This is a genomic window from Streptomyces sp. NBC_01298, assembly GCF_035978755.1.
Taxonomy (GTDB): Bacteria; Actinomycetota; Actinomycetes; order Streptomycetales; family Streptomycetaceae; genus Streptomyces.
Map to the genome: position 1 here is coordinate 6,373,925 of NZ_CP108414.1, position 55,902 is coordinate 6,429,826.

The window sequence follows — 55,902 nt, forward strand, 5'->3', positions numbered from 1 at the left end:
TCCGTGGAACCCACCGAGCTGAGCGCCATCGGCTTCTGGATCCGCAACCGCTGACCACTGACCGCAGCCCGGGAACCAGGCGAGGCGTCCCCAGCGATGCCCCGCCCCGGACGCGGCGGCCGCCTAGCCTAGGCCGGAGCGAAGAGCACCTTCGCCCGTCCCGGGTCCGCCTCCGTCAGCCGGACCCGGATCCGTTCGCCCAGCGGGAGCTCCGCCGACGTGGACTCCACGCGGCCGATCACCGCGGGCTCCTCCAGGTGGACCGTGCCGACCAGCGGCTCCCGGTCCTTGACATCGATGACCATCGCCTCGAAGGTCTCGCCGACGCGGTCCTTGAGCAGCGCCGCCTCCACCAGGTCCACGGACTCCCGCTCCGCCGAGTTCGCCAGCCGGGTCCCGTCCGCCATCTCCTTCGGCAGGGCATCGAGCGCTTCCAGCGCCCACCCGGGGGGTTCGGTTCCCGCCACGGCGGCCACGCACAGCTCGCCCGTGTACCGGTCGACGAGCCGGCGCAGCGGCGCGGTGCAGTGGGCGTACGGGGCCGCGACCGCGGCGTGCAGGACGGGGTCCGGGGTCTCGCCGCCGGTGAAGACCGTGTACCCGGCGCCGCGCAGCAGGGACGTGCACTCCTGGAGGAAGGCGGCGTGGGCGGGCCGGTGCGGATCGAGCCCGCGCACGAGCTGCGCGTACGGGACGTGGTGCGGCCAGTCGATCCGCAGGGCCTTCGCCGCCCGGCGCAGCCGCCCGACGGCTCCGTCGGGAGCGGTCGGCAGCGTCCGTAGGATGCCCGCCCCGGCGGCGAGCATCAGGTCGGCGGCGGCCATGCCGGTCATCAGGGAGATCTGCGCGTTCCAGCCGTCGGCCGGGAGCGGGGCCCGGTAGGCCAGGCTGTACGAGCCCTCGTGCTCGACGATCTCCTGCTCGGGCACGTTCAGCGAGATCCCCCCGCGCTCCGCCTCCAGGGCCTCGCGCAGCCGCCCGATGTCCTTCAGCAGGGCGAGCGGTTCCTCGGCGGTGCCCGCGTCGATGGCCTTCTGGACGCCGTCGTAGTCGAGTTTGGCCCGGCTGCGCACGAGCGCGCGGCGCACGTCGGTGCTCTCCACCCGTCCCTCGGCGTCCAGGTCGAGGCGCCACAGCAGGGCCGGGCAGGTCTGGTCCGGGAGCAGGCTGGCGGCGCCCTCCGAGAGCACGGCCGGGTGCAGGGGGACCTTCTCGTCGGGGAAGTAGAGGGTGGTGACCCGGCGGTGGGCCTCGGCGTCGAGGGCGCCGCCGGGGGTGACGTAGGCGGCGACGTCGGCGATGGCGTAGTGGACGCGGTAGCCGCCGGAGGCCCGCTTCGCCAGGTGCATGGCCTGGTCCAGATCGCGCGAGGCCGGCGGATCGATCGTGAAGAAGGGGATGTCTGTGGCGTCGGAGTCCGGCAGGCGGGGGCCGCGCACCGCCCGCTCTGCCTCGGCGAGTACGGGCGCCGGGAACTCCTCCGGCACCTCCAGCTTCGTCCTCAGTTCACGCAGCGCGGCCCGCAGAGCAGCCCCGTCTGCGCCGGTCATGATCATGTGACGGCGTGGCATGAGCCGAGCCTATGGCCGGTGGGCCCGGGCGGCACGGCGAGCCGTCTACCCTGGTCGGGGGCCGCACCCCCGTCGCTGTGCCGTGCCCGTCGAAGGAGAACCACCGTGCTCGTGCTGCTGCCGCCGTCCGAAGGAAAGGCCGCCGGCGGCTCCGGCGCACCGCTGAAGCCGGAGACGCTCTCCCTGCCGGGGCTGGCCGCGGCCCGGGCGGCGGTGCTGGAGGAGCTGGTCGAGCTGTGCGTGGGCGACGAGCCGAAGGCCCGCGAGGTGCTCGGCCTGAGCGAGGGCCTGCGCGGTGAGGTCGCCAAGAACGCGGAGCTGCGGACGGCGGTCGCCCGCCCGGCCGGGGAGATCTACACGGGAGTCCTGTACGACGCGCTGGGCCTTTCGACCCTCACGCCGGCGGCGGCGTCCCTGGCCGCGGAATCCCTGCTGGTCTTCTCGGGCCTGTGGGGAGCGGTCGGCGTCGCGGACCGCATCCCCTCCTACCGCTGCTCGATGGGGGTGAAGCTGCCGGGGCTGGGGGCGCTGGGCGCGTTCTGGCGCGAACCGATGGCCTCGGTGATGCCGGAGGCGGCGGGCGACGGCCTGGTCCTGGACCTGCGGTCCTCGGCGTACGCGTCGGCTTGGAAGCCGAAGGGGGAGGTGGCGGGGCGCACGGCCACGGTCCGGGTGCTGCACTCCCAGATGGTGGACGGGGTCGAGAAGCGGTCGGTGGTGAGCCACTTCAACAAGGCCACCAAGGGCCGCCTGGTCCGCGACCTCCTGTCGGCGGGCGCGGTCCCCGCGACCCCGGCGGAGCTGGTGACGTGCCTGCGCGACCTGGGCTTCACGGTGGAAGCGCAAGCGCCGGCCAAGGCGGGCAAGGCCTGGGGGCTCGACGTGGTGGTCACCCAGATCCACTGACCAGGGCTGCGGGTGGGCCGGTGCCGGTGCCGGCGCCGGTGCTGGCGCCGGGGGGCGGGGTCAGTCCGCGCACGCGGTTCGGTCTCGCCCTGCGCCGGCCGGCGCGGGGCGGCCTCGAAGCGTCGGACCGGCGGGATCCCGCCCGGCGGGATCCCGCGGCGAGGCAGGCGGGACTTTGCGGAGACGCCCTAGCGGCCCAGGGGCCAGGCGACCGTGGCGGGGGTGTGGTCCGACGCGCCGGCGTAGGTGGCGCAGGCGTCCGTGAGGGTTTCCAGAAGGGTCAGCGGATCGACGAGCGGGTGCTCCATGCCGCGGAGCCAGGACACCGCGAGGTCACCGGGCAGTGCGGCCGGCGGTACCAGGACGTAGCTGCCCCGGCAGTGCCAGCGCAGCCCGGGGTGCTCGTCCATCGTCTCGGGGTGGCAGTCCAGTTCGCAGGGCCACCACTCGTCCTCGTCCTCGGGCGTGCCCCGGGTCGCGGTGAAGAAGAGCATGCGGGCCTGGTCGCCCGTACCGCCGGACTCGGCGACCGGTCCGACCTCGACGCCGGCGGCCAGCAGGCGTTCCAGCGCGCTGTGCCCGGCTTCGAGGGGGACGTCCAGGACGTCGTGGACCATGCCCGTCGCGGTGATGAAGTTGGCCGCGGGCTGGTTGCGGGCCCAGCGTTCGACCTGTGCGCGGTCCGTCGTGGACTGCGTCTGCCAGGCGAAGGAGATGGGGTGCCGCGCGGGCGTCGGACAGCCGATCCGGTCGCACGAACACCGGTAGCCGGCCGGATGCGCGGCGGGCGAGATCGGCAGACCCGCGGCGGCCACGGCCAGGAGCAGGGCTTCGCGTTCGCGCGCGGGGTCCTCGGCGTCGGGTTTGGGCTTGCGGCGCAGCCACTGGGAAATCCTGCTCTGCTCGCCGCGTTTGACACGGCCCGACTCAGACCCCATCTATCCCCTCACCTACACCGTTGCCCCGGTAGACCCTCACATGTTCCCACCATCCTGGGCGCCGGGTGACCGCACCCCCCGACCAGGGCCCCCACACAACCACATAAATCGGCCATATGTTCTCGGCCATCAAGAGGTCATGACTTATCCCACCCGGCCCTGCCCCCGCCCAGCACCGCGTCCACCAGCGCGTCCGCGTACGCGTGCGTGAGCGGCGCCGTGCGCAGCAGCCAGCGGTAGGTCAGAGGTCCGAGCAGCATTTCGACGGTCAGCCGCAGGTCGGTGTCCGGCGGGAGCTGCCCGGCCTCGCGGGCCGACCGCAACCGCTCCTCGTACAGCGCGAGCTGGGGTTCCAGCAGCTGCTCCGTGAAGCGCGCCCCCAGCTCGGGGTCGGTGGCACCGGCCGCCATCAGGGCGCGCGCGGGGGCCGCGTACCGCTCGTCGGCGAACTCGTCCACCGTCGCCCGCAGTACGTACTTCAGGTCGGCGCCCAGGTCCCCGGTGTCGGGGAAGCCGGTCCACGCCCCGCCGGAGCTCGCGTCACCGGCGAGCGCGACCGAGGCGTCCAGCAGCACCGCGGCCTTCGACGGCCACCAGCGGTAGATCGTCTGCTTGCCGACTCCGGCGCGGGCGGCGATGGCCTCGATGGTCAGCTTGTTGTAGCCGACCTCCCCCACCAGTTCGAGCGCCGCGTCCAGGATGGCCCGCCGCGAGCGGTCGCTGCGGCGCGTGGCGTCCGGAGACCGGGGGGCGGCGGGGCCGGGACCGGGGTCGGAACCGGCGGCGGGGAGGGGGCTGGAGCTCATTTCGGCAACTTATCAACTCCGACCCGCTCGACTTTCAGCCGTTCGGGAAACCACCCAATCAGTTCACTGCGCGGTTCCCGCCGAGGAGGGACGATTCTCTTCTCATCACCGTGAGGAGCCTTCGTTGCGCAGAGACGCCACACCCCGGCGTTACCTGATGTGCCCACCCGCGCACTTCAAGGTCACGTACTCGATCAACCCGTGGATGGACCCCACGAAACCGGTGGACCTGCCCCTGGCCATGGCCCAGTGGGAGGACCTCCGAGACCGCTACGTGGCCCTGGGCCACACCGTCGAGACCCTCGTCCCCGACCGGGGACTGCCCGACATGGTCTTCGCGGCGAACGGCGCCCTCGTCGTCGACGGCCGGGTGCTGGGCGCGCGGTTCGCCTACCCCGAGCGGGCCGCCGAGGCGGAGATCCACCTCGACTGGTTCCGCGCGAACGGCTTCCAGGACGTTCACGAGCCGTCCCACGTCAACGAGGGCGAGGGCGACTTCGCCGTCACCGCCACCTATCTCCTGGCCGGCCGGGGCTTCCGCTCCAGCCCGCTCTCGCACGACGAGGCCCAGGAGTTCTTCGGCCGTCCGGTCATCGGTCTCGACCTGGTCGACCCGCGCTACTACCACCTGGACACGGCCCTGTCCGTGCTCGACGGCGACGAGATCATGTACTACCCGGACGCCTTCTCCGCGGGCAGCCGGGCCGTACTGCGCCGGCTCTTCCCCGACGCGCTGATCGCGCGGGCCGAGGACGCGGCGGCCCTCGGGCTCAACGCGGTCTGCGACGGCCGGAACGTACTGCTCCCGCAGGAGGCGACCGGACTCCTCGCCCCCCTGCGGGAGCGGGGGTTCGAACCGGTCCCCATGGACCTGGGGGAGCTGCTCAAGGGCGGCGGCAGCGTGAAGTGCTGCACGCAGGAGCTGAGGCCCTAGCCGGCCGCGCCTCCGGACGAGGGGCCTGGGCCTTCCACGGGCTCAGGCCCCTACGGACTAAGCCTCCTACGGGCTCGGCCTCCTACGGACTAAGCCTCCTGCGGGCTCGGCCTCCGACGGGCTCAGGCCCCCTGCGGGGGCGGCCACTCCTGGCCCCAGTCGGCGTCCCGGGCGGCCTTGTACAGGTCCCCGTGGCGCTTGGTCACGTTGACCTTGGTCTGCCCCTCGGCCTCGGGTCCGCACAGCTCCAGCAGGACCAGCCCCTTGCGGAGCTGCGGCCGGCGCGTGATCCGGGCCGCGGCCGGCTCCACCGGGAAGCGGGTGGCGGCCACGTAGCTGAACTTCTCGTCCTCGTAGGACAGGGAGCCGCCCTTGACCTGACGGTGCAGGGAGGAGCGGCTGACCCGCGCCGAGAAGTGGCACCAGTCCTTGCCGACCTGGATCGGGCAGGTCCCGTCGTGCGGGCACGGGGCGGCGACCCGGAACCCGGCCTCGATCAGCCGGTCGCGGGCCTCGCGGATGCGCAGGTACCCCTCCGGCGTGCCCGGCTCGACCACCACCACGGCCTGACCGGCGCGCGCCGCCTCGGCGACGACCTCGCTGCGGGCCTCGGGGGTCAGTTCGCCCAGGACGTAGGAGACCGTCACCAGGTCCGCCGCGGGGAGGGCCATCCCCGCCCCGATGACGCTCTGGCGCCACTCGGCGGCCCGCAGGGTGGCGGAGGAGGAGGCCGCGGCCAGCTCCTTGCCGAGCACCAGGGCCGGGTCCGCCCAGTCCAGTACGGCCGTCTCGCGCGGCCCGCCCCAGACGGAGTCCGCCGCCCAGGCCGCGGCTCCCGTGCCGCCGCCCACGTCCACGTGCGAGGCCGGGGACCAGCCCGGGGCCGCCTCGGCGAGCCCGTCCAGGGCGGACCGTACGGCCTCGAAGGTGGCGGGCATCCGGTACGCCGCGTACGCGGCCACGTCGGAGCGGTTGCGCAGGACCGGGGTGTTGGTCGGGATCTGGCCGCGGTAATTGGCGATCAGCCGTTCCACGGCGGCCGTGGCCTGCTTCTGCGGGAGGCCTTCGAGCAGCCCGGCGAGGGCGCTGCGCAGGGTTTCGGCGGTGGTGGTGGCGGTGTCGTTCACCCGCCAAGTTTACGGGGCTGGGGACGGGTCCGGACCGGGGCCGAAGCCCCGGTCCGGACCCGGACGGTCAGCTCGCCGTCGAGCTCGCCGTCGTGGTCGCCTTCGCCGTCGGCGGGCTGGTCCGCCACGGGCGGCACAGGGCGACGAAGCAGAGGACCGCGAGGAAGGAGCAGGTCGCCTGGACCAGGGCCATGGGTACCGCCGTGTCCTCGCCCGCGATGCCGACCAGGGGGGAGGCCACGGCTCCGACCAGGAAGGAGGAGGTGCCGAGCAGGGCGGAGGCCGAGCCGGCCGCGTGCGGGGCGCGCATCAGGGCCTGCGCGTTGGTGTTGGGCAGGACCAGGCCTATCGCGGACATCAGGACGAACAGTCCGGCGCAGATCGCGAAGAGCCCGACCTCGCCGAAGACCCCGGCGGTCATGAGGAGCAGGGCGACCGAGGCGGCCGTGATGACCGCGAGCCCGCACCCCAGGACCTTGTCCATGCTGACCCGGCCGACCAGCAGCTTGCCGTTGATCTGGCCGACCGCGATCAGGCCGAGGGAGTTGACGCCGAACAGCAGGCTGAAGGTCTGGGCCGAAGCCCCGTAGATCTCCTGCACGACGAACGGCGAGGCGGAGATGTACGCGAACAGCGACGCGAAGGCGAAGCCGCCGGCCAGCGTGTAGCCGGCGAAGACGCGGTCGGCGAACAGTCCGCGCATGGTCCGCAGCGCGGCGCCGACGCCGCCGGTCTGGCGCCGCTCGGGCGGCAGGGTCTCGTCGAGCTTCCGCCAGACCAGGAGGGTCAGCAGGGCCCCCACGACGGTGAGGACGACGAACACCCCGCGCCAGTCGGCGAAGCGCAGCACCTGGCCGCCGATGAGCGGGGCGATGATCGGCGCCACGCCGGATATGAGCATCAGGGTGGAGAAGAACCGGGCCATCTCGACCCCGTCGTACAGATCGCGCACGACGGCCCGCGCGATCACGATCGCGGCCGCGCCGGCCAGGCCCTGGAGCAGCCGGAAGGCGATCAGCAGCTCGACGGTCGGGGCGAAGGCGCAGATGGCGGTGGCGAGGACGTAGACGACCATGCCGATGAGCAGGGGGCGGCGGCGGCCCCACTTGTCGCTCATCGGGCCGATCACCAGCTGGCCGAGCGCCATGCCGGCGAGGCAGGCGGTGAGGGTGAGCTGGACGGTCGCGGCCGGGCTGTTCAGGGCGGTGGTCACCGTCGGCAGGGCCGGCAGGTACATGTCCATGGACAGCGGGGGCAGGGCGGTGAGTCCGCCGAGGACGAAGGTGACGAGCAGTCCCGTCCGGCGGGCGGCCGTCAGGGGAGGTGCGGTGGTGAGGGGGGAGGGAATCGCGGGCGACGAGTCCTTCGAGGGCGCTGTCGCGTGGCCTCGCTCCGGCATACGGAACTCCAGTCTTCTTATCGTGTCTTCACACCCCCTGATCGCCCCATGTTCTCAGCAATCGGAACGTCCCGGGGCCGATGCGCCGTGTGACGTAGCCTGCGGCCCCATGAACGCACGCTTGAAGCAGATCGCCGTAGTGACCGGAGCCGGATCCGGGATCGGCCGTTCCGTGGCCCTCACCCTCGCCGCCGCCGGATGGGCGGTGGCCGTGGCCGGCCGCAGGACCGAGCCGCTGGAGGAGACCGCCGAGGCCGCCAGGGCCGCCCACCCGGACGCCGAGGTGCTCTGCGTCCGGGCCGACGTCAGCGACCCGGACGACGTGGCCGCGCTGTTCGAGACCGTCCGGGCGCGCTACGGACGGGTGGACCTGCTCTTCAACAACGCGGGCACCTTCGGCCCGGCCGGGGTCGCGCTGGAGGACCTCTCCTACGAGGCCTGGCGCTCGGTGGTCGACGTCAACCTCACCGGCTCCTTCCTCTGCGCGCAGGCGGCCTTCCGGGTGATGAAGGCCCAGGACCCACAGGGCGGCCGCATCATCAACAACGGCTCCATCTCCGCGCACGTGCCCCGGCCGAACTCGATCGTGTACACCGCGACCAAGCACGCCATGACCGGCCTGACGAAGTCCCTGTCGCTGGACGGGCGTCCGTACGGGATCGCCTGCGGGCAGATCGACATCGGCAACGCGGCCACCGAGATGACCGAGCGGATGCAGACCGGGATCATGCAGGCCAACGGACAGCTCGCGGTGGAGCCCGTCATGGACGCGGCCGACGTGGCGCGCACCGTGCTGCACATGGCCGAGCTCCCGCTCGGGGCGAACGTGCAGTTCGCCACGGTGATGGCGACCGCGATGCCCTACATCGGGCGCGGCTGACCCGTTTCGCCCCCGGCCCGGGGCCCGCTGCCGAGGCCGTACCCGGGCCCGCCCCCGTCCCGACCTGCGAATACGCTCCGGATTCGGGAATGCGGGCCCGTGGGTCACCGTTGTGGCGATCATGACTGACGTACTGCGCTACACCGCCTTCTCCGACGACCCGGCCGGCGGCAACCCCGCCGGTGTCGTCCTCGACGCCGCGGGCCTCGACGAGGCCGCCATGCTGAAGATCGCCGCCGAACTGGACTACAGCGAGACGGCCTTCCTCACCGCCCCGCCCGAGGGCCTCGACGGGGCGCCGGGCAGGGCCTTCACCGTGCGCTACTTCAGCCCCAAGGCGGAGGTCCCCTTCTGCGGGCACGCCACCGTGGCCACCGCCGTGGCACTGGGCGAGCGGATCGGCCCCGGCGAGCTGGTCCTCGCCACCCGCGCGGGCACGGTCCCGGTGTCGGTGACCCGGGAGGACGGGGCCGGCGGCCTGCGCGCCACCCTGACCAGCGTCGAACCCCACACCGAGGACCTGGACCCGGCCGACCTCGCCGAGGCCCTGGCCGCACTGGACTGGCCGGCCGCCGACCTGGACCCGGCGTTCCCGCCGCGGATCGCCTACGCCGGAGCCCGCCACCTGGTGCTCGGCGCCGCCACCCGGGCCCGGCTCGCCGACCTCGCGTACGACTTCGACCGGCTGGAGGCGCTGATGCAGCGCCTCGACCTCACCACCGTGCAGCTCGTGTTCCGGGCGGGCCCGGCGGAGTTCCACGTGCGCAACCCCTTCCCGGTCGGCGGCGTCGTCGAGGACCCGGCGACCGGCGCGGCCGCGGCCGCCTTCGGGGCGTACGCCCGCGAGATCGGCCTCGTCCCGGACGCAGCCGTCCTGACCCTCCACCAGGGCGCCGACATGGGCCGCCCCGGCGTGCTCACCGTCGAGCTGCGCTCCGGCGACAGCCGGGTCCGGGTGGGCGGCGCGGGCGCGCTGATCCCGTAGTGCGGATCGAGGGGACCATCCAGGAGTACGCGGTCCTGCCCTCCGGGCTCGCCGAGCAGGTGGCGGGTCTGGAGGCGCAGGCCTGGCCCGGGTCTTCCCCCGGGCACGACCCGGCGCTCGCCCCGCGCGCGGTCCTGCTCCTGGACGCCGACGGGCGGGTCGCCGCCTGCCTGGCGCTCCTCCACAAGCCGGTCCGGCTCGCGGACGGGCGTACGTACCGCGCGGCCGGGCTGAGCGGCGTGGTCACCCGGGCCGACGTACGGGGGCGCGGGTACGGGGGCCGGCTGGTGGCGGCGGCCCGCGCCGGGCTCGCCGCCGATCCGGCGGTGGACCTGGCGCTGTTCAGCTGCGACCCGGAGCTGGTCCCGTTCTACGAGGCGGCCGGCTTCGAGGTGCTGCCCGGCACGGTCCTGGTCGGCGGCACCCCCGCGGAGCCGCTCGCCACGGACGCCCCGGGCCTCGGCAAGACGGTGCTCGGGGCGTTCTTCGCCCGTGGTGCGGGCGGCGCCGGCGCGGCATCCGCCGCGGACGGTGAAGGCCGCGCGGACGACGAAGGCCGCGCGGACCAGGTCCGCGCGGCCTTCACCGGCATCCGCGTCCCCCTCTACCCGGGGACGATCGACAGGCTGTGGTGAGTCAGGAGCCGCTGGGCGCGGACTCCGGCTTCGACTCCGGCTCCGACTCCGACCCCGGCTTGGGCTTCGTGCGCTTGACCAGCGACGGCGCCAGGAACAGGGCCAGCACCGGCACCAGGTACAGGGCCCACACGATCAGCTGGAGCACGGTCGGGTCCGGCTGGAAGTTGAAGGTGCCCTTGAGCAGGGTCCCGTACCAGCTGTCCGGCGGGATCGTCGCGCTGATGTCGAAGGCCTTGTTGGTCAGCCCCGGCAGGAAGTCGGCCTCCTGGAGGTCGTGGACGCCGTACGCGAGCACGCCCGCGGCGACCACGACCAGCATGCCGCCGGTCCACGTGAAGAACTTCGCCAGGTTGATCTTCAGCGCGCCGCGGTAGAACAGCCAGCCCAGCAGGATCGACGACCCGATGCCGAGCAGCACGCCGATCAGCGGGGCCGCACCGTCACCGGCCGCGTGGACCGAGCGCCACACGAACAGCGAGGTCTCCAGGCCCTCCCGGCCGACGGCCAGGAACGCCGTCGCCACCAGGGCGCCGGTGCCCATCGCGAGCGCCGCGTCGAGCTTGCCCTGGAGCTCGGCCTTCAGGTGCCGCGCGGTGCGCTTCATCCAGAAGACCATCCAGGTGACCAGGCCGACCGCGACGATCGACAGGGTGCCGCCGATCGCCTCCTGCGCCTTGAAGGTCAGTTCCTGCGTGCCGAATTCGAGGCCCGCGCCGAAGGCCAGGGACAGGGCGGCGGCCAGGCCGACGCCCAGCCACAGCGGGCCCAGCTTGGCCTTGTTCCCGGTCTTGACCAGGTAGGCGATGAGGATGCAGACGACGAGGCTGGCTTCCAGCCCCTCGCGCAGCCCGATCAGATAGTTGCTGAACACTTCGGTTCTCCCGGTCCCTTACGCGAACAGCGTCCGGCCCCACCAGTCGTCCTTGTCGCGGACGCCCGGCGGGACGGCGAAGACGGCCGAACCCACGTGCTGGATGTATTCGTTGAGGACGTCGGACTTCGCCAGCTTGCGCTGGATCGGTACGAAGCCGGTGCGCACGTCGCGCTGGTAGGCGAGGAAGAACAGGCCCGCGTCGAGGCGGCCCAGTCCGTCGGTGCCGTCGGTGAAGGAGTAGCCGCGGCGCAGGATCGTCGCACCGTTGTTGGTGTCGGGGTGCGCGAGGCGGACGTGCGCCTCGGGCTTCATCGCCTTCAGGAACGGCTCGTCGCGCTCCTTGGACTTGCCGACGGGGGCACCCTCGCCCTTGTCGCGGCCGAAGATGTCCTCCTGCTCGCCCAGGGGCGTGCGGTCCCACGTCTCGATGTTCATCCGGATCCGGCGAGCCACGAGGTACGAGCCACCGGTCAGCCAGTCGCTGCCGTCGCCGGCGCCGACCCACACGTGCTTGTCCAGGGCGGCCTTGTCGGTGCCCGAGATGTTCCGGGTGCCGTCCTTGAAGCCCATCATGTTGCGCGGGGTCTGCTCGTCCGGCGTGGTCGAGGAGGTCTTGCCGAAGCCCAGCTGCGACCAGCGCACGGCCGTCTTGCCGAAGCCGATGCGGGCGAGCTGGCGGATGGCGTGCACCGCGACCTGCGGGTCGTCGGCGCAGGCCTGCACGCACAGGTCGCCGCCCGAGCGGGCCTGGTCGAGGTTGTCGCCGGGGAAGAGCTCCAGGTCGATCAGGGCGCCCGGGCGCTTGCCCTCCAGGCCGAAGCGGCCCTTGGCGAACAGGCCCGGCCCGAAACCGATGGTCAGGGTGAGGCGGGAGGCCTTCAGACCCAGCGCCTCGCCCGTGTCGTCCGGCGGGGCCTCCGGAAGGCCGCCGTAGCCGCCCTCGCCGACGGGCTGCCCGGTCGTCATCAGGCGGGCCGCCTCGGTCCAGTCCTTGAGGAGCTGGACCAGTTCGGCCCGGTCCTTCGTCTTCACGTCGAAGGCGGCGAAGTGCAGGCGGTCCTGGACGGCACTGGAGATGCCCGCCTGGTGCTCACCGTGGAACGGCACGGCCGCGCCGGCCGAAGCCGCCGAGACCATGTCGGGGCCCGAGTTCAGGGCGATGGCCGTACCGCCGGCCGCCGCCGCGCCGAGCGCGAGGCCCGCGCCGCCCCAGCCGAGGACGGCCCGGCGCGAGGGCGCGCCCGAGGCCGGGCCCGCCTGGCCCGCCTGCTCCGGCGTGCCCTGCGTGTGGTCCTGCGCGGGCTGCTGCCCGGGCACCGACTCGCTCATGTGAGGTTCTCCCGCCTGCTCTGCTGTTCCGGAGTTACTTCGCGGCCGCGGCGGCGAGCTTCGAGAGCGGCTCGGCCAGGGCGTTGACGCCGTCGGAGAGCTCCTTGCGCTCGGCCTCGCCGACCTTGTCGTACGAGACGAACTCGTAGGCGGCCTTGTTCGGGCGGTACTTCTCCAGCAGGTTGTTCAGCGCCGCGAACTGCTTGTCCAGCTCGGCGGTGAGCGCGGGGTCCGTCTTCGAGGTGATCGGCTTGAGCAGCTCGAAGGCCTTCTCGGCGCCCTCGACGTTGGCCTTGAAGTCGACCAGGTCGGTGTGGCTGTAGCGCTCTTCCTCACCCGTCACCTTGCCGGTGGCGACCTCGTCGAGGAGCTCCTTGGCGCCGTTCGCCATCGAGGTGGGGGTGATCTCGGCCTGGCCGACCTTCTTCTGCCACACGGCCAGGTCGGCCATCAGGGTCTCGGCGAGCTTCTTGTCCGCGTCGTCGATCTTGTTGTCCGCGAAGAGGGACTTCTCCAGCTTGTGCCAGCCGGTCCATTCCTGGCCGGCCTCCAGGCCGTCCTCACGGACGTCCACCTTCGGGTCGATGTCGCCGAAGGACTCGGCGACCGGCTCGGTGCGCTCCCAGCCGATGCGCGAGGGGGCGTACGCCTTCTTCGCGGCCTCGACGTCGCCGGCCTTGACCGCGTCCGCGAAGGCCTGCGCCTTGGGGATGGTCTCGTCGGCCTGCTCCTGCACGTACTTGCGGTACGCGGCGACCGCGGCGTCGGCCTCGGGGCTGCGCTTCTCCGTGCCGCCCGTGCCGGTGGCCTTGACCTGCTGGCGGATGCCGTCGCCCTTCATGCCGGGCTTGCAGGCGATCTCGTAGTCGCCCGCCTTGAGCTCGGCGGTGATGGTGGCCTTGGTGCCGGGGCCGATGTTCTCGCGCTCGGCGACGATGCGGTCGTCGGGGAAGAGCACGTAGAGCTCGGTGACCTTGGAGCCCTTGTTCTCGACCTCGAAGGCGACCTTGCCCGCGGGGAACTCCTTGGTGGAGACCTCGCAGGCGGAGTCGGAGGCCGCCACCTTGATGGTGCCGTCGCCGGACGCGTCGCTCTTCTCGGAGCAGCCGGTGACCGCGGTGAGGGCGGCCACGACGGCTGCCGCGGTGACGACGGAGAAGCGGACGGGACGCATAGGGGGCTCCTGGCAGTCTGGCGTTCGGCAGACGACCGCCCCGATCGGGTGGGAGCGGCCGGTGAGGCGGACCTAACTTAACCGAGGCTTACCTGACCCATACCCGCGCGTCCAGTGATTCAGCCCACACATTCGAGGGCCGGACACGGGGCCGTTACGGGCACCCCACGCCGGCCCCATGCGCAGGTCAAGCGGAGGTCAAGCCCGGGTGCCCGTTCCGTACGGCGGAATCACTCGCTCCGGGCCGCTCCGGCCCGCCGTCCCGTACGGGGACCACCAGCGGCGCCCCGGTGCGCGGGTGCGGGAAGACCTCCACCGGCTGGCGGTAGACCCGGCTCAGCAGCCCGTCCTCGAACACCTCCGACGGCGGGCCGTCCACCGCGATCCGGCCGTCGTGCAGCACGGCGACCCGGTCCGCGTACGCCGCCGCCAGGCCCAGGTCGTGCAGGACCACCACGACCCCGTCCCCGGCCGCCGCCCGCTCCCGGCAGATCCGCAGCACCAGCTCCTGGTGGCGCAGGTCCAGCGCCGCCGTCGGCTCGTCCAGCATCAGCAGCGGGGCGCCCTGCGCCAGTACGCGGGCCAGCGCGACCCGGGCCCGCTCGCCGCCCGAGAGCCCCGAGAACGGGCGGGCCGCGAAACCCGTCACCTCGGTGGCGGCCATGGCGGCGGCCACCGCCTCCTCGTCGGAGCCGGCCGCCTCGGTGCCCGCCCAGGGGGCGCGGCCCATCCGTACGACGTCCTCCACGGGAAAGGGGAAGGCCAGTTCGGCCGATTGGGGGAGCACCGCCCGGCGCAGGGCCAGCTCGGGGGCCGGCCAGTCGCCCATCGGGCGGCCGTCGATCCGGACCTCCCCGGAGGCGGCCGGCAGGTCCCCGGACAGGGCCGCCAGCAGCGTGGACTTGCCCGCGCCGTTCGGCCCGACCAGGGCCAGCACCTCCCCGGCGCGCACGGTCAGCCCGATCCCGGCGAGCACCTCGCGCCCGCCGAGCCGTACGCGCAGGTCCGTGACCTCGGCGAGCGGCGCACCGGGGGCGGGCCGGGCGGGAACGGTGCGCCCGTTCCTGCGGAACGCGGCGAACCGGACGCTCATGCCCAGCCTCCTTGCTTGCGGCGGGTGCGGCGCAGCAGCCAGAAGAAGAACGGGCTGCCGAGCAGGGCGGTCAGGACGCCGAGCGGCAGCTCGGCGGGCTGGGCGAGCGTCCGGGCGGCCAGGTCCCCGGCGACCAGCACCACCGCTCCGGCGAGCGCGCTGCCGGGCACCAGGAACCGGTGCCCCGGACCGTTGGCCATGCGCAGCAGGTGCGGCACGAGCAGCCCGACGAAGGTGATGATCCCGGCCACGGCCACGGCCGCCGCCGTCAGCAGCGCGACGACCAGGATCAGCGCCAGGCGCAGCCGCTCCACGTCGACGCCGAGGTGACGGGCGGGACGCTCGCCGAGGGACAGCAGGTCCAGCTTGCGCGCGTAGAAGGGGGCGATCAGCAGCCCGGCGAGGGCGCAGGGCAGGACGGCCAGCACCTTGGGCCAGGTGGCCTGGGCGAGGGAGCCGAGCTGCCAGAAGGTGATCTGGTTGACCTGGCCGCTGTCGGCGAAGAAGACGAACAGCCCGATCAGGGCGCCCGCGAAGGCGTTGACGGCGATGCCGGTCAGGATGAGGGTGACGACCTCGGTCCGGCCGCCGTTGCGGGACAGCAGGTACACGGCGCCGACGGTGATCAGCCCCGCGACGAACGCGCAGGCGGTGATGGTCCAGTTGCCGAAGAAGGTCAGGCCCAGCCCGATCGCGGCGACCGCGCCGACGGCCGCGCCCGCCGAGATCCCAATGACCCCGGGCTCGGCCAGCGGATTGCCGAACACCCCCTGCATCAGCGCCCCGGCGCAGCCGAGGCCGGCCCCGACGAGCAGGGCGAGCACCACGCGGGGCAGCCGTACGTTCCACAGCACGCTCTCCCCGACCCGGTCGAGGGCGGCGCCCCCGAGGCCGAGGCGGTGCTGCACCGACCCGACCACCTCCCCGAGCGGGATCTCGTACGCCCCCACGCCGGCGGAGACCAGCGCGAGCAGGACGAGTACGGCGGCCAGCGCGCCGGTGAGCCAGGCGGAACCCCACCGCCGCCGGGGCGGTGCGCCGGCGGCGGTGGGCAGGGCCCGGGACGCCGCCCCGGGAGCGGGAAGGGGGCCCGCTCCGGGCGGCGTCTCGGGGGCTTGGTCGTACGAGAGGGACACGTCAGGAGGCCTTGCCGTAGAGCTGGGTGATGAGGGAGGTCAGGACCTGGTCGGTGCGCGGACCGTAGTTGAGCAGGACCCCGTCGTCGACGCTGACCACCCGCCGGTCCATGCCCGCCGGGGTCTGCGCCACGCCCGGGATCTTGACCAGCCCGTCCACGCCGCCGACGGACTCCAGGCCCTTGGACATGACCAGGATGGCGTCGGGCGCGGCGGCCGCCAGGGCCTCGCTCGTGATCGGGGTGAAGTCCTTTCCGAGCCCCGACTCCGGGCCGGTGTCCACCGCGCCGGCCGCCTCCAGCAGGGAGCCGGCGCCGGAGTCGGAGCCGCCCATCAGGTAGACGGAGGCGGTGCCGCGCAGGTAGAGGAAGGCCACGCGCGGCTTCTTGCCCGAGGCGGGCAGGGCCTTGCGGGCGGCGGCGATGCGGTCGGCGGTGCGCTGGTTCAGCCGCGCACCGGCCTCCTTGACGCCCAGCGCGGCGGCGACGGTGTCGGTCCGCTTCGCCACGTCCTCCAGGGACTTGGCCGGGGCCACCACGAGCAGCGGGACGCCGGCGTCGCGGATCTGCTGGATCGCCTCGGCGGGGCCGGACGTGGTCTCGGCCAGCACCAGGGTCGGACGCAGCGACAGCACGCTCTCGGCGGAGACGTCGTGGCCCCGCGTCACCACCGGGAGGTCCGCCGCCTGTTCGAAGGTGGCGGTGACGTCCCTGGCGACGACCTTGGGGCCGAGTCCGAGGGTGTACACGATCTCGTTGAGGCCGCCCGTCAGCGGGATCACCCGCTCCGCCGAGGTGACGGTGACCCGCGCCCCGTCCGCCGAGGCCGCCGTCGCCGGGAGCGCGGGCGCGGGGGCCTGCGCGAGCGGCTCCACCCGGTCCGGGAGGGCCGGGGCTCCGGTGGCGGGGGAGGGGGCGGCCGTACCTCCGCAGGCGCTCACGCCGAGTGCCAGGACCACGGAGGTCAGGGCGACGGCGAAGCGGGACACGCGGGTTGACGGGGCGGGCGTAGGCACGAAGGCACCGTCCTGATCGTCCGACTGGGAGTTGGGCCCGGATCTCGTGGTTCCGAGGGTTCCGGAGGTTCCGGGGGTTCCGGGGGTTCCGGGGGCCAGGGGGTTTCACACCCGGCCGAACGTAGCTTAGGTTAGCCTAACCTCGCTCGCTAGACCCTGGAGGGGACATTCATGTCCGCAAGACCCGCCCGTGCTTCCGCCGTCGCCCTGCTGGCGAGCCTGGCGGCCCTGCTGGGAGCCCTGCTTCCGGCGACCGCCGCCCAGGCGGCGGGCCGCACCGTGGAGGGCGGCCGACTTGACTGGGGCATCAAATCCTCCTTCCAGAGCTATGTCACCGGGCCGGTGGCCAAAGGCGGGTTCAAGCTGAAGAACGGAGCCGCCACCGCGGGGGGCAGCCTGTTCCGCTTCCACTCCGCCAGCGGCTCCTACGACCCGGACAGCGGCTCCCTGCAGGCCTCCTTCAGCGGCGGCGTCACCTTCCAGGGCCACCAGAAGCCGGACGGCACGTACGAGCTCGACATGAGCGTCAGCCGCCCCACCGTCAAGATCAGCGGCGGCAGCGGCACCCTCTACGCGGACGTCTCCAGCAAGGCCAAGGAGGGCGGAGCGGTCACCACCTCCTCCCAAGTCCCCTTCGCCGAGCTGGGCCTGGGCGGGGTGAACATGAAGGGCGGCGGCAGCCCGATCGCCCTCGCCAACATCCCGGCCACCCTCACCGAGGAAGGCGCCAAGGCCTTCGCCGGCTACTACGCCGCCGGCGCGCGGCTCGACCCGGTCTCGCTCTCCGTGGACGTCAAGGCCGCGGCGGCCGAGCAGCCCGCCCCGCCGGCGCCCAGCGCCCCGGCCGCGCAGACCCCGCAGGCCGGCGGGGCGTTCACCGACGCCGCCGTCGACTGGGGCGTACGGCGCACCTTCCGCGAGTACGTCTCCGGCTCCGTCGGCCAGGGCAAGTGGGAACTGGCCGAAGGCGCCCAGGACGGCGGCGCGCTGTTCCGCTTCCCGCAGGGCAAGGGCGCGTACGACGGAGCGAAGGGCACCCTTGAGGCCGCCTTCGCCGGCTCCGTGCACTTCACCGGGGCGCACTTGGACCTGAAGCTCTCGAAGGTCACGGTCAAGGCGGAGAACGGCACGGGCGTGCTCTTCGCCGACGTCACCACCGGCGCGGACACCAAGCCCGCCGTCCCGCTCGTCGAGTTCGACGCGAAGGGCCTCAATACCGAGGGCGGACTCGCCACCCTCACCGAAGCCCCGGCCACGCTGACGGAGGGCGGAGCCCAGGCCTTCAACTCCATGTACAAGCCGGGCACGGAGATGGACCCCGTCTCCCTGGCGGTCGCCCTAGACGGAGCCGCGAAGCTCCCGGCCCTCCCGAACCTCGGCTCCACGGCCGCCCCGCCGGCCCCGACCCCGGCCGCGGCCGCCGCCGAGAAGGCGGACGACTCCTCGAACACCGGCCTGTACGCCGCCCTCGCGGTGGCAGTCCTGGTCCTGGCGGGCGGAGCCACCTTCCTGACCCTCCGCAACCGCCGCGCCGAGGACCCCGGTACGACCCCGGCCCCGGGTCCGGCTCCGACTCCGACTTCGGCTCCGACTGCGGGCGCGGCCCCGACTTCGGCCCCGACTGCGGGCGCGGCCCCGACTTCGGCCCCGACTGCGGGCGCGGCTCCGACCTCGGCCCCGACTCCGGACGTGGCCCCGACTTCGGCCCCGGCTGCGGGCGTGGCTCCGACTTCGGGCGTGACTCCGGCTCAGGCCCCGGCCTCGACTTCGGGCGTGACTCCGGCTCAGGCCCCGGCCTCGGGTGCGGCTCCGGCCCCGACTCCGGACGTGGCCCCGGCTTCGGCCCCGGCCCCCACCCCGGCCTCGGGAGCGGCCTCGACCCCGGCCCCGGGCGGGGGCTCCGGCGCCGGCACTCCGGCCGCTCCGGCCCCGGAGAACCCCGGCTCCTCCGACTCCCCGGACTCCTCGGGGGCCGACGGGGCCGCTCCGCGCGGCTGACCGGCGCCCCGAACCCTTACCGCCCGCCCCCGCGGGGCCCCGCAGCACCCTGCCGCGGGGGGCGGGCCCATCCGAACCCGCCCGGCCCGCAAGCCCCGTACCGCGCTCACGCGCAACCCCCGCACAAGCCCCGCAGGGCCCCGCAGGGCCCCGCAGGGCCCCGTACCGCCAGGGCTCGGCTTCGCCGTGCCTCCGTACGCCCCGCACTCCCTCGCTTCCCTCGCCTCCTTCACCCCCGTTTCAGGAGCCCCGCCATGTCATCGATCCGCCGTCCCATCGCCCTCGCAGCCGCCGTGGCCACCTCCGCCGCGATAGCCGCCACCGCGTTCGTCCTGCCCGCCACCGCGGCCGGCTCCACGGCGCAGGGCGCCACCGCGGCGCAGGGCGCCCCCGCGGTGATCCCGGTCGTCGGCGGCACCCTCGACTGGGGCGTGCTGGAGAGCTACCGCACCTACGTGACGACCATCGCCCAGGGCGAGATCACCGTCGCGGACGGCGCGAAGAAGACCGCCAAGGGCTTCACCTTCGGCTCGGCCACCGGCGCGTACGACCCGGCCACCCATCTCGTGACCGCCGCCTTCAAGGGCAGCGTCACCTTCAAGTCGGCCGCGCACCGCTTCGAGGTGAAGCTCGCGAACCCGCGCATCGACACCGGCAAGAAGCTGCTGATCATCGACGTCACCCGGGACGGCGTGCTCACCAAGAACGTCCCCTTCGCCAAGGTCGCCTTCGGCGGGCAGTCGATGGCCAACCTGGGCACCACGCTGACGGCCGACGCCGCCAAGCTCCTCGGCTCGGACAGCTACAAGGACAAGGCGGGCGACCCGCTGACGGCCGTACTGAAGTTCCCGTCGCAGCCCACCCCGAGCCCGTCCTCCTCCGCGAGCCCGACGAAGAAGCCCACCTCGTCGCCCTCGACCTCTCCGACGAAGCCGACCCGACCCCGACCAAGCCCGCACCGACCAAGCCCGCGCCGTCGAAGCCCGCCTCCCCGACCCCCTCCGCCTCCACCAGCTCCCCGGCGACCGGCGGCCCGCAGAAGATCCTCGACGGCAAGCTGGCCTGGGGCGTCAAGGAGTCCTTCCGGAAGTACGTACAGAGCGCGGGCGGCACCGTCACCCCGGCGAACGGCGCGGTCGCGAACGGCGGCAGCTTCGCCTTCGGCGGCGGCAAGGGCACCCTCGACACCAAGGCGCGGAAGCTGAACGCCACCTTCGCGGGCAACCTGCGCTTCCAGTACGCCGGCCACGGCATCGACATGACCTTCGGCAACGTCCGCGTCAACACCCAGGGCGACAAGGGAACCCTGGTCCTGGACGTGAAGACGGCCGCCGGGGTCAAGGCGAACATCCCCTTCGCCACGCTCGACCTCTCGAAGGCCGACTACAAGACCAAGAACGGCGTGCTCACCCTGAACGCGGTGCGCACCGCGCTCACGGCCGAGGGCTCCGCGGCCTTCGCCAACTCCACCACCGGCTCGATGTACCCGGTGGGCACCCGGGCGGACGACGTCAACCTGACGGTCTCGGTGGACAAGGGCGCCGCCCTGACCCCGATCGGCACCGGCACCACCGGCGGCACCGGAGGCGGCGGCACGGTCGGCGGCGGCCTCGCCGCCACCGGCTCCGAGCTCCCGGCCGGCGCGCTGCTCGGCTCCTCCGCCGCCATCATCGCCGCGGGCGCGGGCGCGGTGTTCGTCGCGCGCAGGCGCCGCACGGCCCAGAACTGACCCGTGCTTCAATTCCGGCGTGAACGATCTAGACGTCCTCAGGGTCTTCTGCGCGGGTGACGGCAGCCACGGCAACATGCTCGGCGTCGTACGCGACGGCCGGACCTGCCCCGACGATGCGTCACGGCAGGCACTGGCCGCCGAACTCGGCTACAGCGAGACGGTGTTCGTCGACGATCCCGAGCGCGGGATCGTGGACATCCGCACCCCCGGCACCCGGATGTCCTTCGCCGGGCACCCGTTGGTCGGTGTCGCGTGGCTGCTCGACATCGAGGAGCTCCAGCCTCCGGCGGGCGCCGTATGGGCGCGCGACGACGGGGAGTTCACCTGGATCAGCGCGCGGCCCGAGTGGGTCGAGGGCAAGCGCACCGAGCAGTACGCCGATGCCGCCGCGGTGGAAGCGCTGCCCGGCCCGCCGCCGGGCGAGGGCTGGCTGTACGTCTGGGCCTGGGAGGACGAGGCCGCGGGCCGGATCCGGGCCCGCGGTTTCCCGCGGCGCCCCGACGGGGCCATCGTCGAGGACGAGGCCACCGGCTCGGCGGCGATCCTCCTGACGGCCGAACTGAACCGCGCCCTGAACATCACCCAGGGCAGGGGCTCCCAGATCCTCACGGCCCCGGCCCCGGACGGCACCGTGGAGATCGGCGGCCGGGTCCGCTTCGCCCCGGCCGGCCCCGCCGGGGTCTGAGGCGCGGCGCGGTAGCACGGAAGGGGGGCGGGCCCGATGGGCCCGCCCCCCTTCCCCCGTCCAGCCCGCCGCGGGCGGCCCGCGCTACGCGCTCAGCGGGAACCGCTCGCCCAGCTCGCGGAAGACCGCGCCGTTGAAGTCGAAGGCGCGCTTGCACTCGTCGATGATGCGCTGCTTCTCCAGGTCGTCCGCGGCGATCGTGTCCAGCAGCTCGCGGTAGGTCCGCTTGAAGGCGGCCGGGTTGGAGATGTCCGCGAAGACGTAGAAGCGGACGCCGTCGCCCTTGCGCTCGAAGCCCCAGGTCCGCTCCGCCTTGTCGCGGATGATCTGGCCGCCGGAGAGGTCGCCCAGGTAGCGGGTGTAGTGGTGGGCCACGTACCCGCCCGGCCAGGAGGCGGCGCACTCGGTCACGCGGGCCGCGTAGGCCTCCGTGGCGGGCAGCGCGACCAGGGTCTCGCGCCATGCGGGACCCCGCAGGTGGGCCAGGTCCCGCTCGATCTCGGCGAGGCGCATCAGCTCGGGCTGTATGAACGGTCCGGCCACGGCGTCGTCCCTGAGGGCCTCCGCGGCGTCCTCCAGGGCCTTGTACACGAACCACAGCTGCTCGGTGTAGCGGGTGTAGGCGTCCACGCCCAGACGGCCGCCCAGCAGGTCGCTCATGAAGGTAGACGTCTCCGCCTCGGTGTGCTGCTCGTGCGAGGCGACACGGATGACGGTCGAGAAGGCGTCCAAGGCGGACCTCCGAGGAATCGGAAGAAAAAGGGAGGAACAAGGGGGAGACAGGTGTGGCGGCCGTGCCGCCACACCTGATCCTCCTTCTTAGGTTTACCTAAGTCAATATGTTCCCGACGCCCTGTCGGTAAAAACCTCCGCGAGGTGTTTCCCTCGGATCAGGGCAGCGTCAGGATCTCCGCCCCGGTGTCCGTGACCACCAGCGTGTGCTCGAACTGCGCGGTCCGCTTGCGGTCCTTCGTGACCACCGTCCAGCCGTCCTCCCACATGTCGTACTCGTGGGTGCCCAGGGTCAGCATCGGCTCGATGGTGAAGGTCATCCCGGGCTCGATGACGGTGGTGGCGTGCGGGCTGTCGTAGTGCGGGACGATCAGGCCGGAGTGGAAGGACGAGTTGATCCCGTGACCGGTGAAGTCCCGGACGACGCCGTAGCCGAAGCGCTTCGCGTACGACTCGATGACCCGGCCGATGATGTTGATCTGCCGGCCCGGCCGGACGGCCTTGATGGCCCGGTTCAGGGCCTCGCGGGTGCGCTCCACGAGCAGCCGCGACTCCTCGTCCACGTCACCGCACAGGTACGTGGCGTTGTTGTCGCCGTGCACCCCGCCGATGTACGCGGTCACGTCGAGGTTGACGATGTCGCCGTCCCGCAGGACGGTCGAGTCGGGGATCCCGTGACAGATCACCTCGTTGAGCGAGGAACACAGGGACTTCGGGAAACCGCGGTAGCCCAGCGTCGAGGGGTAGGCGCCGTGGTCGCACATGTACTCGTGGGCGACCCGGTCCAGCTCGTCGGTGGTCACCCCCGGCGCGATCAGCTTGGCGGCCTCTTCCATCGCCTGGGCGGCGATCCGGCCGGCGATGCGCATGGCCTCGATGGTCTCGGGCGTCTGCACCTCCGGTCCGGTGTACGGAGTGGGCGCGGGCTTGCCCACGTACTCGGGCCGGCGGATGTTTCCGGGAACGGAACGGACGGGAGTGAGCTCGCCTGGTACGAGCAGCGACTGGCCAGACATACGAGCGAGTGTATCGAGCGGGTATGGGGCAGCATGGCGACAGAAGAGAGGAGCCTGACGATGGCCCTGTTCAAGAAGCGCCAGGTGGGCAAACCCGGCGAGTGGTACTACTGCCTGGTCCACAAGAAGGTCGAGGAAGGCCCCGAGTGCCCGGCGAAGGACCGTTTCGGGCCCTACGCGACACCCGAAGAGGCGAACCACGCCATGGAGACCGCGCAGGAGCGCAATCTCGAATGGCAGAACGACCCCAAATGGAACGACAAGACGCGCGAGGGCGAAGAAGGTACGGAAGGCACGGGCACGGCCACCACGTAGCCGGGCCTACCAGCGGCTGGGCGGCGGCGCGGCCAGCTGGTCGGCCAGCCGCGCCAGCCGGTCGCGGAACCGCCGCGGCCCGCGCTGCACCGGCAGGCTGTTCTCCCCGGCCGCCGCGCTGACCAGGTGCTGCACCGTGTCCAGGTCCAGCTCGGCGGCCCCGTCCGGTACGGACAGCACCTCGTGCGCGAGCGTCCCCAGATCCGGGTCCCCGCCGTCCAGGGACAGTACGGTCGCCCCCGCGCGCCGGGCGTCGTGCACCCGCTCCAGCAGCCGGTCCCCGGGCTGCTCCGGAGCCACCACCAGCAGGGTGTGACCGCGCCGGGCCGCCTCCAGCCGGCTCAGGCCGACCGACAGGTGCGGGGCGTCACCGGGCAGCACCTGGTGGCGTACGAGGGTGGGCGCCAGCTCCGGCAGCCCCGACCAGGCGGCCTCGTCGACCAGGTGCGCCGCCAGGTGCCAGGGCTCGTACTGCTCGGTCCCGACCAGCAGCAGGTTGCCGCCGGCCGGCACGACCGACCGCCGCAGCGTCCCGGCGAACCGGCGCGCGGCACCGGGCCACTGCGTACCGGCGAGCACCTCGCGCAGCAGCGCGACTCTCACGGCGTCCATCCCCGCATCTTCGCAGGAATCGAGACGAAGGGGTGCGGAACGCCGGAGTCCGCCGGATCGTCGGTAGCGGTCGGTAGCTTGTCGGTGACGGTTGGTGGACCGGCTCGCGGAGTCGAGGGGTGGACCGGGAATGATTCGTGCGTACAAGTTTCTGATGCGGCCCACCGCACGGCAGGGCCAGGCGCTGACGCAGATGCTGGCTGATCACTGCTCGCTCTACAACGGGGCATTGCAGGAACGACGCGACGCCTATCGCCACGTTTCGAAGGTGAGCGTCAAGTACGGGATGCAGTCCGCTCAGCTCAGGGAGATCCGGGCGTTCGACCCGGAACGCCAAGGGCAGTGGTCGTTCTCGTCGCAGCAGGCCACTTTGCGTCGCCTGGACAAGGCATTCGCCGCGTTCTTCCGCCGGGTCAGGTCGGGTGACACCCCGGGCTACCCGCGCTTTCGCGGGGTGAACTGGTTCGACACGGTCGAGTTCCCGAAGGACGGGGATGGCTGTCGCTGGAACGCTGCCCCACACGATCCCGCTACCCGGGTCCGTTTCCAGGGGGTCGGGCACGTCAAGGTCAACCAGCACCGCGCCGTGGTCGGCAAGGTCAAGACCGTCTCGGTGAAGCGCGAGGGACGGAAGTGGTTCGTCATACTCACCGCCGAACAGGGGAAGCCGGAACCGCTGCCCGAGACCGGCTCCGTGGTCGGCATCGACCTGGGCATATCCAACTTCCTCGCCGACTCGGGCGGCGAGTTCGTGCCCAATCCCCGCCACGGCCGCCGCGCTGCCGCGAAGCTCAAAGCCGCGCAGCAGGGCCTGTCCAGATTCCCCCGGTGCAAGGGCGGCGAGCGCACCGCGAACCATCAGCGTGCCGTGGACAAAGTCGCGGGACTCCACGGCAAAGTGCGCCGCCAGCGGCTCGACCACGCGCACAAGACCGCGCTCGGTCTGCTCCGCGAGCATGACTTCGCCGCTCACGAAAAACTCAAGATCCGCAACATGCGCAAGGCCGCCGCACCGAAGCCCGGCCCTGGCCGGCTGGGCATTTCCTTGCCCAACGGGGCCACGGCCAAGACTGCACTGAACCGTTCGATCAGCGATGCCGGTTGGGGGGTGTTCCTGACGATCCTGCACGCCAAGGCTGAGAGCGCCGGACGGGAAGTGATCGCCGTGGACCCCCGCAATACCTCGCGTACCTGCCCCGAATGCGGGCACACCGCGAAGGAGAACCGGCCCACACAGGAGAAGTTCCGCTGCCAGGCATGCGGCCACACGGCGCACGCCGACACGGTGGGGGCGCTGAACGTTCTACGGGCCGGGCTGGTCCGTCGCAACGCCAACTCGGCTTAGCGAGAAGCCCCGCCTTGGAAGGCGGGGAGGAGTCACATCGGCATCCTGCTGCAGGGATGGGGCGGATGCAGCCGCCTCCTACCCCTTCCCGCCGGTTCTCGCCCCTTCGACTGTTGTCTACCCGGCAGTACCCTCGCCCCCATGACTTCCTCAGACAACACGCAGAAGGCCCCCGCCAAGGACCCGTGGGACCTTCCCGACGTCTCCGGCCTCGTCGTCGGCGTCCTCGGCGGCACCGGCGACCAGGGCCGGGGGCTCGCCTACCGGCTCGCCCGCGCCGGCCAGAAGGTGATCATCGGTTCGCGCGCCGCGGACCGCGCGCGGACCGCCGCCGACGAGCTCGGCCTCGGGGTGGAGGGCGCGGACAACGCCGAGTGCGCGCGCCGCAGCGACATCGTGATCATCGCGGTGCCGTGGGAGGGCCACGCCAAGACCCTGGAATCGCTGCGCGAGGACCTCGCCGGCAAGCTCGTGGTCGACTGCGTCAACCCGCTCGGCTTCGACAAGCAGGGCGCGTACGCCCTCCAGGTCGAAGAGGGCAGTGCGGCCCAGCAGGCCGCCGCCCTCCTGCCGGACTCCCGCGTCACGGCCGCCTTCCACCACCTCTCGGCGGTGCTCCTCCAGGACGAGTCGATCGACGAGATCGACACCGACGTGATGGTCCTCGGCGAGGTCCGCGCCGACACCGACATCGTGCAGGCCCTCGCCGGCCGGATCCCGGGCATGCGCGGCGTCTTCGCGGGCCGCCTGCGCAATGCCCACCAGGTCGAGTCGCTGGTGGCCAACCTGATCTCCACCAACCGCCGCTACAAGGCCCACGCGGGCCTGCGCGTCACCGACGTCTGAGCCGCCCGGCCACCCGTCCCGCCGCCCCCCACGGCCCCGGCGGCCCGGGTGGCCCCGCGCCGGCCCCTCGCTCGCAGCCGGCCACCCGCCGCGCCGCCTCAGCCGCGCCGCCCGCCGCGCCCCTCACGGGATGGCGGAAATCAGCCGGACGGGAGCACGTCGGGGCATGGGGGACACTGGAGGGGCTTGAACCGCTTCAGTGTCTTCGAGGAGCCTCCGCCATGCCCCGCCTTGCCGTGTTCGCCGTCGCTCTCTGCGTCCTCGCCGTGGCCGCCGCCGTGGTCTCCTTCGTCGAGGGCAGCCTGCTCGGGATCGTGTGGGTGCTCATGGCGGGCATCACGTCCAACATGGCGTGGTTCTACGTGCGCAAGGCGAAGATCGAGAAGGCCGCGGCAGCAACTCGCACCGCGGGCTAGGCCGGCTCTTTCGGATCTTGTCGGGCCCGCGACGCCTGGCACCGCGCCTGGCCGCACTGCCGAGGCGACCACGTACACCCAGTACGCGAGCGCCCGACAGCACGCCCAGGCACGGCACCAGACGCCGCGGACTCGGCCGACAAGATCCGGAAGAGACGACCCAGGCCGTCTCTTCCGGCGGTCGTCAGGACGCCGCGCAGAAGCCGTTGCCGTCCTGCCAGAACTGGTAGAGGTCGCGGCCGCAGTAGGCCTCCAGCTCGCCCACGCCCAGCGCGGACAGCACGCCGTACACCGCGTCGAAGAAGTACGCGTTGATCTCCGGGACCCACAGCAGCGCGAAGACGGCCAGCAGGCCGAACGGCGCCAGCGACGCCGCCTGGCGGCGGACCGAGGGGGAGAGCCAGGGCTCGATGATGCCGTAGCCGTCCAGGCCCGGGACCGGCAGGAAGTTCAGGATCGCCGCCGAGACCTGGAGCAGGGCCAGGAAGCCGAGCGCGAAGCGGAACGGGATCGGGACCCCGTCCAGGGCGTTCAGCCAGAACGGGGCCGTGCAGACCGCCGCGAAGGCCACGTTCGTCAGCGGGCCGGCCGCCGAGATGAGGCTGTGCCGCCAGCGGCCCTCGATCCGGTCGCGCTCGATGTACACCGCGCCGCCGGGGAGGCCGATGCCGCCCATGATCACGAAGAGGACGGGCAGGACGAGGCTGAGCAGCGCGTGCGTGTACTTGAGGGGGTTCAGCGTCAGGTAGCCCTTCGCGCCGACGCTGAGGTCGCCGCTGTGCAGGGCGGTGCGGGCGTGCGCGTACTCGTGCAGGCACAGGGAGACGATCCAGGCCGCCGTGACGAAGAGGAAGACGGCCAGACCGGTGCTGGCCGCGTACTCCGTCCACACGGCCCACCCGGTGACCGCCATGACGGCGAAGATGCCGAGGAACACGGGACTGATCCGCCGGTCGCCGCGGTCGTGAGTGCTGTACTGGCTACGGTTGCGACTGCCCTGGGAACCCATGCGGCGAACCTATCCCGGAGGCGGCGCCCGAGGGGGCTCCGGGCCGGAGACAATGGGCCGGTGCGCTACGCGATGCTCGGCACCACCCAGGCCATCCGCGACGACGGGAGCACGGTCCCCGTCGGCGGAGCGCGGCTGCGCGCGCTCCTGACCGCGCTCGCGCTGCGGCCGGGGCGGGCGGTGCCGGCGGCCTCGCTCATCGAAGAGGTCTGGGACGGCGACCCGCCCGCCGACGGCCCCGCGGCGCTCCAGGCGCTGGTGGGGCGGCTGCGCAGGGCGCTGGGGCGCGAGGCGGTGGGGTCCGGAGAGGGCGGCTACTGGCTCGTCGCGGCCCGGGACGACATCGACCTGTACCGCTTCGAGCGGCTCGCGCGGGCCGCTGCGCAGGCCGACCCGGCGGAGGCTGCCGCCCTGTACGACGAGGCCCTCGCCCTGTGGCGGGGCGAACCGCTGAGCTCCCTGCCGGGTTCCGGCACCGGACCGGAGGCCGCCCGCTGGGAGGCGCTACGGCTGGACGCGCGCCGGGGCCGCCTGCACGCCGCGCTGGAGCTGGGGGAGGCGGAGCGGGTCCTGCCGGAGCTGACCGCGCTGTGCGCGGAGCTGCCGCTGGACGAACCCCTCCAGGCCCTGCGCATCCGCGCCCTGCGCGACGCGGGCCGCCCGGCGGCGGCGCTGGCCGCCTACGACGAGGTCCGCCGCGACCTGGCCACCCGCCTGGGCACCACCCCGGGCCCGGCATCAGGACCAGCATCGCCATGCCCTGGACGGCCTGCGGGGTCTTCATGGTGAGGCCCAGCAGGATGAAGATCCACATGAGCGAGGAGCCGAAGACGGCCGCGAGTCCGACGGACAGGAGCAGGTCCAGCACGGAGGTCTTGATCGACAGGCCGAGCAGGAAGCCCATGCCGAGCAGGATGGTGATGGCGACCATCATCCGGCCGAGCTCGACCACGATCTTGGCGATGAGCACCGAGGAGCGGGCGATCGGCATGGACCGGAAGCGGTCCATCACGCCCTTCTTGAAGTCGTCGTTGACCCCGGTGCCGACACCCATGGCGATGTTCATGCCCATCATCGCCATCAGGCCCGGGACCAGGTAGTTGACGTAGTCGCCCTGGTTGCCCTTGCCCGCGATCGCGCCGCCGAAGACGAACACGAACAGCAGCGTGAAGATGATCGGCATGAACAGGACGTCGAACATCGACTCCGGGTCCTGCTTGATCTGCAGGACGTTGCGCCGGGCCAGGGCACCGATGTGCCGCAGGTTGCCCCGCAGGCCGATCCGGCCCTCGTCCGCGAGGACGGGCCCGCCGGCCGGGGCGGCCGCGGTGGGGCTGGGCTTCGTCGTGGTTACGGTGCTCATGCCGCGACCTCCTCGGTCTTCTGGTGGGGGAAGGAGTCCTCGGCGGAGTCCTCGGCGGCGGGCTTCTGCCCGGTGATGGACAGGAACACCTCGTCCAGGCTGGGCAGGTAGGTGCTGATGTCGGAGATCCCGTACCCGCGGGCGGCCAGCAGCCCCACCACGGCGGTCAGCTGCTCGTCGGCCAGGATCGGCACCAGCAGGGCGCCCTCGTCCGGGACGGCCTGGGAACCGGCGACCCCGTCCAGACCGGCCTCCGCCAGGGAGCGGGCCATGCCGGGCAGCTCGGCCGGGTCGGTCGGGCGGATCCGCAGGGTGCGGCCGCCGACGCGGGCCTTCAGCTCGTCGACCTTGCCGTTGGCGATGACCTTGCCCTTGTCGATGACCGTCAGCTCGTTCGCGAGCTGCTCGGCCTCCTCCATGTACTGGGTGGTGAGCAGCACGGTGGCCCCCTCGGCGACCATCCGCTGCACCTCGTCCCACACCTCGTTGCGGGTGCGCGGGTCCAGACCGGTGGTCGGCTCGTCCAGGTACAGCACGGCCGGGCTGCCGATCATCGAGGCGGCCAGGTCGAGCCGGCGCCGCATGCCGCCGGAGTAGGTCATCACGGCCTTCTTGGCGGCGTCCGTGAGGGAGAAGCGCTCCAGCAGTTCGTCCGCGCGGCTGCGGGAGTCCTTGCGGGACAGGTCCAGCAGGCGGCCGATCATGTAGAGGTTCTCCCAGCCGGAGAGCTTCTCGTCGACCGAGGCGTACTGGCCGGTCAGGCCTATGGTCCGGCGCAGCTGCCGCGGCTGGCGGACCACGTCGAAGCCGGCGACCCGGGCGGTGCCGGCGTCGGGGGTGATCAGGGTGGAGAGGATGCGGACCAGGGTGGTCTTGCCGGCTCCGTTGGGGCCGAGGACCCCGAGGACGGTTCCCTCGCGGACATCGAGGTCCACACCGTCGAGGGCCTTGGTCTCGCCGTAGTGCTTGACCAGCCCCCGGACCTCTACGGCGTTCGAGCCGCTCAGGGGATTCTTGTCGTTTCGCGTCATGTCCACCATGGGACCAGACGCCACTGACAAAGCACCTACAGACGACCGACAGGCCACCGACAGGCCATTGACAGGGCCACTGACGGCCCGCCCGCGGAGCACCGACGGAACATCGGCGGGTCCGCGGGCGGGCCTGTCGCGAGCGAGCGGGCGGACTAGTGGAAGGCGTGCTGCTCCTGCGGGAACGTTCCGCCGACCACGTCCTCGGCGAAGGCCTTCGCCGCGTCGCCCATCGTCGCGCGGAGGTTCGCGTACTGCTTGACGAACTTCGGCATCTTCCCGCCGGTCAGCCCCATCATGTCCGTCCACACCAGCACCTGCGCGTCGCACTCCGCGCCCGCGCCGATGCCGACCGTCGGAATGTGCAGGGACCGGGTGACCTCGGCGGCCAGCTCGGCCGGGACCAGCTCCAGGACCACCGCGAAGGCGCCCGCGTCCTGCGCCGCCTTCGCGTCGCGCAGCAGCCGGTGCGCGGCCTCGTCGCCGCGGCCCTGCACCCGGTAGCCCATGGCGTTCACGGACTGCGGGGTCAGGCCCAGGTGGGACATGACGGGGATGCCCGACTGCACGATCAGCTCGGTCTGGGCCAGCGAGCGCTCGCCGCCCTCCAGCTTCACCGCTCCGACCCCGGCCTCCTTGACGAGCCGGGTGGCGCTGCGCAGCGCCTGTACGGGGCCCTCCTGGTAGGAGCCGAAGGGCAGGTCGCCGACGATCAGGGCCCGGCTGGTGCCGCGTACGACGGCCGCCGACAGCAGGGTCATCTCGTCCATCGTCACCGGGACGGTGGTCTCGTAGCCGAGGTGACAGTTGCCCATCGAGTCGCCGACGAGCATGACCGGGATGCCGGCCTCGTCGAACACGGACGCCGTCATGGCGTCGTAGGCGGTGAGCATGGGCCACTTCTCGCCGCGTTCCTTGGCGAGGGTGAGGTCGCGGACGGTGATGCGCCGGGTGCCCGTGCCTCCGTACAGGGTGGGGGAGGAGGCTTCGCGGGCAGGCGAAACGGCATGCGTCATTGCAACTGCTCCTTGATGTTCATCTCGAGGCACCCTTACGGCGTCCCCGGACTCACCACCATGGTGGCACTCCCGGGGCCCGGGCGGGAAGTGGCACGAGCCACGTGCGAGTCCCCGGTCGCCGGGGCGGCCGGGCCGCGGGGCAATGTGCGCGTTTGGTGACAAGCGGAACCCCGCCCGCTGGGACGTTCGTCCTCCCGGACGTACGGTCGACACAATCGGCGCGGAACCCTCCGTCCATCGCCTAGGGTCAAGAGGCGGGGACGGAGCGCGAGCACGGCAGCGAGGGCAGTGGCATGGCACAGGCGTACATGACGGAGACGGGGAGCAACGGCTCGGAGCCCGAGCCTTCCCGAGCTGGTCTCCGGCGCCGGCTGGCCGAACTGCGGCGGGATCCGGGCATCTGGCGCCGCGGGATCGTGCTCGCCGCGCTCGCCCTGCTGATCTCGCTCGTCATGATCTTCCACGCCGAGCTGCCCAACGACATCGGCAACCTCGGCAGCCTCACCGAGACCTTCCTGCCCTGGCTGGGCCTGGCCGTCCCGCTGCTGTTCGCCGCCGCGCTCTTCCGCAAGTCCGCGACCGCGCTGATCGCGATACTGCTGACCGCCGCGGTCTGGGCGAACCTCTTCGGAGGCCTGGTCACCGACAAGGCGCGGACCGGCGGGAACCTCACGGTCGCCACCCACAACGTCGACGCCGACAACGCCGACCCCGCCGGCACCGCCGCCTCGGTCGCCGGGGCCGGAGCCGACGTCCTGGCCCTGACCGAGCTCAAGGGCAGCGTCGTCCCGGTCTACGAGAAGGCCCTCGCGGGGACGTACAAGTACCACTCGGTCGAAGGCACCGTCGGACTCTGGAGCAAGTACCCGCTGGTGTCCAGCAAGCCCGTGGACATCAAGATGGGCTGGACCCGGGCCATGCGCGCCACCGTCAAGACCCCCTACGGAGACGTGGCCGCCTTCGTGGCGCACCTTCCCTCGGTCCGGGTCAAGCTCAACGCCGGCTTCACCGCCAACCAGCGCGACAACAGCGCCGACGCGCTCGGCGCCGCGCTCGCCGCCGAACCGCTGCAGCGGGTCATCCTGCTCGGCGACCTCAACGGAACGGTCAACGACCGGGCCCTGTCCGAGGTCACCTCGCAGCTGCGTTCCACCCAGGGCGCGTCCGGCGACGGCTTCGGCTTCAGCTGGCCCGCGCAGTTCCCGATGGCCCGCATCGACCAGATCCTGGTCCGCGGGGTCACTCCCGAGGCCTCCTGGACCCTGCCCCGCACGGGCAGCGACCACCTCCCCATCGCGGCCCGGGTCACCGTCAGGCCGTAAGGGCGTCCCTGCGATACTCCCCTGACGATCGACTGGGGGGTGGGATCGCAGTGCTGACCTGGATGTTCCGTGCGTTCGGGGTGCTCGCCTGGCTGGCCTTCACGGCAGCCGGGATCTGGGCCCTCGGCCTGCACCGCGGTGCGCTGCCGCCCTACACGGGCGTACTGGTCCTCGGCTGGACCGGGGTGGCCGCCCTCTGGGGGCGGGCCCTGACGCTGCCCGCTCTCCGGCAGGGGACGGGCGTGGCGGGCGGGGAGCCGGAGCCGACCGGGTCCGTGGGCCCGGCCGCGGTGTGGCTGCGCCACGCGGCGGCGCTGCTCGCGCTGATCGTGTCGACCACCGCGCTCACCGTGATCGGTACGGCGGGCGGAGACGGCACTGTCCGCGCCGTGAAGGAGGCCGGGCCGGTGGTCAGTACCGCCACCGTGACCGAGGTGGCGCGGGCGCACGTCCGCTACGAACGGAAGAAGCCGAAGGGATACCGGTCGACGCTGGTCCTGCGGACCCCGGACGGGACCAGGATCACCGCCCGGGACGTCGAGACCCTCGCGGAACCGCTCCCCGGCAAGACGTACGAGGTGCTCTGGGCGCCGTCGGCGCCGGAACTCGGCGGGTTCGCGGACCCCCGGTTCGGCGTGTCGAAGTACCTGGACGACCGCTGGGGGTGGACGGTCGCCTCCTGGGGATGGCTGGGCGGGGCCGCCGTGCTCATCCTGGCCGTCATGCTGCCGCTCATGTCCATGACGGGCACGCGCGCGCTGCACCGGCTGGCGCGTCGGCCCCTGCCGCAGTTCGTACAGGCGGCCGTGGTGACGGTCCTCTTCGTGGTCCTGCAACGGGTGCTGACCGGCAGGGTCGACTGGAACCCGGCCTCCTCGCTGCTCGGGGGGCTGGCGCTGCTGGTGACGGCCGTGACCGTGCTGGTGGTCGCCCTGCTGCGCGACCACCAGCGTCACCCCGCGGGCGTCACGCCCGCTCGCGCCAGCCGTTCGTGATGGGCAGCCGGCGGTCCTTGCCGAAGCCCTTCGCGGAGATCTTCGTACCCGGCGGGTACTGCCGGCGCTTGTACTCGGCGGTGTCCACCATCCGCAGGGTCTTCGCGACCAGCTCGGGGTCGTACCCCGCCGCGACGATCGCCTCCAGGCCCTGGTCGCGGTCCACGTACAGCTCCAGGATCCCGTCGAGCACGGGGTAGTCCGGCAGCGAGTCCGTGTCCACCTGCCCGGGGCGCAGTTCGGCGCTCGGCGGCTTGACGATGGAGTTCTCCGGGATCGGCGGGGTCTCGCCGCGCTCCGCCGCCGCCCGGTTGCGGTACTCGGCGAGGCGGAAGACGTCCGTCTTGTACACGTCCTTGATGGGGCCGTAGGCGCCCACCGAGTCCCCGTACAGCGTGGAGTAGCCGACGGCCAGCTCCGACTTGTTGCCCGGGGCCAGCACGATGTGGCCCTCCTGGTTGGAGAGCGCCATCAGCAGGGTGCCGCGCAGCCGGGACTGGAGGTTCTCCTCGGCGAGGCCGGTCAGGGCCAGCGCACCCATGTACGCGTCGAACATCGGCTCGATCGACACGGTCCGGAAGTTCAGGCCGGTCCGCGTCGCCAGCTCCGCCGCGTCGCCCCGGGAGTGCTCCGAGGAGTACTTGGACGGCATCGAGACGCCGTGCACGTTCTGCGCGCCGATCGCGTCGCAGGCGATCGCGGCGACGAGGGCGGAGTCGATGCCGCCGGACAGGCCGATCAGGACCGACCGGAACCCGTTCTTGCGCACGTACGCGCGCAGCCCCACGACCAGCGCGTCGTAGATCTCCTCGTCGTCCTCCAGCCGGTCGGCGTAACCGCCCGTCACGACCGGCTCGTACGGCTCCACCGGCTCCTCGGTGAGGATCACCCGGTCGATGCGCAGGCCGTCGTCCACGATCCCCTCGACGGGGGTCGCCGAGGCGGCCGGCAGGTCCAGGTCGACCAGGACGCAGCCCTCGGAGAACTGCGGGGCGCGCGCGATGACCTCGCCCGCGGAGTCGACGACGATCGAGTCCCCGTCGAAGACCAGCTCGTCCTGGCCGCCGATCATCGCCAGGTACGCGAGGGTGCAGCCGGCCTCCTGGGCGCGCTTGCGCACCAGTTCCAGGCGGAGGTCGTCCTTGTTGCGCTCGTACGGGGAGGCGTTGACCGAGATCAGCAGGCCGGCCCCGGCGGAGCGGGTGGCGGGGACGCGCCCGCCCTCCTGCCAGAGGTCCTCGCAGATGGCCAGGGCGACGTCCACGCCCCGCACCCGGATCACCGGCTGGGTGTCGCCCGGCACGAAGTACCGGAACTCGTCGAAGACCCCGTAGTTGGGGAGGTGGTGCTTGCCGAAGCGCAGGACGACCTGCCCGCCGTACAGCACGGCGGCCGCGTTCTCCGGGGACCCGGCCGGGCGGCCGAGCCGGGGCGCGGCCTTCTCCGTACGGTCGAGGTAGCCGACGACGACCGGGAGGTCCCCGAACCCCTCGGCCGCCAGGCGCCGCGCGAGGTCGAGCAGCGCCGTACGGGAGGCCTCGACGAAGGAGCCGCGCAGGGCGAGGTCCTCGACGGGGTACCCGGTCAGCACCATCTCCGGAAACGCCACCAGGTGGGCGCCCTGTTCGGCGGAGTGCCGGGTCCAGTGGACGACCGAGTCGGCATTGGCGGCGATGTTGCCGACCTGCGAGTCGATCTGATTCAGAGCGAGGCGTAGTTGAGGCACGCGGCCCAGTCTAATCGTCTTTCTGACGCGATGTCCTGGGAGTCGCCGCAGTCGCCGGTGTCGCGCTGGTTCAGCCGCTGGTTCGGCCGCTGGTTCAGCCGCCCGTTCAGCCGCCCGTTCAGCCGCCGATCGGGCCGCTCCAGATCGCCTCGTCGTACTCGGTGCCGGGCGCGATCTCGAAGTGCAGGCTCTTGGTGCCCTCGGGCACGATGAAGGCGAAGGTGCCGGTCATCGACTCGCCGGCCAGGACCGAGCCCTTGAACATCTTCGGCACGGAGCCGTCGAAGAGCATCTCGGCCTCCGTGCCCTGGTCGTCGCGGGCGTTCGGCAGGGACAGGCTGACGTCGAGCGCGGCCCCCGAGTTGTTGACGATCTTCACCTTCACCTTGACCGCGTTGCCGTCGCGGGCCTCTTCCGGGATGGCCGTCGAGGACGGCTTGTACGGGACCGCGCTCTGCACGGTGACCTGGACCCCGTCCGGGTAGGTGTAGGGCTTGCCCCAGGCCAGTGCCGAGGTCCTGCCCGGGATGTCGGAGGGCGAGGGCTTGGGGGCGGGGGCCGTCGGGGTGGCGGGGGAGTCCGACTCGTAGTCGTAGTCAGAGTCGTAGTCGGATTCGTAGCGCGAGCGGTTGTCGGCGATGGTCTGGTCGATCTCGTCGATGACGCGCGTGGTGATGAACCAGCCGCCGACGGAAGCGGCGAGGCCGAGGACGGCGAGCGCGGTGCCGATCGCGGCCATCGTCCCGCGGGGAGCTCCCTTGCGGGACTTGACGACGCCCGCGATGCCCAGGCCGACGCCGGTCACCGCGAGGAGGGCGCCGGCCCAGAAGAAGAAGGGGATGAGGCCGACGAAGATGCCGAACACCCCGAGGAGCAGGGCGGCGACGGCCAGGCCGTTCGTGGCGGGCGGGGGCGGCGGGAAGCCGGGCATCTGCGGGCCGCCGGGGTAGCCGGCGCCGTAGCCGTCGCCGGGCGCGGCCCAGGGGTTGCCGGGGCCGGGTGCTCCGGGAGCGCCCGGGGCGCCGTACGGGGCTCCCCACGCGGGAGCCGGGGGAGCGGCCGCGGCCGCCGGGGCGGGGGTGACCGGAGCGAAGGCGCCGGGTGCGGGAGCGGAGGCGGGGGCGGGGGCCGCCGGGACGGCGTCCGCGGGCTCTGCCGGGTGCTCGGCCGGGTTCTCTGCCGCCGTCCCGGTCAGAGCCGGGGCGGGGGTGAGGGGCTGGGACGGTGTCAGGGCCGGGGGCTTGTCGAGGGACAGGGGCTGCGCGGGCGCCGGTATGGGAGCCGCCGCCTCGGGTATGGGCGTGCCCGCGGGCTCCGTCGGCGGGCCGGACGGGGTACTGGGCGGGTTCGGCGGGGTGCTCATACCGGCGGGGAGTCCTTCAGGTCGCAATCGGCGCGTGACGATCACCAGCCTGTCATGGAATCCGAGCCCCCCGCCGGGCATTTCGGCCCCCTGCGAGCTCCCGCGCCCGGGCCGGTGGCGCGCGCGGGACGGCGCGCCACCGGCCGGTCGGGTACGGGATCCGGAAGAGACGGCCTAGTGACCTGAGTCTGAGGTTTGTCGTTAGTTCGGCATGAGTCGTCCCGGTCCGAAGATTCCGCCGTTGTCGGTGACTGATGCCCAGCGTGCTGTGCTGGAGGGCTGGTTACGTCGTCGTTCGACAGCTCAGGCTCTGGCTCAGCGGTCGCGGATCGTGCTGGAGTGCGCGGGCGGGCATTCGGTGATGGAAGTTTCGCGGCGGCTTGGGATCGCGCCGGACACGGTCCGCACCTGGCGGCGGCGGTTTCTGGAGCACGGCCTGGACGGGCTGGGCGACGAGCCGCGGCCGGGTGTCCCGCGGAAGATCACCGACGCTGATGTCGAGCGGGTGATCGTCAAAACACTGGAAGAGACGCCGAAGAACGCGACGCACTGGTCGACGAGGTCGATGGCCGCGGCCACGGGAATGTCGCAGTCGACGGTCTCAAGGATCTGGCGGGCGTTCGCGCTGGCTCCGCATCGTTCGCAGACGTTCAAGCTGTCGACGGACCCGCTGTTCATCGACAAGGTCCGCGACGTGGTCGGCCTCTACCTGGACCCGCCGGAGAAGGCTCTGGTCCTCTGCGTGGATGAGAAGTCGCAGATCCAGGCCCTGGACCGGTCCCAGCCGGTCCTGCCGATGATGCCTGGCGTTCCAGAGCGCCGCAGTCACGACTACATCCGCGCCGGCACAACCACCCTCTTCGCGGCCCTGGAGGTCGCCACCGGCAAGGTCATCGGGTCTCTCCACCGCCGCCACCGGGCCGCCGAGTTCAAGAAGTTCCTGGCCAAGATCGACAAAGAAGTGCCGGCGGATCTTCAGATCCATCTGATCCTCGACAACTATGCGACCCACAAGACGCCGGACATCAAGAAATGGCTGCTGGCACACCCGCGGTTCCACCTGCACTTCACACCGACGAGTGCGTCGTGGCTGAACCTGGTGGAGCGGTGGTTCGCCGAGCTCACCCAGAAGAAGCTCAAGCGTGGAGTCCACCGCTCCGTCCAGGCTCTCGAGCGCGACATCCGTTCATGGCTGGCCGACTGGAACGACCAGCCCAAGCCCTTCCTCTGGACGAAGACAGCCGACGAGATCCTCGACAAAGTCGCCGCCTACTGCCACCGAATCTCTGACTCAGGTCACTAGCTCCGGTAGCCGAGCACGGTCATCATCCCGGCCTCCGAGTGGTAGACGTTGTGGCAATGCACCATCCACAGACCGGGATTGTCGGCGTCGAAGTCCACCGTCAGCTTCTCGTTCGGCAGGACCGCCGCCGTGTCCTTGCGGGCTCCGCCCGGCCGCCCGCCGAGGGCGAAGGTGTGCCCATGCAGGTGGAGCGGATGCCACATCGTTGTGGAATTGTCGAACTCCAGGCGGACCCGTTCCCCCGCCTTCACCGGATGCCGCTGGTCCGGGGCGTACGGCTTGCCGTCGAAGGCCCAGTCGTACTTCGCCATCCCGCCGGTCAGCTTGATCCGCACCGTGCGGTCCGGTTCGCGCGCGGCCAGGGCCACCGGCTCCGCGGCCTTCAGGGCGTCCGCCGTCAGGGGCCGCCCGGACAGTTCGGCGGGCCGGGTCGCGGCGGTCGGCGCCGCCCCCGAACCGGTGCGCAGCACCGCGAGAGCCGACGCCCCGTCACCCTTGCCCTCGGCGAGCGCGGTCAGCGGGAACACCCCGTCGCCCGCCGTCACCAGGACGTCGTAGCGCTCGCCCATGCCCAGCAGCAGGGAGCGGGCGGCCGCGTGCTCGACGGGGAAGCCGTCGGTGTGGGTGACCGTGAACTCGTGGCCGCCCAGGGCGATCCGGAAGGCGGTGTCCCCGCCCGCGTTGATGATCCGGAGCCGGATCCGGTCGCCGGGGCGGGCGGTGAAGACCGAGGGGTCCTCGGGGGTGCGGCCGTTGACCAGGTAGTGCGGGTACGCGACATCGCCCGGGTCCTTGCCGAGGACCTCGCTGACTCCGCCCATGAGGACCCGGGACGGGCCGCCGCTGGCGGCGGGCGCGGGCGTGCCCATGGCGTGGGATCCGGAGCCGGCTCCGGAGCCATGTCCTGAGTGGCCGCCGCCGCCCGGGCTCGGATCCATGCCCTTGCGGAGTTCGCCGAGCACGGCGTCGGGCGTCGAGCCGTCGACCCCGTCGAGCCAGTCGTCGAGCACGACCACCCACTCCTTGTCGTAGGAGAGGGGCTCCTTCGGGTCCTCGACGATCAGCGGCGCGTACAGGCCGCGGTCCTGCTGGACCCCGGAGTGCGGGTGGAACCAGTACGTCCCGGGGTGCGGGACGGCGAACTCGTACGCGAACGAGCCGCCCGGGGCGATGTCCCGCTGGGTCAGCCCCGGTACCCCGTCCATGTCGTTGCGCAGCGCCAGACCGTGCCAGTGCAGCGAGGTGGCTTCGGGGAGGTTGTTGGCCAGGGTCAGGGCGAGGGTGCCGCCCGCGGTGACCCGTACCTCCTGGCCCGGGAGCCGGTCCCCGTACGCCCAGGAGCGGACGGTGCGGCCGGCGCCGAGGTCGAGCGGGGTGGCGGTGGCCGTCAGCCGGAACTCGGTGCGCGGCCCGGTGGCCTTGCGGGCGGCCTCGGCGGCCCGGACCTCGGCGCCGGCCGGGTCCACGTAGCCGCCGGGGACGGGGGAGGCGGCCCCCTTGCCCGTGGAACCGGCGCCGTGGTCCATGCCGGCCATGCCGGAGCCCGAACAGGCGGCGAGCAGCCCGGAGCCGGCGAGGGCGGCGCCGGCACCGAGGACGGCGCGCCGGGAGGGAGAGGGGGAAACAGGGGTGCGCGCGGAAGAAGAGCGCATGGCGGAACACCTCGTGATGGTCTGAGGCGGGCAGGTGGGCGCCGTCTGCCGCCGCCCCGCGGGCATGCGGGGGCGACGACGGAGCCCGGCCTATACGCGCAGCACCGTCAGCAGGGTGAGGAGTTCGCGGGGTGGTGGTGGGTCGGGACCGCCGGACCGGCCCGGCGCGCGTGCCGCGCCCCCGAGCGGCGCGGTACGGCGCGGGCCGGCCAGTCCGGCTCCGAGGACCAGCAGGGTGAGGGCGCCGAGTACGGCGAGACACACGGACATGGGGTCCATGCCGGTGTGCCGCGGGCCCGGGGCCCCGAAGGTGACGGCGGTGGTGGCCGCGGTGGTGGTGGCCGAGGCCGTCGTGTGCGGCCGGGCAGGCGACGCCGTCGAGGCACTCGACGCCGTCGAGGCCGCCATGTCCCGCGCCATGTCCCGCGCCATGTCCGGTGCGGTGTCCCGCCCGGTGTCCGCTCGGCCGCCGTGCGCCGACCCGGACGGCGTAGGGCCGCCCTGGGGAACGAAACGGACCGACGGCACGTCCTCCATGGCGTGGGCCCGCGTCGGATGGCCCAGCGTGTGCATGCCCGCGATGCCCAGCAGCAGCGCCGCGAACAGCAGCAGCCGGGGCCACCGGACTGCTGGTCGCCGTGTGCGCGAGGCGGGTCGGGTCATGGGCGGAACCCTACCCGGGGTGGGTATCCGATCGAAGGACCGGGCCCGGCCGCGTTTAGGATTAGTCACACTATGTCCATAAAAGGCCCGCCGCTGAGTCAGTCGAATCCGCTGAAACCGCTCAAGCACCTGAAGCCCGTGAACTCCCGGAGATCCTGGAAGTCCGTGAACAGCTCCTCCGCCGCGACGGGCCCCTCCCGCACGTCCCGGACCGGCGTCCGCTCCGTGGCCCTCCTCATCGGACTCGGCGCCGCCGCCTACACCGCGTGGGTCCTCGAAGTCGTCCTCTCCACGGGCCTCAACCCCGTCGAGACGTACGTCAGCGAGCTCGCGGCCCAGGACCAGCCGCTCGGCGGCCTGTTCCGGGCCACCGACTTCACCGCCGGCCTCCTCGTCCTCCTCGGCGGCCTCCTGGCCCTGCTCCGCCTCGCCCGCCGCGTCGAACCCCGCCGCCTCTGGTCCGTCGCCGGCTGGTCCGGGATCACCCTCTTCGGCGCCGCCACCGCGGCGGACGCCTGGCTTCCGCTGAGCTGCACGCCGACCGTGGACCCCGAATGCGCGGCGCGGGAGACCGCCGGGCTGGTCCCCGCCACCCATCAGGCCCACGCCGTCAGCAGCAGCCTCGCCATGACCGGAGCGCTCGTCGGGATCGTGGCCCTCACGCTCGCCGCCCGCCGCTACGGGCTCCTCGCCCCGCTCGCGCGGTTCGGGCCCGCGCTCGTCGTGCTCGAACTGCTCGCCACCGTCTGGACCCTGGTCTCCATCGCCCTGTTCACCGCCGGGCACGGCACCTGGGCGCTCGGCGCCGGGCAGCGGCTCCAGGTGCTGCTCGTGGCCGTCTGGCTGGGCCTGCTCGCGTACTCCGTCCACCGGGAACGCCGTACGTGAGCGGACGCAGGGCCGACCCCGCCCCCGGGAGGTTCGTGCGGCTCTCCTGTGACGGCGTGCCGCTGCACGTCCTCGTGGAGGGCTCCGGACCGCCGGTCGTCCTCAGCGCCGGGCTGGCCATGGCCTGGTTCGACTGGGACCAGGTGGCGGAGCTGCTCGTCGCCGCGGGCCGTACCGTCGTCCGTTTCGACCGGCCCGGGCACGGGCTGAGCGGCCCTGCCGTGCGGCCGCCGAGCGCCGCGGGGGAGGCGCACCGGATCGCCGGGCTGCTCGACGCGCTGGGGCTCGGCGCCGAGCGGGTCACCGTGGCCGGGCACTCCCTGGCCGGGTTCCACGCCGAGGCCTTCGCCCGGCTGTACCCCGCGCGCACCGCCGCCCTGGTGCTGCTCGACGGCAGCGTGGAGGAGGGGCCGCCCCGTACGGCCCTGCCGGCCGGGCTGCGCACCGGCGCCGCCCGGGTGCTCGGCCGGGCCGTGACCGCCGTCGGGCTGCCGGCCGCGCTGGGGCCCTGGGCCCGGCGGACGGCCGTACGGGCATCCCGCGCGGGCGGCGCGGACCCGGCCCCGCGGGGGCTCGTACGCCGCTGCTACCGGACCGGGCGGGTCTGGCGCGGAGCCCTGCTGGAGAACTCCCGCTACCCCGACACGGCCGCCGAGGTACGGGCGCTGCGCGCGGAGCTGCCGCTGACCGCGCCCGTCACCGTGCTGGCCGGCCACGACCCCGGCGCGCGCCGCCCGGACCTGGCCTGGCTGGCCCGCCAGGCGGCGCTGGCCGACGCGCTGGGCGCCCGGTTCGCGGTCGCGGAGCCGGCCGGGCACCTGGTCATGCTGGACCGCCCGCACCAGGTGGCGCGGGCGGTCCAGTACGCGGCGGTCCAGTACGCGGCGGTCCGGGCCGGGGAGACGGACTAGCCCCGGGCGTAGACCTTCTCGGCCCAGCCGGCTATCTGCTCGTCCGACAGGTGCTTGGCCAGGTCGGCCTCGCTGATCATCCCGACCAGCCGCTTGTTGTCGATGACGGGGAGCCGGCGGATCTGATGGCTCTGCATCTCCTCCAGGACCTCCGAGACGTCCGCGCCCGCGTCGATCCAGCGCGGGGTGCCCTGGGCCATGTCGCCGGCCGTGATCTTCGACGGGTCGTGGCCCTTGGCCACACAGCCGATGACGATGTCGCGGTCGGTCAGGATGCCGCAGAGGCGTTCGTTGGAGTCGCTGATGGGCAGTGCGCCCACATTGAGGCGGCTCATCAGCTGAGCGGCCCGGTCCAGGGTCTCGGTGGCGGGGATCCACTGGGCCCCGGGGTGCATGATCTCTCCGGCGGTGGTCATCGCGTAAACCTCCTGAGCACGCCGTAGCGGCCGGACGCGGGTGCGCCCGCCTCGGCGTCCTCATCCTCATTCGCCCGTTCGGCCCCCGCGACTCCAGACGGGTGAGGGTGGGCCGTACGGGTGAGCCCGGGGAGGGTGCGGCTCGGCGGTGCGGGGGCCCTGCGGGGCCCTGCGGGGCCCTGCGGGGCCCTGCGGTGCGGTCCCCTACCCGCCCTTCCACCGTTCCCCGGGCTGCGCCCGGACCCCCTCGGGGCTTCGCGCCTCAAACGTCCGCGGGGCCGGAGTCGCCCGGTGGGCACCATCCGGCCCCGCCGACGGTCAGCCCGTTGTCGGGGGCTGCGAGCCGCGTTGTTTCAGCATGTCCGCCATCAGCTGGAGCTCCGACTGCTGGGCCTCGACCATGCCCTGGGCCAGTGCCCGTTCGGTCGGGTTGACGCACTGGGCGGCGCATCCCTCGGCCATGGCGACGCCGCCCCTGTGGTGGTCGGTCATCAGGCGCAGGTAGAGCACCTCGGCGTCCCGGCCGTCGGCGGAGCCGAGCCGCGCCAGCTCCTCCTTGGTGGCCATGCCGGGCATCAGCGCGCCGGGCTTGGTGACGGCCCCGCCCATGGCGTGGCCCGCCATGCCGTCGTGCCCGGAGCCGCCGGAGCCGTCCGTGCCCATCCAGGACATCGGCGGCTCGTCGGCCACGACCTTCGGCAGGCCCCACATGTCCAGCCAGCCCAGCAGCATGCCGCGCTGGTTGGCCTGGGTGTTGGCGATGTCGTAGGCGAGGACCCGTACCGGCTCGTCCTTCGTGCGGTCGCGCACGATGAAGGACATCTCCACCGCCTGCTGGTGGTGCACCGCCATGTCCCGGGCGAAGCCCGCGTCGGCGGAGTAGAGGCCCGGCGTACGGGAGGACGCGGGAGCGGAATCCGCGCCCCCCGCGGTGGCGACCGTGGCCCCCACCGCGAAGAGCAGCGCCAGGCCCACGGCCGAGCCCGCGACCCAGTACGTACGGGTCACGGAGCCCTTGCCGGCCGTACGGGTCACTTGTCGGCCAGCCCGTTCGTGCAGGCCGCGCCCGGCTCGGGGGTCTGCGGGCCCGTCACGTACTTGGTGAGGAACGCCGCCACGCGGGCGTCGTCCGCCTTGTCCACGGTCAGCTGCTTGCCCCAGGCGCTGAGCATGATCGTGCCGGCCTGCTCCTTGACGGGGCTCATCAGCGTGTACGGGCGCTTGGACACCGTGGCGGCGAGCTTCTCGACGTCGGCCGGGGCGGCCTTCTCGTTGTAGGTCACCCACACGGCGCCGTGCTCCAGCGAGTGCACGGCGTTGATCTCGGGAATCGGGTTCTTGTAGACGTCGCCGTCGCAGTTCATCCAGCGGGGGTTGTGGTCCCCGCCGACCGGCGGGGTCATCTCGTACTTCACCGGGGTCTCGACGTGCTTGCGGCCGAGCTTCTTGGCGTCCCAGCTCTGCTCGCCGGCGACCGGCGCCTTGAGGGCGGCCTCCTCGGCCTCCTTCTTGTTCTGCTGGTCGATCATCACCCAGGCGCCGAAGCCGATGAGCCCGGTGACGATGGCGGCCGACGCGGTGATCGCGATGGCCTTGTTGCGCCGGTCGCGCGACTGGTCGGCGCGGCGCATCTCGGCTATCCGCGCCTGGCGGGAGCTGTTGGTTTCGGAGTTCCTGCTGGCCATGGCCCTGAATCCTTTTGCTGAGGGGGGTGGAGTGGGGAGAACGCGCTGCCTGGACGCGTGCTGCCGGAGGAGCACGCGCCGCCCGGGTACCGCCGAACCGGACCGGTCAGGTCCGCAGCACCTGGAGGGCGTACAGGTCGGGGCCGCGCGCGAGCGCCGAAGGGGGCCGGATCCCCTGCGCCGGCGCGAGGTGCGCGGCGGGCGCGGGCGCCCCGCCGGCCACCGGGACCGCGGGCGGCGCCGGGGGCAGGAGCCCGGGCAGGACGTGCGAGAGCGGGGAGCAGCCGGGCCGGTCGTACGGCGCTACGCAGACGGCGCGGTGCGCGCCGGCGGTGTGGGCGGCGTGCCCGGCGCGCGGACCCGGGCCGGCGGCGGCCGGATCCCCGGCGCCGGCCGCCCGGCACAGGAACGCCGTGCCGGCCAGCACCCCGAAGGCCATCAGGAGGGCGGCACGCCGGAGCAGCGGACGTCTCCGACGTCCTCGCTCGTCCCGCGCATGGCCCCCCATGGGCGCCGATGGTAATGCTCATGACCGGCCCAAGGTCAGTGCGGGGGTGCCACCGGCTTACCGGGGTGCGTAATCTGGCGGAAACCACCGCTGGCGATACTGGGGCGGCCCGACTGTGCCCACGCCCTCGCGGCAGTGGTGCACAGGCCGCCTGAACTGCGAGGATGAAGCCATGGACAAGCAGCAGGAATTCGTCCTCCGGACGCTCGAGGAGCGCGACATCCGCTTCGTGCGCCTGTGGTTCACCGACGTACTGGGCTTCCTGAAGTCCGTCGCGGTCGCGCCGGCGGAGCTGGAACAGGCCTTTGACGAGGGCATCGGGTTCGACGGCTCGGCGATCGAGGGGTTCGCGCGGGTCTACGAGTCCGACATGATCGCCAAGCCGGACCCGAGCACCTTCCAGATACTGCCGTGGCGCGCGGAGGCCCCCGGAACGGCGCGGATGTTCTGCGACATCCTGATGCCGGACGGCTCGCCCTCCTACGCGGACCCGCGGTACGTCCTCAAGCGCATCCTGAACAAGACCTCCGACCTGGGCTTCACCTTCTACACCCACCCGGAGATCGAGTTCTTCCTGCTGAAGGACAAGCCGCTGGACGGCACCCGCCCCACCCCGGCGGACAACTCGGGCTATTTCGACCACACCCCGCAGAACGTCGGCATGGACTTCCGCCGCCAGGCGATCACGATGCTCGAATCCATGGGCATCTCGGTCGAGTTCAGCCACCACGAGGGCGCCCCCGGCCAGCAGGAGATCGACCTGCGCTACGCCGACGCCCTCTCGACGGCCGACAACATCATGACCTTCCGCCTGGTCATGAAGCAGGTCGCCCTGGAACAGGGCGTCCAGGCCACCTTCATGCCGAAGCCCTTCTCGGAGTACCCCGGTTCGGGCATGCACACCCACCTCTCCCTCTTCGAGGGCGACCGCAACGCCTTCTACGAGTCGGGCGCCGAGTACCAGCTCTCCAAGGTCGGCCGCTCCTTCATCGCGGGCCTGCTCAAGCACGCCGCCGAAACGGCCGCGGTCACCAACCAGTGGGTGAACTCCTACAAGCGCATCTGGGGCGGCTCCTCGCGCACCGCCGGCTCCGGCGGCGAGGCCCCCTCGTACATCTGCTGGGGCCACAACAACCGTTCGGCCCTGATCCGGGTCCCGATGTACAAGCCGGGCAAGACGGGCTCCTCCCGCGTGGAGGTCCGCTCGATCGACTCGGGCGCCAACCCGTACCTGACGTACGCCGTCCTGTTGGCCGCGGGCCTCAAGGGCATCGAGGAGGGCTACGAACTCCCGGCCGGCGCCGACGACGACGTCTGGGCCCTCTCCGACGCCGAACGCCGCGCGATGGGCATCGAACCCCTCCCGCAGAACCTCGGCGAGGCCATCGCCCTGATGGAACGCAGCGAACTGGTCGCCGAAACCCTCGGCGAGCACGTCTTCGACTTCTTCCTGCGCAACAAGAAGCAGGAGTGGGAGGAGTACCGCAGCGAGGTCACGGCCTTCGAGCTCCGCAAGATGATGCCGGTCCTGTAGGGCCAGGACAGCAGGGCGCATACGCGTACGGCCGGCCCCCTCGGTCTTGAGGGGGCCGGCCGTACGGCGTTACCGGGCACGTCAGGCGCGCAGCACGCGGCCCGCCTTGTCGGTGCGGTCGTCCTTGACGAGGAACAGGATGCCGTCGATCAGGGCCCAGACGCCGAGGCCGCCGCAGGTGAGCAGCTGGGCGATGGCCATGCCGGTGTGGCCGGTGTAGAAACGGCCGATGCCGAGGCCGCCGAGGAAGATCTGCAGGAGACCGGCCACCAGCTTGGACTTGTCGGAGTACGGCTGGCCGTTCGGGGCGATGTTCTGGGACATGCGAAAGCTCCTAGTGAAACTGCTGTTCAGCGGGGACGTGTGCCACGACCGCGGGTCGTAGCGGAACTACTGACCTGCCACGGTCGTTGATGGTTGCCCTGCCGCTAGCAACGTGATCAACCCGTGATCACATGACCGCATTGCGGACGACCGCCCAGGTCAGGGCGACCCCAACGATCGCAGCCTGGCCCCGGACTCCCATCGCTGGGTGGTACTTACGTCCGCGGAGGCCTTCGGTGACCCAGCGGGCGTAGAGGAAGACGGCGAGCGGCAGCCCCAGCAGGAACAGCACCGCGTTGTCGTGGAAGGCCGCGGCGAAGTCGCCGTGCAGGAGGTCGTAACACATCCGGCTGGCGCCGCAGGCCGGACAGAGCAGGCCCGTCAGCCAGTTGAACGGGCAGCGGGGGAGCCAGTGGCCGGGCTCGTGCGGATTGGTGCCCCAGAGGTACGCGGCTCCCGCGCCCAGCACCGCGAGGGAGGCGAGCGGGGCCGTCGCCGGCCGGCGGAGCGGCGAGGTGCGCGGTCGCGGACCGCCGGGGGAACCCTGGTTCGGTCCGCGGGTGTCCGGCAGGTCGGCCGACACGGGTGCTCCCTCCTCGACGTGCCCGCACGCGGTCGGGTGCGGGCAACTGGAGGGCCATCCTCGCACCGGGGGTCACGACCGGCTCCGGGTGGCCGCGCACACCGGCCCACACCGTGTGCGCCGCCTGCGCCGCCTACGCCGGCGGTACCGCGCGGTGCCAGGCGGTGCGGCTCGCGGTGGCGGCGGGGGTGCTGACGTGGAGTTCGGCGTCCAGGCCGAGGACCGCGAGGGTCGTCGCGCCACCCGGCTCCTGGACGCCCGCCGGGGCGCCCGCGTAGAGCATCTGGGACTCCGTCCACGCCGGCGGACCGCCGAGGCCCGTCGCGGCGACGGTGCCCCGGTCGGCGCGGCCCGTGATGAGGCGGCCCGCCACGCCCACCGCGCCGTAGCCGGCCCGGCCGCCGGCCTCCGTGACGCTGGAGACGGTGGGCTTCGGCGCGCCGGGCGCCGCCGTGACCAGGGCCGTGCGGACGACCCCCGAGTCGGGGCGCCGGAAGTACAGCCGGACACCCGCCCCTTCCGGGGTGGCGGTGAGGGGGATGGTGGTGACCGGGAGCCCGGTCGGGACGGGACCGCCCAGGGGTGCGCCGGGGGCGGGCTGGATCCAGGCCAGCACCGACTGGGTGGTGGCGGCGTAGACGTGCCGGCGCCCCGCGGAGTCGGTGGCCGTCACCGGGTCGGACTGGAGGTCGGCGCCCCCCAGCTGCTGCCAGCCGCCGAAGGCGCCCGAGGGCTGCTGGATGCGGGCGCGCAGGGTGCGCTTGGAGTCGCGGACGTACACCGTCAGCAGCCCGTCCGGGCCGGCGACCACCGCGGGCGCGCTGATCGAGGAGGTGCCGCCGTCGTCCCGGGTCTCCGGGGTGCCGAGCGCGACCCACGCCCCGAACGGACCGCCGGGCGTGGACTGGGCGGCGTAGACGATCTCGCGCCGGTAGTCCTGCGGCCGGGTGCCGAAGCTGGTGCGTATGGCGAAGACGGCGACGCGCCCGTCGGGGAGGCGGGCGGTGGTCGCGCCCGGGTCGATGCCGGTGCCCGGCAGCAGCGCCGGGCCCTGCCAGGCGGCGCCGGGGCCGATGCCGGCCCCGCGGGTCCAGACGGCCATCTGTCCGTCGAGGACGCCGAAGGCGTACAGCCGGCCGGTCGTGCCCTGCACCAGCCAGGAGGAGTGGTCGCCGCGGGCGTACCGCAGCGACTGGGCCCAGTTGTGGCCGGTCGGGCTGCCCGCGACCTTGCGGTCGCCGCAGCCGGAGGGCGAGCCGCAGTAGTTCTGCCTGTCCTGCCACGCGTACGTCTTCAGGTAGGCGAGCTTCGCCTGCACCGTCTGCGGGTCCAGCGCGTGCGGCAGGGCGCCGTTGTGGTAGCCGACGTAGTTCTGCACGGCGAAGCGGGGACGCTGTCCGACCGGGACCCGCGCGGCGTACGAGGCGGCCGCGGCCTGCGCGAACCGTGCCCCGTACATGTGGTCCTGATGGTCGGTGAGCCTGCCGGTGCCGGGGTACCGGCCCGGTGACGGGTCCTGCATCCGTATCGTCGTCGGCTTGTAGCGCTCCAGGATCCCCGATATCGCCGCCACCACCTGGTCCTTGGTGTACGCGGGCGACAGCTTGACCGGAGTGCCGGCGGTGAGCTGCCGGGGGAGCGCCGGTATCCGGCCGTTCCACAGGCCGCGCAGGCTGTCGGGGCTGTCGGCGAGCGGGGCGCGGGCCTCGCGCATCTGCAGCCAGACCAGGTTGATCTGCGGCTTCGCCATGAGGACGTCGAGCTCGGCGTTGCCGCCGCCCGCGGTGGGGATGACCGTGCGCTTCCAGGGACTGGTGCGGTCGCCGGTGGCCATCTGCGCGTAGGCGGCGCGTATGCCGTTCTGCCGGGCCTCCGCGTAGTGGCTGAGGTCGGCGGGCTGCGCCGGGTCCTTGGCCGCGCCGCCGTTGGCCTGGTTGCGGCCGTCGGACTCGCCGGAGGTGAGGTAGAGGGTGGTGAGCGGGGTGCCGGACAGCAGGGAGCGGCTGATGTCCGGGTTCATGAAGAACAGGTCGTCGTCCGGGTGGGCGACGATCTGGACGATCGAGCCCCCGGTGGCGCTCGCCTGGACGGCGGCCTGGGAGCCCGTGCCGGGGACGGCCTCGGCCGCGGTCTGCTGGCCGGAGGCGACGGCGAGCGCGCCGGTGACCCCGATGGTCAGCATCGGGACCACGGTCGCGAGGAGGAAACGTCGACGGGATACGGGCATGGGTGGCGGCGCCTTGGGTCGTTCGGCAGGAAGAACCGGGTGAAGCTATCGGACAGTCAGTGAGAGTCCAATTCGGGCAAGTTGGTTCACTCGGATCGCCGTGAATTCCGATTTGTCGAAACGGCCGACCCGTGTGCGGCCTGCGGGCGGTTCCTACGTGACGGACGTCACGCGGGTGCGGGCCCACCAAAGAACGCCCCCGTGGGGGGCGTTGGCCGGTCGCGTTCCCGCGAGTGAGTGCCGGGCGGTCAGGGCCCGCCGTTCGGCGGCCCCACCGGCTGCCACGGAGCCAGGTGCGCGTCCGGGGCGTCCGCCGCCGAGGTCACGTACAGCCGGCCGTCCAGTCCCATCACCGCCAGGTTCACCGTGCTCTTGCCGTTCAGCGTCGAGGAGGGCGCCCCGACGAACATCAGCGGCGACCGCTCCCAGGGCCGGCCCGGGCCGACGTCCGGGCCCGCGCCCGGGCCCGCGCCCGGGCCGATGTCCGAGCCCAGCCGCCCGCCCGCCGCCCGTCCGGCCAGCAGCCGGCCGCTCGCCGTCACCGAGCCGAAGCCCGCCTGCCCGCCGAGGTCGGTGAGCCCCGTCACCTTCAGCCCGCCGGCCCCCGTGACCAGGGCGGTGGCGACCCCGCCCGAGTCCGGCTTGCGGAACCACAGCCGTACGCCGTCGTCCCGGCTCTGCGCCGTGATCGGCAGCGCCGGCGCCGGCAGTCCGGTCGTGGTGGCGGGGCCGAGCGGCGCGCCGGCCTTCGGCTGGGCCCAGCCCAGCACGGTCTTGGTGGTCGCGGCGAGCACCACGCGCCGTCCGGCGGAGTCGGTCGCGGCGGCCGGACTGCCGTGCAGGTCGGAGCCGCCGTAGCGGTCCCACGGACCCCAGGCGCCGGCCGGGGACCGCACCCGCCCGCGCAGGGTGTACGCGCCGTCGCGCACGTAGACCGCGAGCTGACCGGAGCCGTCGACGGCCACCGCGGGCGCGCTGATGTCGGAGGTCCAGTTCTCGTCGGAGGTTTCCGGCGTCCCGAGCACCGTCCACTCCCCGAACTCCGGCGAGCCGGGCGCCCGCTGCACGGTGTAGACGACCTCGCGCCGGTAGTCGGCGGGCCGGGCGCCGAAGGAGGTCCGGGTGCCGAAGGCGGCGATCCGGCCGTCGGCGAGCGTCACGGTGGAGATGCCCTGGTCCATGACGGTGCCGTCGGCGCCCGGGAGCAGCCGGGGGCCGCTCCAGGGGCCGAGCAGGCCGTCGCGGTGCCAGAGGGCGAGCTGCCCGTCGAGCACCCTGAACGCCCACAGGCCGTGCTCCTTGTCGGCGGCCAGCCAGGAGGTGGCGGTGCCGCGGGCGTAGTTGATGGAGGAGCTCCAGTGGTTGCCGGCCGGGTGGTCGGCGACCTTCAGGTCCCCGCAGCCGGCGGCGCTGCCGCAGTGGTTCTGCCGGTCGGTCCACGCGTACGTGTCCAGGATGTCCAGTTTGGCCTTGGCCTCGTCCGGGGCGAGGGCGCTGGGGAGCGAGCCGTTGAAGTAGCCGAGGTAGTTCTGCACGGAGAAGTGCGGACGGTCCTTGACCTCCTTCGCGTAGGCGCCGAGCGCGACCTGGACGAAGCGGGCTCCGTAGAAGTGGTCCTGATGGTCCGTGTAGTGCTTGCTGTCGGGGAACCGGCCGGGGCTCGGGTCCTGGGAGCGGACGGTGGTCGGCCCGTACCGCGCCAGGATGCCGACGAGGGTCCGTACGACCTGGTCCTTCGTGTACGTGAACCGCTGCTTGACCGGGCTCCCGGAGGCGAGCATCGACTCCAGCCGGGGAACCTTGCCGTCCCAGAGGCCGTGCAGGCTGTCGGGGCGGTCCGCCCAGACGTTGCCGGCCTCGCGCATCTGCAGCCAGACCAGGTTGACCTGCGGCTTCGCCGTGAGGACGTCGAGCTCGGCGTGGCCGCCGCCCTCGGTCGGCACGACCGTGCGCTTCCAGGGGCTGTCCCGGTCGCCGGTGGCCATCTGCGCGTAGGCGGAGCGGATGCCGTTCTGGCGGGCCTCGGCGTAGGCGGGCTTGTCGGGCGGGGTGGTGGCCACCTGGGCTTCGCCGGCGTTGATCCCGTCGGCTTCGCCGGAGGTGAGGTAGACCGAGGTGACGGGATGGCCGGCCGCTATGGAATAGCGCAGGTCCGGGTTCATGAAGTAGAGGTCGTCGTCCGGGTGCGCCAGGACCTGGAGCACCCGGCCCGGGTCCGCGGGGACCGCCGGGTCGGCGGCCGCGGACCCGGCGCCGAACGCCTTGCCCTCGGCGGTGCCGGGGTGGTCCAGGGCGTCGAGCGCCTCGTTCCCCCGCAGCAGCATCCCCGCGGCGGCGGCCGCCGCACAGAACCCGACGGCCTTGACGACCCGCCCCCGCCGCCTGCGGGAGGCCGCACGTGCCCGCCGCTTACGGGCACCCGCGCGGGCGGGACTTCCGCCGCGACGGCCGGCCGGGCCGCCCCGGTCGTGGGCCGGGCCGCCCCGGTCGCCTGCGGGGCTGTCGCCCCGACCCGCGGGGCCTTCGTCCCGGCCGCCCGCGGGGTTGCCGAAAGGACCGTCGTTCCGCCCGGCGGAGGGTCCCTCCTTCGGGTGTGCGGGGTCGGGCATGGGGCTCCTCCTGGCCGGTTTGCGGGGAGCTGGCCCCATTGCGGCACAAGTGTGCCAAAAATCTGACAATCCGTCCCATCGGCCATGCGGTGAGTCGAACGCCTGCTCCGGCTAGGCTCTCCCCGGGCACAGGCGCGGACCCGGCCGACGGCGAGTACCGCGAAAGGCCCGGCCAGGGCAACGGCAGGCCGACGTACGCGGGAGGCGGCGGGATGACAGTCCCGGGACGCAGGAGCAGTACCTTCAGCCGGCTGCTGCGCAGCGGGTTCACCGACCCCTCGGCCGCCGCCCGGCTGCTCGACACCGACGCGCTGGCCGCCGTACGCACCGATCCGGTGCTCCTCGACGCCCTGGGGGCCACCGCCGATCCCGACCTGGCCCTCCTCGGGCTGGTCCGCATCGCCGAGGCGCAGGCCCCCGAGGAACTGCCCGTCCTCCTCGACACGCTCGTCAGCGCCAAACCCCTGCGCGACCGCCTCCTCGGCGTGCTCGGCGCCTCCGAGGCCCTCGGCGACCACCTCGCCCGCCACCCCCGGGACTGGCAGGCCCTGGTCACCTACGAGGCGGCCGATCTGCATCCCGGGCTCCCCGAGTTCGAGAACGGGCTGGCCGGCGCCCACGACCCCGTCGACCTGCGCGTCGCCTACCGCCGCTGCCTGCTCTCCATCGCCGCCCGCGACGTGTGCGGGACCATAGACGTAGCCCAGACCGCCGCCGAGCTCGCCGACCTGGCCACCGCCACCCTGCGCGCGGCCCTGCGCATCGCGACCGCCGCCGCACCCGAGGACGCGGCGATCTGCCGGCTCGCCGTCATCGCCATGGGCAAATGCGGAGGCAACGAGCTGAACTACGTCTCCGACGTCGACGTCATCTTCGTCGGCGACGCGGCCCCCGGCGCCGACGAGGGCAAGGCCGTCCAGGCCGCCGCCCGGCTCGCCTCCCACCTCATGCGGATCTGCTCCGAGACCACCGTCGAAGGCACCATCTGGCCCGTCGACGCCAACCTCCGCCCCGAGGGCAGAAACGGTCCGCTCGTCCGCACCCTCGCCTCCCACCTCGCCTACTACCAGCGCTGGGCCAAGACCTGGGAGTTCCAGGCCCTCCTCAAGGCCCGCGCCGTCGCCGGCGACGAGGCGCTCGGCGCCGAGTACATCGCCGCCATAACTCCCCTCGTCTGGCAGGCCGCCGAGCGCGAGAACTTCGTCCCCGACGTCCAGCAGATGCGCCGCCGCGTCGTCGACAACATCCCCGCCGCCCAGGTCGAGCGCGAGCTGAAACTCGGCCCCGGCGGCCTGCGCGACGTCGAGTTCGCCGTCCAGCTCCTCCAGCTCGTGCACGGCCGCTCCGACGCCACCCTGCACTCCGGCACCACCCTCGACGCGCTCACCGCCCTCGCCGCCGGCGGCTACGTCGGGCGCACCGACGCCGCCCAACTGCACGACGCGTACCGCTTCCTGCGGGCCATGGAGCACCGCATCCAGCTCTACCGGCTGCGCCGCACCCACCTCGTCCCCGAGGACGAGGCCGACCTGCGGCGCCTGGGCCGCTCCCTGGGCCTGCGCACGGAACCCGTCGCCGAACTCAACAAGGCCTGGCGCCGGCACGCCTCCGTGGTCCGCCGGCTGCACGAGAAGATCTTCTACCGGCCGCTCCTCGACGCCGTGGCCCAGCTCGCCCCCGGCGAGACCCGGCTCTCCCCGCGCGCCGCCGGCCAGCGCCTCGAAGCCCTCGGGTACGCCGACCCCGCCGCCGCCCTGCGCCACCTCGAAGCCCTGGCCTCCGGCGTCACCCGCGCCGCCGCCATCCAGCGGACCCTGCTGCCCGTGCTCCTCGGCTGGTTCGCCGACTCCGCCGACCCGGACGCGGGCCTGCTGAACTTCCGCAAGGTCTCCGACGCCCTCGGCAGGACCCCCTGGTACCTGCGCCTCCTGCGCGACGAGGGCGCCGCCGCCGAGAACCTCGCCCGGGTGCTCTCCGCCGGACGCCTCGCCCCCGACCTCCTCCTGCGCGCCCCCGAAGCCGTCGCCCTGCTGGGCGACCCCGAAGGCCTGGTTCCCCGTACCCACGAGGCACTCGAACAGGAGGTGCTCGCCGCCGTCGGCCGCGCCGAGAACCCGGAGGCCGCCGTGGCCGCCGCCCGCGGAGTGCGCCGCCGCGAGCTGTTCCGCACCACCGCCGCCGACATCATCGGCTCCTACGGTACGGAGGACAGCCCGGCCGAGGAGGACCACGGAGCCCTCGTCGACCGGGTCGGCCGGGCCGTGTCCGAACTCACCGCCGCCACCGTCGCCGGGGCCCTGCGCGCCGCCGTCCAGAGCCACTGGGGCGACACCCTGCCCACCCGCTTCGCGGTCATCGGCGTGGGCCGCTTCGGCGGTCACGAGCTCGGCTACGGGTCCGACGCGGACGTCCTCTTCGTCCACGAGCCGCGCGAGGGCGTCGACGAACAGGAGGCCGCCAAGGCCGCCCACAGCGTCATCGCCGAGATGCGCAGGCTCCTCCAGCTGCCCACCGCCGACCCGCCGCTGCTCATCGACGCGGACCTGCGCCCCGAAGGCCGCTCCGGCCCCCTGGTCCGCACCCTGCCCTCCTACGCCGCCTACTACCGCCGCTGGTCCCTGACCTGGGAGTCCCAGGCCCTGCTGCGCGCCGAACCGGTGGCCGGCGACCTCGAACTCGGGCAGCGCTTCATCGACCTGATCGACCCCCTGCGCTACCCGATGGAAGGCCTGGGCGAGGACGCCGTCCGCGAGATCCGGCGCCTGAAGGCCCGGATGGAATCCGAACGCCTGCCCAGGGGCGCCGACCCCACCCTGCACACCAAACTCGGCCGCGGCGGCCTCAGCGACGTCGAATGGACCGTCCAGCTGATCCAGATGCGGCACGCCTGGGCGGAACCGGGCCTGCGCACGACCCGCACCCGCGAGGCCCTGGCCGCCGCGCACGCGGCCGGCCTGATCCCCACCGAGGAGGCGCAGATCCTGGACGAGGCCTGGGTCCTGGCCACCCGGGTCCGCAACGCCGTGATGCTGGTCCGCGGCCGCGCCGGCGACACCTTCCCCTCGGAGGCCCGCGAACTGGCCGCGGTCGGCCGCTACCTCGGCTACGCGGAGGGCACGGTCGGCGACATGCTGGAGGACTACCGCCGCATCACCCGCCGCGCACGGGGCGTGGTGGACGAACTGTTCTACGCGGGCTGACCGGCCGCGGGCCGGTGCCCGGCGTCAGGACAGGCCGAGTTCCGGCAGGGAGAAGTCGAGTTCCGGCAGGGAGAAGAAGCCGGCGACCGCGGCCACGATCCGCTCCTCGGTGTCATCGCCGTCGAGGTTCTCCTGCGGCCCGGTCAGACGCGCCGCCGTGAGGGCGGGCAGCAGCAGATCGGGCTCCGCGCCCACCCCGTCGTCCGGCCCCTCGAAACTGAAGCCGGTGATCAGCTTCCCGTCGCGGTGGTACTCGAAGCCGGGACCGTGCGCCTTCCCCAGACAGGGCTCCGTCACGAAGACGACGAGCTCGGCACCCTCCGGGCACAGCCGCCCGTAGTCGGTGAGGCTGTAGTGGTCACCGCTGTCCCAACCGGACATGTCGTGCATCATCAGCCCCCAGCCGCCGGTCTCCTTGCCGTACGCGAGCGGTACGCGCTGCTGGCCGAGCAGTTCCCGCGTGAGCGCGTCCAGGGTCGTCCCGCGGAAGAAGACGACGTTGGTCTCCTGGTGGTGGGGGAGCGCGCGGTGTATCCAGTGCCACGTCATACCGGGCACGGTAGTAGGACCCACTGACACGGCCCGCCGGCCGGTCCGCCGGTGCCCGGTGGGGCCCCGCCGCCGACCCCTGTACGGCGGCGGGGCCCCGGGCGCCCGGCTGTTCCCGCCGGCTACGGGAGGGACTTGTCGTACACCTTGTCCTGGTCGGAGTCGTAGACCTGCTTGCCCTGGGCGTCGTAGCCCTTGACCCGCGGGGCCTTGGTGACGGACCGGTCCAGGATTCCGGTGGCGGCGAACCAGCCGTGGTCCACGGCGCCTTCGTAGGTGGTGCCGCCGTAGCCGACGGTGACCCGGGCGACACCGGGGTCGACCGTGCCGATGCTGCCCCAGCGGTAGGGGAGCTTCCAGGAGCCCTCGGAGCGCAGCTTCTGGAGGTAGAGCTTGCCCCCGTTGATGTCGGGGCGGACGGGTCCGCTGTCGGGGTCCCCGGCCTCGCCGACGGAGGTGTTGAGGCCCTGGGCGCTGCCGTTCTTGATGAGGCAGATCAGCCGGATCTGCCGCGGGGCCT

49 protein-coding genes and 5 pseudogenes (2 of these 54 only partly in view) are annotated in these 55,902 nt (G+C 72.9%); 22 read left to right on the plus strand and 32 right to left on the minus strand.

From position 1 onward, the window contains the following. On the plus strand, positions 1–54 hold the final stretch of the coding sequence (locus OG730_RS28980) for a TerD family protein (protein WP_327306988.1). Its footprint begins 1,392 nt before the window's first position; 54 of the gene's 1,446 nt are visible here — the last part of the coding sequence; the start codon falls outside the window, past its left edge; it ends in the stop codon at positions 52–54. Positions 55–128: 74 nt separating this feature from the next. Here the strand turns inward: OG730_RS28980 and OG730_RS28985 are convergent, their stop codons facing one another. Further along, a complete protein-coding gene (locus tag OG730_RS28985) occupies positions 129–1,571 on the minus strand; it encodes an RNB domain-containing ribonuclease (RefSeq protein WP_327306989.1) in 1,443 nt (480 codons plus the stop codon). A 105-nt stretch (positions 1,572–1,676) separates the two neighbouring features. Between OG730_RS28985 and yaaA the strand changes: the two genes are divergently transcribed. After that, on the plus strand, positions 1,677–2,477 hold the full coding sequence (gene yaaA, locus OG730_RS28990; RefSeq protein ID WP_327306990.1) for a peroxide stress protein YaaA: 801 nt from the start codon (positions 1,677–1,679) through the stop codon (positions 2,475–2,477). Between the two features lie 188 nt (positions 2,478–2,665). Here yaaA and OG730_RS28995 read toward each other — a convergent pair whose 3' ends face one another. Both OG730_RS28995 and OG730_RS29000 read right to left on the minus strand, forming a co-directional pair. Next, positions 2,666–3,415 carry a bifunctional DNA primase/polymerase gene (locus OG730_RS28995; RefSeq protein WP_327306991.1) on the minus strand — a complete coding sequence of 250 codons (750 nt, stop codon included), beginning with the start codon at positions 3,413–3,415 and terminating at the stop codon, positions 2,666–2,668. 137 nt (positions 3,416–3,552) lie between these two features. Then, entirely contained in the window at positions 3,553–4,221 is a 669-nt protein-coding gene (locus OG730_RS29000; RefSeq protein WP_327306992.1) for a TetR/AcrR family transcriptional regulator, read from the minus strand. 115 nt (positions 4,222–4,336) lie between these two features. On the opposite strand from OG730_RS29000, the pseudogene ddaH reads away from it, so the two are divergent. After that, positions 4,337–5,155, plus strand: a pseudogene (gene ddaH, locus OG730_RS29005) (dimethylargininase); the annotation flags it as partial. A 122-nt stretch (positions 5,156–5,277) separates the two neighbouring features. On the opposite strand, the gene OG730_RS29010 reads toward ddaH, so the two are convergent. Then, positions 5,278–6,282 (minus strand): small ribosomal subunit Rsm22 family protein, encoded by a 1,005-nt coding sequence (locus OG730_RS29010; protein ID WP_327306994.1) that lies wholly within the window; start codon positions 6,280–6,282, stop codon positions 5,278–5,280. Between the two features lie 67 nt (positions 6,283–6,349). After that, positions 6,350–7,681 (minus strand): Bcr/CflA family multidrug efflux MFS transporter, encoded by a 1,332-nt coding sequence (locus OG730_RS29015; RefSeq protein WP_327306995.1) that lies wholly within the window; start codon positions 7,679–7,681, stop codon positions 6,350–6,352. A gap of 109 nt (positions 7,682–7,790) precedes the next feature. Between OG730_RS29015 and OG730_RS29020 the strand changes: the two genes are divergently transcribed. From OG730_RS29020 to OG730_RS29030, 3 genes are all read left to right on the plus strand, one after another. After that, a complete protein-coding gene (locus tag OG730_RS29020) occupies positions 7,791–8,561 on the plus strand; it encodes an SDR family oxidoreductase (protein WP_327306996.1) in 771 nt (256 codons plus the stop codon). 121 nt (positions 8,562–8,682) lie between these two features. Then, positions 8,683–9,546, plus strand: a complete 864-nt coding sequence (locus tag OG730_RS29025; protein WP_327306997.1) for a PhzF family phenazine biosynthesis protein — start codon at positions 8,683–8,685, stop codon at positions 9,544–9,546. Then, positions 9,546–10,181, plus strand: coding sequence for a GNAT family N-acetyltransferase (locus OG730_RS29030; RefSeq protein WP_327306998.1), 636 nt, complete (start codon positions 9,546–9,548; stop codon positions 10,179–10,181). Before OG730_RS29025 ends, OG730_RS29030 begins: the two co-directional genes overlap by 1 nt. A 1-nt stretch (position 10,182) precedes the next feature. On the opposite strand, the gene efeU is transcribed toward OG730_RS29030, so the two are convergent. The 6 genes from efeU to OG730_RS29060 form a co-directional block, all read right to left on the minus strand. Beyond that, complete coding sequence (gene efeU / locus OG730_RS29035) at positions 10,183–11,055, minus strand: iron uptake transporter permease EfeU (protein ID WP_327306999.1); 873 nt, start codon at positions 11,053–11,055, stop codon at positions 10,183–10,185. An 18-nt stretch (positions 11,056–11,073) separates the two neighbouring features. Continuing rightward, a complete protein-coding gene (gene efeB, locus OG730_RS29040; protein WP_327307000.1) occupies positions 11,074–12,387 on the minus strand; it encodes an iron uptake transporter deferrochelatase/peroxidase subunit in 1,314 nt (437 codons plus the stop codon). A gap of 34 nt (positions 12,388–12,421) precedes the next feature. Next, positions 12,422–13,561 (minus strand): iron uptake system protein EfeO, encoded by a 1,140-nt coding sequence (gene efeO / locus OG730_RS29045; protein WP_327307001.1) that lies wholly within the window; start codon positions 13,559–13,561, stop codon positions 12,422–12,424. A gap of 187 nt (positions 13,562–13,748) precedes the next feature. Further along, positions 13,749–14,654 carry a heme ABC transporter ATP-binding protein gene (locus OG730_RS29050; protein ID WP_327307002.1) on the minus strand — a complete coding sequence of 302 codons (906 nt, stop codon included), beginning with the start codon at positions 14,652–14,654 and terminating at the stop codon, positions 13,749–13,751. Further along, entirely contained in the window at positions 14,651–15,790 is a 1,140-nt protein-coding gene (locus OG730_RS29055) for a FecCD family ABC transporter permease (protein WP_442815043.1), read from the minus strand. Before OG730_RS29055 ends, OG730_RS29050 begins: the two co-directional genes overlap by 4 nt. A 1-nt stretch (position 15,791) precedes the next feature. Continuing rightward, on the minus strand, positions 15,792–16,805 hold the full coding sequence (locus OG730_RS29060; protein ID WP_327307003.1) for a heme/hemin ABC transporter substrate-binding protein: 1,014 nt from the start codon (positions 16,803–16,805) through the stop codon (positions 15,792–15,794). A gap of 171 nt (positions 16,806–16,976) precedes the next feature. Here OG730_RS29060 and OG730_RS29065 point away from each other — a divergent pair. The 4 genes and pseudogenes from OG730_RS29065 to OG730_RS29080 form a co-directional block, all read left to right on the plus strand. After that, positions 16,977–18,404: pseudogene (locus tag OG730_RS29065) on the plus strand (HtaA domain-containing protein); the annotation flags it as partial. A 653-nt stretch (positions 18,405–19,057) separates the two neighbouring features. Then, a pseudogene (locus OG730_RS29070) lies at positions 19,058–19,585 on the plus strand (HtaA domain-containing protein); the annotation flags it as partial. Between the two features lie 275 nt (positions 19,586–19,860). Continuing rightward, positions 19,861–20,532, plus strand: a complete 672-nt coding sequence (locus OG730_RS29075; protein WP_327309465.1) for an HtaA domain-containing protein — start codon at positions 19,861–19,863, stop codon at positions 20,530–20,532. A 76-nt stretch (positions 20,533–20,608) separates the two neighbouring features. Beyond that, positions 20,609–21,220 carry a PhzF family phenazine biosynthesis protein gene (locus OG730_RS29080; RefSeq protein ID WP_327309466.1) on the plus strand — a complete coding sequence of 204 codons (612 nt, stop codon included), beginning with the start codon at positions 20,609–20,611 and terminating at the stop codon, positions 21,218–21,220. An 84-nt stretch (positions 21,221–21,304) separates the two neighbouring features. On the opposite strand, the gene OG730_RS29085 is transcribed toward OG730_RS29080, so the two are convergent. Both OG730_RS29085 and map read right to left on the minus strand, forming a co-directional pair. Continuing rightward, on the minus strand, positions 21,305–21,952 hold the full coding sequence (locus tag OG730_RS29085) for a biliverdin-producing heme oxygenase (RefSeq protein WP_327307004.1): 648 nt from the start codon (positions 21,950–21,952) through the stop codon (positions 21,305–21,307). A gap of 158 nt (positions 21,953–22,110) precedes the next feature. Continuing rightward, positions 22,111–22,968, minus strand: coding sequence for a type I methionyl aminopeptidase (map, locus tag OG730_RS29090; protein ID WP_327307005.1), 858 nt, complete (start codon positions 22,966–22,968; stop codon positions 22,111–22,113). A 60-nt stretch (positions 22,969–23,028) separates the two neighbouring features. On the opposite strand from map, the gene OG730_RS29095 reads away from it, so the two are divergent. Beyond that, the gene (locus OG730_RS29095) at positions 23,029–23,283 is read left to right on the plus strand and encodes a hypothetical protein (RefSeq protein WP_327309467.1); all 255 of its coding nucleotides are present in this window, start codon (positions 23,029–23,031) and stop codon (positions 23,281–23,283) included. Between the two features lie 6 nt (positions 23,284–23,289). Here the strand turns inward: OG730_RS29095 and OG730_RS29100 are convergent, their stop codons facing one another. After that, on the minus strand, positions 23,290–23,895 hold the full coding sequence (locus OG730_RS29100) for a hypothetical protein (protein ID WP_327307006.1): 606 nt from the start codon (positions 23,893–23,895) through the stop codon (positions 23,290–23,292). Between the two features lie 130 nt (positions 23,896–24,025). Between OG730_RS29100 and OG730_RS29105 the strand changes: the two genes are divergently transcribed. The 3 genes from OG730_RS29105 (at position 24,026) to OG730_RS29115 (ending at position 26,502) form a co-directional block, all read left to right on the plus strand. Further along, a complete protein-coding gene (locus OG730_RS29105; RefSeq protein ID WP_327307007.1) occupies positions 24,026–25,240 on the plus strand; it encodes an RNA-guided endonuclease InsQ/TnpB family protein in 1,215 nt (404 codons plus the stop codon). Positions 25,241–25,381: 141 nt separating this feature from the next. Next, positions 25,382–26,086: an NADPH-dependent F420 reductase gene (gene npdG, locus OG730_RS29110; RefSeq protein WP_327307008.1), complete on the plus strand. Its 705-nt coding sequence runs from the start codon at positions 25,382–25,384 to the stop codon at positions 26,084–26,086. A gap of 221 nt (positions 26,087–26,307) precedes the next feature. Next, positions 26,308–26,502: a hypothetical protein gene (locus OG730_RS29115; RefSeq protein ID WP_327307009.1), complete on the plus strand. Its 195-nt coding sequence runs from the start codon at positions 26,308–26,310 to the stop codon at positions 26,500–26,502. A gap of 184 nt (positions 26,503–26,686) precedes the next feature. On the opposite strand, the gene OG730_RS29120 is transcribed toward OG730_RS29115, so the two are convergent. Next, on the minus strand, positions 26,687–27,511 hold the full coding sequence (locus tag OG730_RS29120; protein ID WP_327307010.1) for a site-2 protease family protein: 825 nt from the start codon (positions 27,509–27,511) through the stop codon (positions 26,687–26,689). A 60-nt stretch (positions 27,512–27,571) separates the two neighbouring features. Between OG730_RS29120 and OG730_RS29125 the strand changes: the two are divergent. Next, positions 27,572–28,246, plus strand: a pseudogene (locus tag OG730_RS29125) (AfsR/SARP family transcriptional regulator); the annotation flags it as partial. On the opposite strand, the pseudogene OG730_RS29130 reads toward OG730_RS29125, so the two are convergent. The 3 genes and pseudogenes from OG730_RS29130 to panB form a co-directional block, all read right to left on the minus strand. Then, a pseudogene (locus OG730_RS29130) lies at positions 28,245–28,874 on the minus strand (ABC transporter permease); the annotation flags it as partial. The pseudogenes OG730_RS29125 and OG730_RS29130 overlap by 2 nt on opposite strands. After that, positions 28,871–29,914 carry an ATP-binding cassette domain-containing protein gene (locus OG730_RS29135; protein WP_327307011.1) on the minus strand — a complete coding sequence of 348 codons (1,044 nt, stop codon included), beginning with the start codon at positions 29,912–29,914 and terminating at the stop codon, positions 28,871–28,873. The pseudogene OG730_RS29130 and the gene OG730_RS29135, both read right to left, overlap by 4 nt. Before the next feature lie 146 nt (positions 29,915–30,060). Further along, positions 30,061–30,921, minus strand: coding sequence for a 3-methyl-2-oxobutanoate hydroxymethyltransferase (gene panB / locus OG730_RS29140; protein ID WP_327307012.1), 861 nt, complete (start codon positions 30,919–30,921; stop codon positions 30,061–30,063). 296 nt (positions 30,922–31,217) lie between these two features. On the opposite strand from panB, the gene OG730_RS29145 reads away from it, so the two are divergent. Together OG730_RS29145 and OG730_RS29150 are read left to right on the plus strand one after the other, a co-directional pair. Further along, on the plus strand, positions 31,218–32,246 hold the full coding sequence (locus tag OG730_RS29145) for an endonuclease/exonuclease/phosphatase family protein (RefSeq protein WP_327307013.1): 1,029 nt from the start codon (positions 31,218–31,220) through the stop codon (positions 32,244–32,246). A gap of 50 nt (positions 32,247–32,296) precedes the next feature. Beyond that, positions 32,297–33,241: a hypothetical protein gene (locus OG730_RS29150; RefSeq protein WP_327307014.1), complete on the plus strand. Its 945-nt coding sequence runs from the start codon at positions 32,297–32,299 to the stop codon at positions 33,239–33,241. On the opposite strand, the gene OG730_RS29155 is transcribed toward OG730_RS29150, so the two are convergent. Both OG730_RS29155 and OG730_RS29160 read right to left on the minus strand, forming a co-directional pair. Then, a complete protein-coding gene (locus OG730_RS29155) occupies positions 33,213–34,967 on the minus strand; it encodes an NAD+ synthase (RefSeq protein WP_327307015.1) in 1,755 nt (584 codons plus the stop codon). The two genes, OG730_RS29150 and OG730_RS29155, sit on opposite strands and share 29 nt — an antisense overlap. A 118-nt stretch (positions 34,968–35,085) precedes the next feature. Then, the gene (locus tag OG730_RS29160) at positions 35,086–36,330 is read right to left on the minus strand and encodes a DUF4190 domain-containing protein (protein WP_327307016.1); all 1,245 of its coding nucleotides are present in this window, start codon (positions 36,328–36,330) and stop codon (positions 35,086–35,088) included. A gap of 211 nt (positions 36,331–36,541) precedes the next feature. On the opposite strand from OG730_RS29160, the gene OG730_RS29165 reads away from it, so the two are divergent. Beyond that, the gene (locus OG730_RS29165) at positions 36,542–37,633 is read left to right on the plus strand and encodes an IS630 family transposase (protein WP_327302643.1); all 1,092 of its coding nucleotides are present in this window, start codon (positions 36,542–36,544) and stop codon (positions 37,631–37,633) included. Here OG730_RS29165 and OG730_RS29170 read toward each other — a convergent pair. After that, complete coding sequence (locus OG730_RS29170; RefSeq protein WP_327307017.1) at positions 37,630–39,285, minus strand: multicopper oxidase family protein; 1,656 nt, start codon at positions 39,283–39,285, stop codon at positions 37,630–37,632. The genes OG730_RS29165 and OG730_RS29170 overlap by 4 nt on opposite strands. 90 nt (positions 39,286–39,375) lie before the next feature. After that, positions 39,376–39,948, minus strand: coding sequence for a hypothetical protein (locus OG730_RS29175; protein WP_327307018.1), 573 nt, complete (start codon positions 39,946–39,948; stop codon positions 39,376–39,378). A 225-nt stretch (positions 39,949–40,173) separates the two neighbouring features. Between OG730_RS29175 and OG730_RS29180 the strand changes: the two genes are divergently transcribed. Both OG730_RS29180 and OG730_RS29185 read left to right on the plus strand, forming a co-directional pair. Next, the gene (locus OG730_RS29180; RefSeq protein WP_327309469.1) at positions 40,174–40,836 is read left to right on the plus strand and encodes a DUF998 domain-containing protein; all 663 of its coding nucleotides are present in this window, start codon (positions 40,174–40,176) and stop codon (positions 40,834–40,836) included. Next, positions 40,833–41,747, plus strand: coding sequence for an alpha/beta fold hydrolase (locus tag OG730_RS29185; RefSeq protein ID WP_327307019.1), 915 nt, complete (start codon positions 40,833–40,835; stop codon positions 41,745–41,747). The genes OG730_RS29180 and OG730_RS29185 overlap by 4 nt, the downstream gene beginning before the upstream one ends. Here OG730_RS29185 and OG730_RS29190 read toward each other — a convergent pair. The 4 genes from OG730_RS29190 to OG730_RS29205 all read right to left on the minus strand — a co-directional run bounded on the left by OG730_RS29190 (position 41,744) and on the right by OG730_RS29205 (position 44,356). Then, positions 41,744–42,163, minus strand: a complete 420-nt coding sequence (locus OG730_RS29190) for a CBS domain-containing protein (RefSeq protein ID WP_327307020.1) — start codon at positions 42,161–42,163, stop codon at positions 41,744–41,746. The two genes, OG730_RS29185 and OG730_RS29190, sit on opposite strands and share 4 nt — an antisense overlap. A gap of 318 nt (positions 42,164–42,481) precedes the next feature. Beyond that, a complete protein-coding gene (locus OG730_RS29195) occupies positions 42,482–43,171 on the minus strand; it encodes a DUF305 domain-containing protein (protein ID WP_442815218.1) in 690 nt (229 codons plus the stop codon). Between the two features lie 23 nt (positions 43,172–43,194). Next, on the minus strand, positions 43,195–43,848 hold the full coding sequence (locus OG730_RS29200; RefSeq protein ID WP_327307022.1) for a thioredoxin-like domain-containing protein: 654 nt from the start codon (positions 43,846–43,848) through the stop codon (positions 43,195–43,197). A 106-nt stretch (positions 43,849–43,954) separates the two neighbouring features. Next, entirely contained in the window at positions 43,955–44,356 is a 402-nt protein-coding gene (locus OG730_RS29205) for a hypothetical protein (RefSeq protein WP_327307023.1), read from the minus strand. 172 nt (positions 44,357–44,528) lie between these two features. On the opposite strand from OG730_RS29205, the gene glnA reads away from it, so the two are divergent. Then, positions 44,529–45,890 (plus strand): gamma-glutamylpolyamine synthetase GlnA2, encoded by a 1,362-nt coding sequence (glnA, locus tag OG730_RS29210; RefSeq protein WP_243329674.1) that lies wholly within the window; start codon positions 44,529–44,531, stop codon positions 45,888–45,890. A gap of 81 nt (positions 45,891–45,971) precedes the next feature. On the opposite strand, the gene OG730_RS29215 is transcribed toward glnA, so the two are convergent. The 4 genes from OG730_RS29215 to OG730_RS29230 all read right to left on the minus strand — a co-directional run bounded on the left by OG730_RS29215 (position 45,972) and on the right by OG730_RS29230 (position 51,633). Beyond that, on the minus strand, positions 45,972–46,214 hold the full coding sequence (locus OG730_RS29215; protein ID WP_327307024.1) for a TM2 domain-containing protein: 243 nt from the start codon (positions 46,212–46,214) through the stop codon (positions 45,972–45,974). A gap of 127 nt (positions 46,215–46,341) precedes the next feature. Next, positions 46,342–46,797: a DUF2752 domain-containing protein gene (locus OG730_RS29220; protein ID WP_327307025.1), complete on the minus strand. Its 456-nt coding sequence runs from the start codon at positions 46,795–46,797 to the stop codon at positions 46,342–46,344. A gap of 133 nt (positions 46,798–46,930) precedes the next feature. Further along, positions 46,931–49,024: a PIG-L family deacetylase gene (locus OG730_RS29225; RefSeq protein WP_327307026.1), complete on the minus strand. Its 2,094-nt coding sequence runs from the start codon at positions 49,022–49,024 to the stop codon at positions 46,931–46,933. A gap of 248 nt (positions 49,025–49,272) precedes the next feature. Continuing rightward, positions 49,273–51,633, minus strand: a complete 2,361-nt coding sequence (locus OG730_RS29230; RefSeq protein ID WP_327307027.1) for a PIG-L family deacetylase — start codon at positions 51,631–51,633, stop codon at positions 49,273–49,275. 212 nt (positions 51,634–51,845) lie between these two features. On the opposite strand from OG730_RS29230, the gene OG730_RS29235 reads away from it, so the two are divergent. Next, entirely contained in the window at positions 51,846–54,833 is a 2,988-nt protein-coding gene (locus OG730_RS29235) for a bifunctional [glutamine synthetase] adenylyltransferase/[glutamine synthetase]-adenylyl-L-tyrosine phosphorylase (RefSeq protein WP_327307028.1), read from the plus strand. Positions 54,834–54,857: 24 nt separating this feature from the next. Here the strand turns inward: OG730_RS29235 and OG730_RS29240 are convergent, their stop codons facing one another. Together OG730_RS29240 and OG730_RS29245 are read right to left on the minus strand one after the other, a co-directional pair. Further along, the gene (locus OG730_RS29240) at positions 54,858–55,382 is read right to left on the minus strand and encodes a hypothetical protein (RefSeq protein WP_327307029.1); all 525 of its coding nucleotides are present in this window, start codon (positions 55,380–55,382) and stop codon (positions 54,858–54,860) included. Positions 55,383–55,504: 122 nt separating this feature from the next. Continuing rightward, positions 55,505–55,902, minus strand: partial view of a hypothetical protein gene (locus OG730_RS29245; RefSeq protein ID WP_327307030.1) — the final stretch only. The gene runs 568 nt beyond the window's last position; 398 of the gene's 966 nt are visible here — the last part of the coding sequence; the start codon falls outside the window, past its right edge — the gene reads right to left on this strand; its stop codon occupies positions 55,505–55,507.

What these genes read in the sequence shown, in the direction of transcription:
- OG730_RS28985 (WP_327306989.1), bottom strand. Translation starts at nt 1,571, where the DNA reads ATGCCACGCCGTCACATGATCATGACCGGCGCAGACGGGGCTGCTCTG.
- OG730_RS28995 (WP_327306991.1), bottom strand. Translation starts at nt 3,415, where the DNA reads ATGGGGTCTGAGTCGGGCCGTGTCAAACGCGGCGAGCAGAGCAGGATT.
- OG730_RS29000 (WP_327306992.1), bottom strand. Translation starts at nt 4,221, where the DNA reads ATGAGCTCCAGCCCCCTCCCCGCCGCCGGTTCCGACCCCGGTCCCGGC.
- OG730_RS29015 (WP_327306995.1), bottom strand. Translation starts at nt 7,681, where the DNA reads ATGCCGGAGCGAGGCCACGCGACAGCGCCCTCGAAGGACTCGTCGCCC.
- OG730_RS29020 (WP_327306996.1), top strand. Translation starts at nt 7,791, where the DNA reads ATGAACGCACGCTTGAAGCAGATCGCCGTAGTGACCGGAGCCGGATCC.
- OG730_RS29025 (WP_327306997.1), top strand. Translation starts at nt 8,683, where the DNA reads ATGACTGACGTACTGCGCTACACCGCCTTCTCCGACGACCCGGCCGGC.
- efeB (WP_327307000.1), bottom strand. Translation starts at nt 12,387, where the DNA reads ATGAGCGAGTCGGTGCCCGGGCAGCAGCCCGCGCAGGACCACACGCAG.
- efeO (WP_327307001.1), bottom strand. Translation starts at nt 13,561, where the DNA reads ATGCGTCCCGTCCGCTTCTCCGTCGTCACCGCGGCAGCCGTCGTGGCC.
- OG730_RS29050 (WP_327307002.1), bottom strand. Translation starts at nt 14,654, where the DNA reads ATGAGCGTCCGGTTCGCCGCGTTCCGCAGGAACGGGCGCACCGTTCCC.
- OG730_RS29080 (WP_327309466.1), top strand. Translation starts at nt 20,609, where the DNA reads ATGCTCGGCGTCGTACGCGACGGCCGGACCTGCCCCGACGATGCGTCA.
- map (WP_327307005.1), bottom strand. Translation starts at nt 22,968, where the DNA reads ATGTCTGGCCAGTCGCTGCTCGTACCAGGCGAGCTCACTCCCGTCCGT.
- OG730_RS29095 (WP_327309467.1), top strand. Translation starts at nt 23,029, where the DNA reads ATGGCCCTGTTCAAGAAGCGCCAGGTGGGCAAACCCGGCGAGTGGTAC.
- OG730_RS29100 (WP_327307006.1), bottom strand. Translation starts at nt 23,895, where the DNA reads ATGGACGCCGTGAGAGTCGCGCTGCTGCGCGAGGTGCTCGCCGGTACG.
- OG730_RS29105 (WP_327307007.1), top strand. Translation starts at nt 24,026, where the DNA reads ATGATTCGTGCGTACAAGTTTCTGATGCGGCCCACCGCACGGCAGGGC.
- npdG (WP_327307008.1), top strand. Translation starts at nt 25,382, where the DNA reads ATGACTTCCTCAGACAACACGCAGAAGGCCCCCGCCAAGGACCCGTGG.
- OG730_RS29115 (WP_327307009.1), top strand. Translation starts at nt 26,308, where the DNA reads ATGCCCCGCCTTGCCGTGTTCGCCGTCGCTCTCTGCGTCCTCGCCGTG.
- OG730_RS29120 (WP_327307010.1), bottom strand. Translation starts at nt 27,511, where the DNA reads ATGGGTTCCCAGGGCAGTCGCAACCGTAGCCAGTACAGCACTCACGAC.
- OG730_RS29135 (WP_327307011.1), bottom strand. Translation starts at nt 29,914, where the DNA reads ATGGTGGACATGACGCGAAACGACAAGAATCCCCTGAGCGGCTCGAAC.
- panB (WP_327307012.1), bottom strand. Translation starts at nt 30,921, where the DNA reads ATGACGCATGCCGTTTCGCCTGCCCGCGAAGCCTCCTCCCCCACCCTG.
- OG730_RS29145 (WP_327307013.1), top strand. Translation starts at nt 31,218, where the DNA reads ATGGCACAGGCGTACATGACGGAGACGGGGAGCAACGGCTCGGAGCCC.
- OG730_RS29160 (WP_327307016.1), bottom strand. Translation starts at nt 36,330, where the DNA reads ATGAGCACCCCGCCGAACCCGCCCAGTACCCCGTCCGGCCCGCCGACG.
- OG730_RS29165 (WP_327302643.1), top strand. Translation starts at nt 36,542, where the DNA reads ATGAGTCGTCCCGGTCCGAAGATTCCGCCGTTGTCGGTGACTGATGCC.
- OG730_RS29170 (WP_327307017.1), bottom strand. Translation starts at nt 39,285, where the DNA reads ATGCGCTCTTCTTCCGCGCGCACCCCTGTTTCCCCCTCTCCCTCCCGG.
- OG730_RS29175 (WP_327307018.1), bottom strand. Translation starts at nt 39,948, where the DNA reads ATGACCCGACCCGCCTCGCGCACACGGCGACCAGCAGTCCGGTGGCCC.
- OG730_RS29190 (WP_327307020.1), bottom strand. Translation starts at nt 42,163, where the DNA reads ATGACCACCGCCGGAGAGATCATGCACCCCGGGGCCCAGTGGATCCCC.
- OG730_RS29200 (WP_327307022.1), bottom strand. Translation starts at nt 43,848, where the DNA reads ATGGCCAGCAGGAACTCCGAAACCAACAGCTCCCGCCAGGCGCGGATA.
- OG730_RS29205 (WP_327307023.1), bottom strand. Translation starts at nt 44,356, where the DNA reads ATGGGGGGCCATGCGCGGGACGAGCGAGGACGTCGGAGACGTCCGCTG.
- glnA (WP_243329674.1), top strand. Translation starts at nt 44,529, where the DNA reads ATGGACAAGCAGCAGGAATTCGTCCTCCGGACGCTCGAGGAGCGCGAC.
- OG730_RS29215 (WP_327307024.1), bottom strand. Translation starts at nt 46,214, where the DNA reads ATGTCCCAGAACATCGCCCCGAACGGCCAGCCGTACTCCGACAAGTCC.
- OG730_RS29225 (WP_327307026.1), bottom strand. Translation starts at nt 49,024, where the DNA reads ATGCCCGTATCCCGTCGACGTTTCCTCCTCGCGACCGTGGTCCCGATG.
- OG730_RS29230 (WP_327307027.1), bottom strand. Translation starts at nt 51,633, where the DNA reads ATGCCCGACCCCGCACACCCGAAGGAGGGACCCTCCGCCGGGCGGAAC.
- OG730_RS29235 (WP_327307028.1), top strand. Translation starts at nt 51,846, where the DNA reads ATGACAGTCCCGGGACGCAGGAGCAGTACCTTCAGCCGGCTGCTGCGC.
- OG730_RS29240 (WP_327307029.1), bottom strand. Translation starts at nt 55,382, where the DNA reads ATGACGTGGCACTGGATACACCGCGCGCTCCCCCACCACCAGGAGACC.